The following is a 47,714-nucleotide window of genomic DNA, read 5'->3' on the forward strand; positions in this document are numbered from 1 at the left end:
GTCCGGCAATACTTCCCCGACCAGAACCGCCACCTTGGTTGTGCCGATATCCAGTCCGACAATCAAATTCCTATCTGCGGTGTTGGTCATGCACTTTCTCTTCGCTCTTCTTCCAGCCAACTGCCATTCCGGTGTCGTATCGAAGATCCACGTAGGCGACTTGCGCACGGGGTTCGATAACCGGGAAGGCATCGATAAACCGCTGCAACCGGAGCGCAATGTCATTGCGTCCCAGGAACAGCTTGATATTGCCATCCAGGGTCAGTTCCCAGGCATGGCGGGGGGTCAGATTCACCCCCAGCAACTTGTATCCCTTGGCAGCCAGTTGCGACTCGTACTGCCGACTCTCTTTCAACACCCGGGCGGCCTGATCATCCGGCCCTGACAGCTGCAACAGCGGCGTCTTGACCCGATCCGGGGCACTGAATACCTTGCCCTTGGTGTTGACGAAGCGGTTGCCATTCCAGCGCGCCGCCACATCTTGTTCCGTGAGGTAGATCTTGATCTTGTTCGGCCACTTCTTTCGTACCGAGACCGAGGCCACCCATGGCAAGGCATTGAGCCGTGCCTGCAATTCGTTGACGTCCAATTCGAAGAAGTTGCGCAGCTCGGCGCCATCCAGCACGGCCATCCGCAGCTCTTCGGTTTGCAAATACTGGTGTTGCCCCTGCAGCAACAGCTCGCTCATGGGCAACCGGTTGGCATCTGTCAGCCAACCTTTAACATCCAGCGCCGTCCGGTAGCAGCCCCATATCACCAGCAGGAAAAATGCTACCCCTGCGATGAAGCCACCCTTGGTGCGCCCCTGTGCCCTTGCCTCCACCCGATCGATCCCCGTGTAACGCGCTAAACCGGCCTTTGACAGACCGGTTCGCCATTATATAGGCCCCGGCTTGGCGGTCAAAATACTCATTGGGCCCTCAGGCGCCAGATTTCATGCTATCTATGCTCAATTTCATCTCTCCGAGACGACGGGCCAGTGCCCCGACGTTCCCGGCGCCTTGAGTCAGCACCAAATCCCCCTCGCCGATCAGGTCGGCCAGCACGGCTGGCACGTCATCTGGCGTGGCGACGAAGATGGGTTCCAGGTTGCCACGCGAGCGAATGGAGCGGCACAGTGCCCGTCCATCAGCGCCCGGGATCGGCTCCTCACCGGCAGCATAAACCTCCAGCATCACCAGCACGTCTACCTTGGAGAGCACATCGGCGAAGTCCTCGTAGAGGTCGCGGGTGCGGGTATAACGGTGCGGCTGGAACACCATCACCAGACGCTTCTCGGGCCAACCGGCACGGGCGGCGTTGATGGTGACCTTCACTTCGCTCGGGTGGTGACCGTAATCGTCCACCAGCATCGCCTTGCCGCGACCGGTTTCAAACTCGCCATACTGCTGGAAGCGACGACCGACCCCTTCAAATTTGGCCAGAGCAGAGATGATGGCCTCGTCGCTAACACCGTCCTCTGTCGCGACAGCTATCGCCGCTGCGGCGTTCAATGCGTTGTGAATACCCGGCAAATTGAGGGTCACCAGCAGCTCACCCGCCTCTTTGCGGCGAACACGGAAGCAGCTGTGGTTGGTGGTCTGGACAAAATCCAGCACCTGCACATCTGCATCGTCAGAGAGACCGTAGGTCAAGGTCGGACGGGCAATCTCGGGCAACATGCCACGGATCACCGGATCATCGATGCAGACCACCGCCAGTCCGTAGAAGGGCAGATTGTGCAGAAACTCGATGAAGGTGGCCTTCAGCTTGGAGAAATCACCGCCGTAGGTGTCCATGTGATCCGCTTCGATGTTGGTCACGATAGAGACCATCGGCTGCAGATGCAGGAAAGAGGCGTCGCTCTCGTCCGCCTCGGCAATCAGGTAGCGGCTGCTGCCCAGGCGGGCATTGGTGCCGGCACTGTTGAGCAGGCCACCGATGACGAAGGTCGGATCGCGGTCGGCTTCGGCATAGATGCTCGCCACCAGACTGGTGGTGGTGGTCTTGCCGTGGGTACCGGCGATGGCGATACCGTGACGGAAACGCATCAGCTCGGCCAGCATCTCGGCGCGGCGCACCACCGGGATCCGCAGTTCACGGGCAGCCAGCAGCTCCGGGTTGTCCTGCTTGATGGCGGTAGAGACCACCACCACGCTGGCACCCTCAACGTGTTCGGCACTGTGCCCGACGAAGATGTGCGCGCCCAGTCCGGCCAACCGCTCGGTCACGGCGTTGCGAGCCAGATCAGAACCCGTTACCTGATACCCTTCGTTGGCAAGCACTTCGGCGATCCCGCCCATACCGGCACCACCGATGCCGATAAAGTGGATGCGACGCACGCGGCGCATTTCGGGGATCACAGTGCGCAGTTTTGCCAGTTCAACCTTGGTCATAATCGTCTCTTTAGTCTGCCGCAGGCCATGTGCCGTCAAAGCGCGGCTGCACGGCGGCATCAATACATACAGGTACAAGGCTGCCCGGTGTCACCGCTGCAACCTTGCTCATCAATCTTTACCACACTGCCCGGTTGCGAGCTGTTTGCACTCATCTGCAACCCGCTCGGCCGCATCTGTGATGGCAACGCGACGAGCCGCTTTCGCCATGTTAAACAGGGTCTCCCGGCGACCAGCCAGCCAGGTCAGGCGCGCCGCCAGCGATGCGGTATTCAGCTCGGACTGGGGCAGAAACTCGGCCGCACCGCCGTCGACCAGGGTCAGGGCGTTACGAGTCTGGTGATCATCCACCGCATGGGGCAGCGGCACGAAAATGGCAGCCACACCGGCGGCAGCCACTTCGGAAACAGTCAGTGCACCGGCACGGCAGACCACCAGGTCAGCCCAGGCGTAGGCGCTGGCCATATCCTTGATAAATTCGCTCACCTCGGCATTGATGCCGTGCTGGGCATAGGCAGCAGAGACGGCCTCAGCATTGCCCTTGCCACACTGGTGACGCACTTCAATAGGCACGCCGGATGCTGCCACCGCAGCAGGTACCTGCTCGTTGAGCACCCGCGCTCCCAGACTGCCGCCCACGATCAGCAGATGCAGTGGCTCATCCCCGCTGCGCAGTTGTGGATCCGGCAGAGCGACCACTTCGGGACGCACCGGATTACCGACCACGGCGGTGCGACGGCTCGGCACGAAGGCGCCCGGAAATGCCATCAGCACCCGCCTGGCGATACGAGCCAGCAACTTGTTGGTCATGCCGGCAGCAGCATTCTGCTCATGGAGCAGCAGCGGGATGCCGGAGAACCAGGCCGCCACGCCACCCGGGCCGGAAGCAAAACCGCCCATGCCGAGCACCACATCAGGACGAACGGTCTTGAGCACCTGACGCGCCTGCAGGATCGACTTGACGATGCGATAGGGCGCCACCAGCAGTCGCTTGATGCCGTTGCCACGTACTCCCTGAATATCGATGAAGGAGATGGGATAACCGTGGGCGGGCACCAGCTCCGCCTCCATCCGGTCGGCAGTGCCGAGCCAGTGGACAGTCCAGCCCTGGGCCTTCAGGCGATCGGCCACGGCCAGACCGGGGAACACATGCCCACCGGTACCACCTGCCATCACCAACAGAGTCTTGCTCACTAAACCTCCCGCACGCGCGCCTGGGCTGTCGCCTGACGCAACTCAAAATCGATTCGAATCAACATGCTCACCGCCACCGACATGATGATGAGACTGGAACCACCGTAACTCACCAGCGGCAGGGTCAAGCCCTTGGTCGGCATCATGCCGCTAGCCGCGCCGACGTTAACGAAGGTCTGGAAGCTGAACCAGATGCCGATGCCGATGGCCAGATAACCGTCATAGAGCCGCTCAGCCACCAGCGCGCGATGCCCCAGCTTGAGCGCCTTGACCGCCAGCGCAAAAATCAGGAACAGGGCGCCCAGCACCCCGACGTAACCCAACTCTTCACCGAGGATCGCAAACACGAAGTCAGTGTGCGCTTCCGGCAGGTACTCCATCTTCTGGATAGAGTTGCCAAGCCCTTCGCCAAACCAGCTGCCACGACCAAACGCCATCAGCGACTGGGTCAACTGGTAGCCGCTGCCGAACGGGTCGGCCCAGGGATCCATAAAGGAGGTCACCCGCCGCATCCGGTAGGGCTCGACGATGATCAGCATCACCACCGAGCCGAGACCCGCGCCGATCAGGGTCAAAAACTGTCCCAGTCGGGCTCCGGCCAGAAACAGCATGCCGAACGAGGTAACGAACATCACCACGGTGGAACCCAGGTCAGGCTGCAACAGCAGCAAGACCGCCAGCACCCCGAACACTGCCAGCGGTTTCAGGAAGCCGATCCAGGCTTCGCGCACTTCGCTCTGGCGCCGCACCAGATAACCGGCCAGATAGACAAACAGCGCCAGCTTGCCAAACTCGGCAGGCTGCAGGTTGAAGGGGCCAAGCGGCAACCAGCGCACCGCACCGTTAACGTTGCGGCCCACCAGCAGCACCAGCACCAGCATCAAGATCGCCAGCAGCAGCATGGGGCCGTTGTGCTGTTGCCAGCGCGCCATCGGCACCTGCAACACAAACCAGGAGATACCGAGCGCCATCACCAGAAACAGGGCGTGACGCTTCACAAACATGAAGGGGTCATCTCCCAGCGCAATCCCTTCGGGGATCGACGCCGAGGCCACGATGACCACCCCGACCGCCATCAGGGAGAGCGCCAGCAGTACCAGCTGCCGATCGTAAAGACCGGCAGGACGCGCCGGTAACAACCAGCGCTGGAACAAACCTGCTGCTGCGCGAAGGGCGTTCATAGTGCCAGCACCATTTCGGTGAAGCGATCGCCACGCACCTCGAACGACTTGAACTGATCGAGGCTGGCACAGGCTGGCGCCAGCAGCACCCAGTCACCGGGCTTGGCATCGGAAGCCGCTTTGGCAACTGCAGCGGCCAGGTCGGCCACCCGTTCGGTCTGCTCGCCCAGTGCCAGCAGCACCTCGGCATCCTGACCGAAGCAGTACATGTGATCGATCTGGTTGCCCAACAGCGCCTGGATCGGGCCAAAATCCTGCCCCTTGCCCTGACCACCGGCCAGCAGCAGCAGGCGCCCCTTGACCGACTCGCGCACACCGGCAACGGCAGCCAGCGTGGCACCCACGTTGGTGGCCTTGGAGTCGTTGATCCAGCGCACCCCGTTCACCTCGCGCACGAAGCGGGCGCGATGGGGCAAGCCCTCGAAACGACGCAGCACGGTAAGCTGAGCCGCACGGGGAATACCGACCGCATCGCACAGCGCCATGGCGGCCAGCGCGTTGGCCTGATTGTGGGCACCGACGATCTTCATCTCGTCCACCGCCAGCAGTGGTTCACCGTGCAGGGTCAACCAGTAGCGGCCATCCAGCAGGCAGCGGCCATAGCCATTGCAGTCGAGACCAAAGCTCTGCCACACCTGACCCACATCAGGCAGGGTCTGGGCATCATCACGATTGACCAGAATGTGTTTGGAGTGCTGATGGATCTCCATCTTGGCGGCGCGATAGTCGGCCATGCCCTGATAACGATCCATGTGATCTTCTGAGAGATTCAGCACCACGGAGGCGGCAGCACGCAAACTGTGAGTAGTTTCCAACTGGAAGCTGGAGAGCTCCAGCACGCAGAGATCCATCGGCTGCTTGAGCAGCTCCAGTGCAGGCGTGCCGATATTGCCACCCACGCCGACATTGAGGCCGGCTTCGGCAATCATCTCGCCCACCAGGGTAGTGACGGTGCTCTTGCCGTTCGAGCCGGTGATGGCGATGACCGGGGTCTGGGTCTCGCGCACAAACAGCTCGATGTCACCGACGATCTGCACGCCACACTCGGCAGCCGCTTTCAGTTCGGGGGTCGCCAGCGCGATACCCGGGCTCGCGACGATCATGTGCGCCTGCTTGAGCAGCCCCTCGTCGAGCCCGTGGATCAGCTCCACCTCCGGCGGCAGTTGATCCTTGCCGGGCGGGTTGGCGCGGGTATCCATCACCAGTGGCGTCACGCCACGGCCGAGGAAGTAATCGACACAGGAGAGTCCGGTTTTGCCCAATCCGATGATGATGACCATGGCCTTACCTCACCTTCAGGGTGGCAAGACCCAGCAGCACCAGCACGAGGGTGATAATCCAGAAGCGCACGATGACGCGCGGCTCCGGCCAGCCCTTCTTCTCGTAGTGGTGATGGATCGGCGCCATGCGGAAAATCCGGACGCCGCGCAGCTTGTATGAACCCACCTGCAGGATCACCGAGACAGTCTCCATCACGAAGACGCCGCCCATGATCACCAGCAGGAACTCCTGACGGACCAACACGGCGATGGTACCGAGCGCGCCGCCCAGTGCCAGGGAACCAACGTCCCCCATGAAGACCTGCGCCGGATAGGTGTTGAACCAGAGGAAACCCAGACCCGCCCCGACGATGGCGGTACAGACGATCACCAGCTCGGAGGTATAGGGCACGTAGGGAATGTGCAGGTAGTTGGCAAAGTTGACGTTACCGGTAGCCCAGGCGATCAGGGCAAAGCCCCCCGCCACCATCACGGTCGGCATGATGGCCAGGCCATCGAGACCGTCGGTCAGGTTGACCGCATTGGAGGTACCGACGATGACAAAGTAGGTCAGCACGATAAACATCAGGCCAAGCTGCGGCATCACATCCTTGAGGAAAGGCACCACCAGCTGGGTCTGCCCCTCATGGGTTGCAGTCGCATAGAGGAACACCGCCACCGCCAGCGCTACCGCGGATTGCCAGAAATACTTCCAGCGAGCGATCAGGCCGTCGGTATTCTTGCGCACCACCTTGAGGTAGTCGTCGGCAAAGCCGATGGCGCCATAGGCTCCCAGCACAAACAGCACCAGCCAGACATAGGGGTTGTCGAGGCGGCACCAGAGCAGCACAGACGTGAAAATCGCAGCAATGATCATCAGGCCACCCATGGTCGGGGTGCCCCGCTTGCTGAGGTGGGACTCGGGACCGTCATTGCGGATCACCTGACCAAACTTCAGGATCTGCAGACGGCGGATCAGCCGCGGCCCCATCCAGAGGGCAACCCCCAGTCCGGTGATGATCGACAGGATGGCGCGAAACGTCAGGTAGGAGAAGACGTTGAAGAAGGTGAAGTGCGGGGTGAGCAGTTCGGCCAGCCAGACTAGCATGTGGCTGACTCCTGATGGCCTTTGACCATCTCTACGATATCTTCCATGCGGGAGCCACGGGCCCCCTTGACCAGAATCGAAATTTCCTGATGTGTATTTATCATTTGCGCAAGCACTTCAAACAACGACGCCTTGTTATCGAAATGTCGGCCCGCCGCGGCATCTGCGGTGTGGCGACTATCTTCCCCCACTGTCAGCACGGCATCCAGACCGCACTCGCGGGCATGACGGCCAACCCGGGCGTGTTGCTCGGCAGACTCCTCACCCAGTTCCCGCATATCACCGAACACCAGCACCTTGAAGCCGCCCATGGCGGTCAGGGCATCGATGCCCGCCAGCACGGACTCCACGCTGGCATTGTAGGTATCATCCACCAGAGTCAGACCGCCCCAGCGCTGCACGCAGAAGCGCCCCTTGACCGGCGCCATCTGTTCCAGCCCCGCCTTGACGGAGCCGAGGGATGCGCCGAGGGCCAGACAGCCCGCGGCGGCAGCCAACGCATTGGCCACGTTGTGGCGACCCGGGATCGCCAGAGTCAGGCTCAGCTCACCCTGCGGGGTCACCATCACGAACTCGGCGCAGCCTTGTTCGTTGAGCACAAGGTTGCGCGCGTGGAACAGTTGGCTCTGATCTTCGATGGAGAAGGCGCACTGAATGCCGCGTTCCCGCCACTTCGGCCAGAATTCGTTGTCGGCGTTGACGATGGCCGTGCCGCCCTCGCTCAGCCCCTCAAAAATTTCGCTCTTGGCGTGGAACACACCTTCCAGCGAGCCGAAGCCCTCCAGATGGGCCGCCGCCACGTTGTTGATGATGGCGGCATCGGGTTTGGCCAGCGAGGTAGTCCAGGCGATCTCGCCCGGATGGTTGGCCCCCAGCTCCATCACTGCAAACCGGTGTTGCGGCTCGAGGCGCAGCAGGGTGAGCGGCACGCCCACCTCGTTGTTGAAGTTGCCAGCGGTGGCCAGCACTTCCCCTTCGTTGCGCAGGATGGCGGTTGCCATCTCCTTCACCGTGGTCTTGCCGCAGCTGCCGGTAATGGCCAGCACTTTCGGGTTGATGCGCTCGCGTACCAGCTTGCCGAGTCGGCCCAGTCCTTTCAGACTGTCGGTCACCACCAGCTGGGGGATGGCCAGCGGCAGCTCACGCTCGACCAGCAGGGCAGAGGCCCCTGCCTGAACGGCCTGCTCGCAAAAATCGTGGGCATCGAAGCGCTCGCCGCGCAGGGCAACGAACAGGGCACCCGCGCCCAGAGTACGGGTGTCGGTACTGACGACGCTGATCTCGCCATCGTTACCAATCAGACGGGCATCGAGTACCTGAGCCAGCTCGGCAAGCCTGAGGGTCATCATTTGAATGACTCCAATAATGTGTGCAAGGCGGCCGCAACGGTTTCCCGGTCGCTGTAGTGCCGCTTGTCGGTTCCAATGATCTGATAATCCTCGTGACCCTTACCGGCCACCAGGATGATGTCCTGTTTGCTCGCCTGACCGATGGCCAGCGCAATCGCCTTGACCCGGTCGTGCTCCACCTGCACCGCAGCAGGATCGCGAAGACCCGCCACCATGTCGGCCATGATCCGGGCCGGCTCCTCGGTACGGGGATTGTCGTCGGTCAGGATCACGCGATCCGCATACTGCTCGGCCATGGCGGCCATCATGGGGCGCTTGCCGCGATCGCGGTCGCCACCACAACCAACCAGACACCAGAGCTGCCCTGTGCAGTGCACCCGCAGGGCCTGCAATGCCTTCTCCAGAGCGTCCGGGGTGTGGGCGTAATCGACCACCGCCAGCGGCGTATCACCACCGCCAAAGCACTCCATGCGACCGGTTACCGGCTGCAACTGAGGCGCTGTTGCCAGGAGCTCGTGGAAGTCGTAACCGAGCACCAGCATCACGCCCATCGCGGCCAGCACATTGCTGACGTTGAAGCGCCCGAGCAAGGGGGCGGATAATACACCATTCCCCCAGCTGGAGTTAATCTGCGCGCGAAAACCTTGCTGGTGAAAATCGAGCTGCTGCGCCGTTAATTGACGGCCAGAATGGTGTTCAATCGGGCCATTAACGCTGAACGCCACCGCTGCCGGGTATTTTCCGAGCCACTTGGCACCCAACTCGTCATCGCGGTTGATCACCGCATTCGACTCATCGACCAGCTGCAGCAACTGCTCTTTGGCCGCACCATAGGCTTCCATGGTGCCGTGATAATCGAGGTGATCCCGGCTCAGGTTGGTGAAAACGGCAGCGGCAAAAGGCAGTGCGGCAACACGATGCTGCACCAGACCATGGCTGGAGACCTCCATCGCCACCAGATCCGCCTCCTGCGCTTGCAGCGCAGCCAGATTGGCTTGCACCTGCACGGCGCTGCCGGTGGTATTTTCCGCTTCGATCAAATTGCCAAACAGGCCGTTGCCGATGGTCCCCATCACACCCGCCTTGCCACCCAGCAGGGTGCGCCAGTTGGCGACCAGCAGTGCCGTAGTGCTCTTGCCGTTGGTGCCGGTGACCCCGACCAGATCCAATTTTTGGGCTGGCTGATCGTAGAAATAACCCGCAAGAGCAGAGAGGTGAGCGGGCAGATCACGCATCCCGATACAGGGAACCGGAGTCGATGGTGGGATAAATTCACCATCCTCCTCAAACACAACAGCGGTCGCTCCCTGAGCCACCGCCTGCTCGATAAACCGTCTGCCATCCACCTGATGACCGCGAATGGCCACGAAGAGCGAGCCGGAGCCAACCCGCCGACTATCCAGCTGGATATCGGTCAGGGTGAGCGCCGGCGCCTGGATACCGAAGGGGCGCAGTAATGCATCAAGTGCGCGGGACAAGAGAAGCCTCCGTACGGGCAAGTTTGGTGGGCACCGCTGGCGGCACCGCATCGGGACGAATATTGAAGAGCTGCAGCACCCCGCCCATGGCCTCTGCAAACGGTGGGGTCGCCACGGCGCCGCCATAATAGGCGCTGCCTTTTGGCTCGTTGATCACCACCACCATGACGAAACGGGGATCACTGGCGGGTGCGAAACCGGCAAACCAGGCCATGTAATCCTTGCCATAGCCACCGGCGACGGCGACCTTGGCGGTACCACTCTTGCCACCGACCCGATAGCCCGGGATCTTGGCTTTTGGAATGGCGTTGTCGACCACATACTCCAGCGCCTGCAACATGGCTGCGGCGTTGTTGTGATCGATAACCTGCTCACCCTTGGGCGGCGTAGTCACCTTGACGATGGAGAGCGGCACCCGTTTGCCCTTGTTGGCCAGGGTGGCGTAGGCGGAAGCCAGCTGCAGCGGGGTGACTCGCAGACCATAACCGAACGAGAGGGTTGCCCGCTCGATATCGGACCAGCGACGACGCTGGGGCAACATGCCGCTGCTCTCGCCCATCAGCCCGCTGCCGGTGTCCATACCGAAACCGAACATGCTGAGGGTATTGATCATCTCCTGCGCCGGCATCCGCAGCGCGATGCGCGACATACCGATGTTGGAGGAGTAACGCAGGATATCGTAGAGGTTGGTCGCCTTGTGGATACTGACGTCCTTGATCTGCTTGGCACCGATAAAGAGCGGCCCACCGGGAATGAAATCTTTCCAGCTGGTGACCCCTGCCTGCAAGGCACTGAGCAAAATCAATGGCTTGACGGTCGAACCCGGCTCGTAGGTATCGGTCACCACCCGGTTACGTACCCGGAAGCTTTGATACTGGCCGCGGTTGTTCGGGTTATAGGAGGGGGTGTTGACCATGGCGAGCACTTCACCGGTCTTGATATCCAGCATCACCATGGAGCCGGAGGTCGCCTTGTTCTCGTCGGTTGCCCGCTTGAGGGCACGGTAGGCCAGAGCCTGCACTCGCTGATCGATACTGAGCTGCAGATCGTTGGCGTTCTTGCCCTCTTTAACGATGCCAAGCCGTTCGATGACGCGGCCCTGACGATCCTTGCGCACCCGCATTTCGCCGGGTGTCGCCGTCAGCCACTCGTTGTAGCTGCGCTCGATCCCTTCAATACCGCTGCCATCGATGTTGGTCACCCCCACCAGATGGGCGCTGATCTCGCCGGTCGGATAGAAGCGGCGTGCTTCTGGGCGCAGGTAGACGCCACCCAGCTTGAGCCCCTTGATATATTCTGCTACCGCAGGAGTAACCTGACGCTGCAGATAGACGAAGCGCTTGCTGGGGTTGGCGATGCGGTGTTTGAGGGTATTGATGTCGAGCTTGAGCACGGCGGAGAGCGCCAGCCAGGCGCGCTCATTATTGATGGCCCCGGATTCATGCACCGTCTTAGGATCGGCCCAGACCGCCTCGACCGGCACAGAAACCGCCAGCTGCTCGCCGTTACGATCGGTGATCATACCGCGCACCGCCTGGGTAGAGGTGGTACGCAGGGAGCGCATGTCACCCTCCTGACGCAGACGATCCGGATTGATCACCTGGATCCAGGCCAGACGCAGGATCAGACCCACAAACGCGATGCCGATAAACACCGCAAGCGTGCGAAAGCGCCACGGATAGATCGATGGCGCTTTGACATTCGCTTTGGCAGCTTTGGCTGTAGCCTTGCGTTTCATGGTTGGGTAATTACCTTCTCGGTGGTCACCAGCGGACGACCCATCTGCAACTTGTCCATCGCCAGACTCGCCACCCGGGAGTGTTCAGCCAAGGTGCCCTGTTCCAGCAACAGGTGGCGCCATTCGATATTGAGGCGATCCTCTTCCGCCATCAGATCGTTCTGCTTGGCCGTCAGACCACGAGTCATGTTGGTCACCAGGATCACGGCAAACGCGGTCACCAGCACGGCGACCGACAGAAAAATCTGCAGCTTGTGCCGCCAGAGATCGGCAACGATCTCCTTGGCCAGATGAACACGCACTTCGCTCATCGCTTACTCCGCCAGCCGTTCGGCAACCCGCAGCACCGAGCTGCGTGACCGGCTGTTTTCAGATACTTCATGATCAGAAGGCTTGAGTGCCTTGCCGACCGACTTCAATTTGCGACCGCCTGCCAGCTGGGCCTCGGTCAACGGAATGCCGTAAGGCACTTGCGGCCCCTTCTCGTGCTTGCGGATGAAATGCTTTACCAATCGGTCTTCCAGCGAATGGAAACTGATCACTGACAGGCGGCCGTGTGGTGCCAGTACCTCCAGCGCACCGTTGAGCGCAGTTTCGATCTCGTCCAGCTCGCTGTTGATATAGATGCGAATGGCCTGGAAACTGCGGGTTGCCGCATGCTTGCCCTTCTCCTTGCTCGGATTGACCCGGGCAATCATCTCCGCCAGTTGGCGGGTACGCACATAAGGCTCGGTCACTCGGTCGTGCACGATGGCACGGGCGATCTTCTTGGCAAAACGCTCCTCACCGAAGGTCTTCAGCACCCAGGCGATGTCATCCACATCGGCCTTGGCCAGCCACTCGGCTGCGCTCTGGCCGGAGGTGGGGTCCATCCGCATATCGAGCGGACCATCTTTCATAAAGCTGAAGCCGCGCTCGGCATCATCCAGCTGGGGTGAAGAGACCCCCAGATCCAGCAGGAAGCCATCCACCTTGCCCAGCAAACCGCGCTCATCCAGATAGGAGGCGATGCCGGAGAAGGGGCCGTGCACGATTTCGAAACGGGGATCCTGGATCTTGGCCGCTTCGGCGATCGCCTGGGGATCGCGGTCGATGGCGATCAGGCGGCCATTGGGGCCAAGGTGCTGCAGGATCAGACGAGAATGACCACCACGGCCAAAAGTACCGTCGACGTAGACACCGTCCGGCTTGATGGCCAGACCTTCAACGGCTTCGTGCAGCAGCACTGTGATGTGTTCAGCGGCTTGGGTCATTTATAAAGAGAAATCCTGTAGTCGTGGTGAGCTTGCCCAATCGTCCCCGGGCAGACCCAAGATGTCGTCATTGACCTGTTGTTGCCAGCGGGCTTCATCCCACAGCTCAAACTTGTTGAGCTGGCCCACCAGCATGATTTTCTTGTCCAGCCCCGCATGGTTGCGCAGTGGCTGACTGAGCAGCAGACGGCCATTGCCATCCAGCTCGCATTCAGTTGCATGTCCCAGCAGCAGGCGCTGCAAACGGCGCTCTTGCGGATTCATGCTGGAGAGAGTCTTGAGCTTGCGCTCGACCTCTTCCCATTCATTCAGGGGATAAAGCAGCAGACAGGGATGGGCAATATCGATGGTGCAGACCAGCTGGCCGTCGCTTTCATCGCGCAGCCAATCACGGAATTTGGTCGGAATTGCCAGCCGCCCTTTACTGTCCAGGCTGATGGCATGAGCGCCACGCAACAAATTGCAGTCCCTGAAGGTGAGTGAGCAGGCAGATTGCCCCTCTAAAAACCACTTTGATCCACTTTTCCCCACCTTGAAGTTTAAGGACGTGCAGGGGGCTTTTCAAGCAAGGAGATGGGACAGAGGGAACATATTGACGCAGCAATTGCATACCGCGGATTGAGTGGGTTGATTTTCCACAAGTTATTTGGCGTTAAACTCTGGTGATTAATTGAAATAAGTGAATGAACTGAGAACATACACAATATGTGGGTGCGAACAACCATCCTCGGTTCTATCACCATCTATCGCTGCCATCGTGCCAAATACAAAACTATTCGATTGATTTAAAACATATAATTTCATTCAAAATGACAAGGTCGAAAATATCCTGCCAACGAAGCCATATTTTCTCATGCATAAAAAAAGAGCCCCGCGATAAATCGCGGGGCTCTTCGGAATGAGGTCGGAGTCGGCCTGTAAGCCGGGTTCTGTACCGGGTTGCCCCGGGTAGCAATCATTCCTCTAGGCCAGCAATCGCTCGCTGGCTCAAGCAACCTACCCGCCCCCAACGCGGGCCGCGCCAATAGGGGCCTATTTGGTCTTGCTTCGGGTGGAGTTTACCGTGCCACGAACTGTTGCCAGTCGCGCGGTGCGCTCTTACCGCACCCTTTCACCCTTACCTGATCCCTTGCGGGCCATCGGCGGTCTGCTCTCTGTTGCACTGGTCGTAGGCTCACGCCCCCCAGGCGTTACCTGGCACCCTGCCCTGTGAAGCCCGGACTTTCCTCCCCTCCGCCCGTCTGTCCCGAGGGACACAACGACGAAGCAGCGATTGCCCAGCCAACTCCGAGGCGCGGATTATAGCCTTGCGATACGCACGGGGTAAACCGGCAATTCCCGTTTACAGCCATTTATCGCGCTTTGGTCCCCGTTTACAGGCTGACTGATTGTCGATACAAGGGATTACTCAGGTCAAAAAATAGTCTGACGACCTATTAACCGACTCAATAGTGCTCGAGACCGTATTTATAGAGGGCATTCTTCTTCACGCCATGGATCTCGGCGGTCAGGGCAGCCGCTTTTTTCAGTGGCAGTTCGGTAACCAGCAGACCCAGAGTACGGATCGCCTCGGCTGGCAGATCCTCTTCATCTTTGGAGGCGCCAGCCACGACCAGCACGATCTCGCCGCGGCAGCGGTTGTCATCTTCACCAAGCCAGGCCAGCATCTCGGAGGCTGGCAGACCATGGATCGACTCGAAGGTCTTGGTCAGCTCGCGGCACACCACCACCTGACGCTCGCCGAGAATGCGAGCAATCGCTTCCACTGTATCCTGCACACGGCGTGGGGATTCGTAGAACACCAGCGAGCGGGTGTCTTCAATAACGGCTTGCAGGCGATCGTCACGTCCCTTGCTCTTGGCGGGCAGGAAGCCCTCAAAGGCAAATCGATCGGTGGGCAGACCGGCCGCGCTTAACGCCGTGATGGCGGCACAGGGGCCAGGCAGCGGCACCACCTTGACCCCGGCTTCACGACAGCGGGTGACCAAGTGATAACCGGGGTCGCTGATGAGCGGGGTGCCGGCATCGGAGACCAGCGCGACACTCTTGCCCTCTTTGATCCGGCCGATCAGTACATCGGCTTTCTGCTGCTCGTTGTGATCGTGCAGGGCGAAGGTCGGCACCGAGATTTGGTAGTGGCTGAGCAGGATACCGGTATGACGGGTATCTTCGGCGGCCACCAGATCGACACTGCGTAAAATGTCCAATGCACGCTGGGTGATGTCCGCCAGATTGCCGATCGGAGTGGGGACTATATACAGGGTTGGGATGTCACTCATGGGATCTCCGAGTGCCCCGACAATTGTGTCGCCATATTGGCCCGTTTACACTATGGGGAACTTCAACACTGGTCGGGGAATGAACTTGAACCGGGTTACAAAGCAGCTAAGTGTATCACGACTCTTCGGCATCATACTCGCGGCAGTACTGCTCGCCGCCTGTGCGTCGGAGCCCAATCAACCGTCAGGGCAGTCAGGCATGCCCTCTGCGTTCTCCAATCTGACCAAGAATGCCCAGTGGTATCTTGAGCAGGTGGACCCCGCCAAGCCGGCCGAGGCCTTTACCTGGCAGATGCTGGCGGCACGCAGCTATCTGGCGCTGGGCCAGGCCAAACCGGCCTCGGCACTGTTCCAGCAATTGCAGAAGCAGGCCAAGGACCCCGCCCAGAAGGCACAGTTGCAACTGTTGCAAGCCCATCTGTTGCTGGCGCAAGGCCACGCCAATCAGGCGCTGATCCTGCTGGAAGGCAAACCCGAGGTGGTGCTGGATGCCGATACCCAAAAGGATTGGTATCGCCAGCGCGTCGTACTACAGCTCGACATCAACAACAAGTTTGGCGCAGCCAAGTCGTTGATTGCACTGGAGCCCTACCTCAATCAGAGCGAGCAGGCCACCAACCATCAGCAAATCTGGTCGTTGCTCAAAAGCATGACCCCCTCCACCCTGCAGGCACTGGAAGAAGCACCAGCCCCTGATGTGACCACCGGCTGGTTGCGACTGGCGGCACTGGTCAACGAGTTTGGCGCCCAGCCAAACCTGCTGGCCCGTCAGCTGGCAGGCTGGAAGCGCGACTTCCCCAACCATCCGGCTCAGAAGGATATGCCGGCAGGATTGGGCGATCTCGCCGCAACTGCCAGCACCTCGGTGCAACAGATCGCTGTGCTGCTGCCCCTCTCCGGCAATCTGGAGCCGCAGGGCGCCGCCATCCGTAATGGTATGCTGATGTCTTATAAGGAAAATCAGGGGCAATTCACCCTGAACTTCTACGACACCCAGAGCAAGTCAACCGGCGACCTTTATAAGCAGGCGATTCAGGAAGGGGCTGACATGATCATCGGCCCGCTGCTGAAAGACCGGGTCGAGGAGCTGCTCAAGGCCAATCCGACCGTGCCGGTACTGGCGCTCAACGAGCTGGACAAGCCGGTCGTCAACGACACCACCTACTACTTCTCCCTCTCTGCCGCCGCAGATGCCGCGCAGGCAGCCCAGTACCTCTACACCCAGGGCTACCGCAAACCGCTGCTGATCGCCGCTCAGGGGCGGATCGGTTACAGCAGTATCAAGGCGTTCGAGCAGAGCTGGGCCACCCTGAGCCAGGATAAGCCGGTCGTTGCCACCTTCGGTGCCCGCAACGAAGTGCAGGGGATGGTCAAGAATGCCCTGAGCGGCCGCTCTACCGCCCGTGCTGGCGAGGTAGTGCAACTCTCTGATGCCGCACCGCGCAGCATCGATGCCGTTTATGTAGTGGCCAACAGCCTGGAAACCCGGATGATCAAGCCCTACGTGGATGTCTCGGTCAATCCGATGGGAAGCCTGCCCATCTACACCAGCTCCCGCGGCTACGACAGCGCAGCCACCGAGGTCGCCTCCGAGCTCAATGGCATGCACATCGCCGATATGCCGCTGCTGCTGGGCGGCTACGAGAAACAGCGCGAGCAGATCGCCCTGCTCTGGCCGCAGACCCAGGGTGACCTGTTGCGCCTGTTTGCCATGGGCTACGATGCCGTCAGTCTGGCAGAGAACCTGCAGCAGATGCGCAAGGTGGGTGGCATGCAGCAGGCTGGCATGAGCGGTCAGCTGAGCGTGGATGCCCAGGGTAATATCGTGCGGATGCTGAGCTGGGGTACTTACCAGAACGGCAAACTGGTCGACGAGAACGCCGTTCAGCAACTGGAGGAGCCCTCCAATGAAGGAACTATGGAAACGGATGCGCCAGCAGTTGCCGAGCCTGTTCCCCTCACCAACGAGCAAGGGACAGCACTTTGAACAAGTCGCTGAACGCTGGTTGCAGGCTAGGGGCCTGCAACCGGTAGCTCGCAACTACCGCTGTCGTGGCGGTGAAATAGATCTCATCATGCACCAGGGCCAGACCCTGGTGTTTGTTGAGGTGCGCTACCGGGCCACCGGCAGCCATGGCGGGGCCGCCAGCTCGGTCACCCGCAGCAAACAGCACAAGATCATGCTGGCAGCGCGCCACTATTTGAAGCAACATGCCATCAACGAGGCCAATCAGGCCTGCCGATTCGATGTGATTGCGTTCGAGGGCGACCAGCCAGCCTGGATCCAGAACGCATTTTAAGAGGACCCTATGACTGACCGCATCAAAGAGAACTACACCGAAAGCATCCAGACCAAGATAGCCGCCGCCGAGGCGCTGCCGGATGCCATCCATACTGCAGCCCAGATGATCACCATCTGCCTGCTCAATGGCCACAAGGTGCTGGCATGCGGTAACGGTCCTTCTGCCGCACTGGCGCAGCTGTTTATCTCCGAGCTGGTCAACTGCTACGAGACCCAGCGCCCCTCCCTGCCCGGCATGGCCCTGACCCCGGACATGGCAACCATCAGCGCCATCGCCACCGACCACGGTTTTGAAGAGGTCTACGCCAAGCAGATCCGCGCGCTGGGCCAGCCTGGCGACATTCTGGTGGTCATCACCACCTCCGGCCACAGCCGCAGCCTGATCAAGGCCGCCGAGGCTGCCCTCTCCCGCGACATGACCATAGTGGTGCTGAGCGGGGGTGACGGTGGCGAAATGGCAGGTCTGCTCGGCCCGAACGATGTGGAGATCCGTGTTCCCTCCGCCCGTCGCCCTCGCATTCTGGAAGTGAACCTGTTGACCCTGCACTGCCTGTGTGATCTCATCGACCAGACTCTTTTCCCGCAACAGGAAGATTGAAACCATGAAAAAGCACACTATCCTGCTCGGTCTGCTGGTTAGCACCCTGCTGCTGCAAGGCTGCGCAGCCCTGGTTGTTGGCGGCGCCGCAGGGACTGCCAAGGCCTCTGGCGATCGCCGAACCCTAGGCGCACAATGGGATGACCAGACCATCGAGTTGAAAGCGGCCAATCTGCTGGCCGACAACAAGCCGCTCAGCGCAGCCAGCAAGATCAGCGTCTACAGCAACAATGGCCGCGTCCTGCTGGTCGGCCAGACACCTTCTGACGTTTACAAGATTGAGGCGGGCAAAATTGTCAGTCGCATCGAAGGGGTTCGCCACGTCTACAACGAATTGCGCATCGGCCAACCAGCCAGTTTCACCACTCGCAGCAATGACTCCTGGATCACCTCCAAGGTGAAAGCCGACATGTTCGGCACCAAGAACTTCGACAGCACCAAGGTCAAGGTGGTCACCGAAAACAGCGAGGTGTTCCTGATTGGTCTGGTGACTCGCCAGGAGGGAGAGCAGGCAGTCAACATCGCCCGCCATGTCACCGGCGTGAAGCGCGTGATCAAGGCCTTCGAGTTCGCCCAGAACTAAGCCCGACCGCACATAAAAAAACGCAGCCAATCGGCTGCGTTTTTTATTTGATCACCTTCAGGGTCGGACGACCGCTTGGACGCGGCGGTTCCGGCTCAGGCTCCACCGGCGCTTCAGCCTGCTCAAGCCAGATATCGTAACCCGGCTCAGGCGGGAACATGGTGCCCACGCCGTTCTCCCGGGCATGAATAGCCAGTACGGCTGCCATCGGGATGTAAACCTGCTGGGAGACCCCGCCAAAGCGAGCACTGAAGCTGATAGCCTCGTTATCCATGTGAAATTGCATCACGGCTCGGGGCGCGATATTCAGCACAATTTGCCCGTCCTGAGCAAACTGCATCGGCACCATCACATGGGGAATGTTGACGTTGACCACCAGATGAGGGGTCAGATCGTTGTCCAGCAACCAGTCAAAGAACGCCCGTAACAAGTACGGGCGGCTCGGTGTCATTGTCGGTTCCATGCTCATACGCCAGCACGGATCTCGCGTTCGGCTTCGGTCAGGGAAGCCTGGAAGGACTCACGCTCGAACAGACGAACCATGTAGGCCTTCAGCTCTTTGGCGCCACGACCGGTCAGGTCGATGCCAAGGCTCGGCAGACGCCACAGCAGCGGTGCCATGTAGCAATCCACCAGACCGAACTCTTCGCTCATGAAATAGGGCATTTCACCGAAGATCGGCGCGATGGCCAGCAGGTTGTCACGCAGTTCGTTGCGTGCCGCTTCAGCATCGGTACCGGCCATGATCTTGTCGGCCAGTGAGTACCAGTCCAGCTCGATGCGGTGCATCATCAGACGGCTGTTACCACGGGCAACCGGGTAAACAGGCATCAGGGGCGGATGCGGGAAGCGCTCGTCCAGATACTCCATGATGATGCGCGAGGTGTAGAGTGCCAGCTCACGATCAACCAGGGTCGGTACAGAGTTGTACGGGTTCAGCTCGGCCAGCTCATCCGGCAGATTGGCTGGATCAACCTGGCAGATATCCACGCTAACACCCTTCTCCGCCAGGACAATACGCACCTGATGGCTGAACATATCGTTGGCACCGGAAAACAGCGTCATTACCGAACGCTTATTGGCAGCTACAGCCATTGAACCCTCCCGTCATTAAAAAGCAGAAACGGCAATGAAGCATCTTGGTCTTCATTGCCGTGCATTATATTACCCGTATCTGGTCGCTTAGTGAACGTCGCGCCAGAATTCCTTCTTCAACAGCACAGTGAAGATGAAGAAGATCACGATGAAACCAAGCACCCAGAAGCCCATACGTTCACGCTCCTGTTGTACCGGTTCAGCCGAGTAGACCAAGAAGTTTACCAGATCCAGTACCGTCTGATCATACTCTTCGTCATCCATTTCACCATTACCGTCAGATTTGATGCTGACAACATGCTGGGTTTCCACTCCGTCGACCGTGTGAGTAGCGAACTCGGCACGGGGGGTTCCCTGCAACGGTTCCAGCACATGGGGCATGCCCACGGACGGGAACACGGCGTTGTTCACCCCAAACGGACGGGTCTCATCCACGTAGAAGGAACGCAGATAGGTGTAGATCCAGTCTGCACCGCGCACCCGGGCAACCAGCGTCAGATCGGGGGGCGGCGCACCAAACCATTTGGCGGCATCCTTCTCTGACATGGCGCTCTTCATCAGATCACCGACCTTTGCACCGGTGAAAATCAGGTTCTCTTTCATCAAATCTTCGGGGATCCCGAGATCTTCTGCGACCCGGTTATAGCGCTGATACTGGGTGGAGTGGCATCCGGCGCAATAGTTCATGAAGGTGGTCGCGCCGCGTTGCAGCGATGCCTTGTCACTCAGATCGTAATTGGCTTTGTCCAGATGAACAGCTCCGCCACTTGCAAATACCAGAGATGGCAGCAGGGTCAGCACTGCAAATATTATTCTTTTCATTTAAATGTCACCCTCTCCGGCAGCGGCTTGGTGCTTTCATTCTTGCTATAGAAGAACAGCAGGACGAAGAACCCGAAATATCCCAGTGAACAGATCTGGGCAACCAGCGTCAACGTCGGCGTCGATGGCAGCACCCCCAACACCCCCAGGATGATGAAGCAGACCACAAACTGGGCAATGTTCAGCTTGTGCAGCATGCTGCGATAACGCACCGAGCGCACCTTGCAGCGATCCAGCCACGGCAGCAGGAACAGCACCACGATGGAGAGCCCCATCATGATGACGCCAAGCAGCTTGTCCGGCACCGCCCGCAAAATGGCGTAAAACGGCGTGAAGTACCACACAGGCGCAATGTGCTCCGGAGTTTTCAGACCGTTAGCCACTTCAAAGTTCGGTTTCTCGAGGAAGTAACCCCACATATCCGGCTTGAAGAAGATGATGGCGCAGAAGAAGAACAGGAAGCCTGCCACACCGATCATATCCTTGACGGTGAAGTAAGGGTGGAACGCCACCGCATCCAGCGGCCAGCCGTTTTCGTCCTTGTGCTTCTTGATGTCGATACCGTCCGGGTTGTTGGAGCCAACTTCGTGCAGCGCCAGAATGTGCATGGCAACCAGCATCACCAGCACCAGCGGCAACGCGATGACGTGCAGCGCAAAGAAGCGGTTAAGGGTCGCACCGGAGATCACGTAGTCACCGCGGATCCACAGGGTCAGGTCGTCACCGATGACCGGAATGGCGCCAAACAGCGAGATGATGACCTGGGCACCCCAGAATGACATCTGGCCCCAGGGCAACAAGTAGCCCATAAAGGCTTCCGCCATCAGCACCAGGAAGATCAGCATGCCGAAGATCCACAGCAGTTCACGAGGCTTCTGATAAGAGCCATAGATCATGCCGCGGAACATGTGCATGTAGACCACGATGAAGAATGCAGACGCACCGGTTGAGTGCATGTAACGCAGCAGCCAGCCATACTCCACATCGCGCATGATGTACTCCACGGAGGCAAACGCACCTTCCGCGGAGGGGTTGTAGTTCATGGTCAGCCAGATACCGGTGATGATCTGGTTAACCAACACCAGCATGGCCAGCGAGCCGAAGAAGTACCAGAAGTTCAGGTTCTTCGGTGCCGGATACTTGGCCATGTGGTCGTTGTACATGGCCGTGAGCGGGAATCGATAATCGATCCAGCCCATCAGTTTACTCAACATGGTCAGGCCTCCTTGCCATCGGCACCGACCTGGATGGTGGTGTCATTAATGAATTGATAGGGCGGAATGACCAGGTTCAGCGGTGCAGGCACCCCCTGGAACACACGGCCGGCCATGTCGAACTTGGAGCCATGGCACGGGCAGAAGAAGCCGGACGTGACGCCCTGCACCTGCTCGCCAAAGCTGTCAGGCAGATAGGAAGGTGAGCACCCCAAGTGGGTGCAAATACCGACAGCGACAAAAATTTCGGGCTTGATCGATCTGTACCCGTTATGGGCATAGTCAGGCTGCTGCGGCTCTTCAGATGAGGGATCCCGCAGCTTGTCATCATGTGCGGCCAAGGCATCCAGCGTCTGTTTGGTGCGTTTCACCACCCAGACAGGCTTGCCTCGCCACTCGACACGGATGAGCTGACCCGGTTCCAACTTGCTGATATCGACTTCAACCGGCGCACCGGCTGCTTTGGCCTTGGCGCTCGGATTCCATGACTTTATAAACGGCACTGCGGTAAACGCAGCTCCTACCCCACCAACGGCAACCGTTGACCAGGTAAGAAATCTGCGGCGACCGGTATCAACTGGCGCATTGCTCATCCAAAAACTCTCCCATGTGGACTCCGCACATTCTTATAGTGTCCCTGTTCCCCATTTTTCCCGTGACAACAGCGGCGGAAGCTGGATTTACAATTGCCACAGAAAACAGGGGAAATTTTAAAGAAAAGATAACAACTTGACAAGAAAGAGCGGTGAGCAATGAAAACAATAAAGAAACAATTTTTTGTCTTTTGTGACGCGTGGTTAGCATTGATGTCGGTAATATTACCAATAAAAAAAGCCTGGCGGTTGCCAGGCTTTTTTGACACTCGAAAGAGTGAGTACCAAAAGCGAATTAACGCTTGGAGTACTGCGGACGCTTACGAGCTTTGTGCAGACCAACTTTCTTACGCTCAACCTTACGGGCATCACGAGTAACAAAGCCAGCTTTACGCAGTTCGGAACGCAGGGTTTCGTCGTACTGCATCAGAGCACGAGTGATACCGTGGCGGATCGCACCAGCTTGACCGGAGATGCCACCACCGTTAACGGTGATGTACAGGTCCAGTTTCTCGGTCATCTCAACCAGTTCCAGCGGCTGACGAACTACCATGCGGGCAGTCGGACGGCCGAAGTACTGCTCCAGGGAGCGCTGGTTGATTACGATCTTGCCGCTACCCGCTTTGATAAATACGCGAGCAGTGGAGCTTTTGCGACGGCCGGTACCGTAGTATTGATTTTCTGCCATGTTGCCAGTTCCCGATTAGATATCCAGTACTTGAGGTTGCTGAGCAGCATGAGCATGCTCGGCGCCTGCGTAAACTTTCAGTTTACGGAACATGGCACGGCCCAGAGGACCTTTCGGCAGCATGCCTTTGACGGCTGCTTCGATTACCATTTCCGGTTTACGCTGAATCAGCTTGTCGAAGCTGATTGACTTGATACCACCCGGGAAACCGGAGTGAGCGTGGTACATTTTGTCGGTAAATTTCTTACCGGTTACGTGTACCTTCTCAGCGTTTACAACGATGATGTAATCACCGGTGTCAACGTGCGGAGTGTACTCAGCTTTGTGCTTACCACGCAGACGAGCAGCGATCTCGGTTGCGATACGACCCAGAGTTTTACCTTCTGCGTCCACAATGTACCAGTCACGTTTTACGGTTTCTGGCTTGGCAACGAAAGTTTTCATTAAGTTAAACCCAATTACCTGTTACAGACCCAATTGCTTATGGGGGCTCTCCCACAAACAACAAACGATGGCCTACCTGTACCCCTTCGAATACAAGTAAAGCTTAAAGTGTTGCTGTCTTATCGACAGCTGTAACGTGGGCCGGGCGATTATAAGTGAAGTTGCCTTAAATATCACCTGCTAATTTCACTGCCATGAAACCAGCAAATGTCGCCCGACCCTACCTGCCGCAGATGCCCATCCGACTGGCAGGCGCGGTATTGTGACTAAGGAAGGTGCACTCTGGCAAGGTATTCGTGCGATTGCATTTCCTGAAGCCGTGAAAGACAGCGTTGGAATTCGAAATTCAGCAGCCCTTCGCCGTAGAGTTCTGCCATGGGAACAGCCGCAGACATGATGAGTTTGACGTGCCGTTCGTAGAACTCATCGACCATGGCAATGAAGCGGCGAGCCGCGTCATCCGTGCCTGTGCCCATTGGCTGCACATTGGCCAGCAGAACGGTATGGAACAGTCTGGCCAGCTCGATATAGTCGTTCTGGGAGCGGGGAGTACAGCAAAGTTGCTCAAACTCCATATAGAGCACCCCTTCACCCATCCCGAGCGACATCAGCTGACGATGATTGACCTCGAACGTCCCCTCGCAAGCCGTGTGTCCGCCGGTTAATTGCTGAAAATAGTGGTCAAGATTGGCTTTTGCCTGCAAGTCCAGCGGGCAGTGATAAATCTCCGCTTGTTCCAGCGTACGCAGGCGATAGTCGATACCGCCATCTACGTTAAGTACCTCGCAATGACGCTCGATAAGCTCAATAGCTGGCAGAAAACGGGCTCGCTGCAGCCCGTTGCGATAAAGATCCTGCGGCGGAATATTTGAAGTGGCGACCAGCACAACACCGTGACCAAACAGCTCCTGGAACAGCGTGCCCAGCAGCATGGCGTCGGTGATGTCGGAGACGAAAAATTCATCGAAACAGATGATGTCTGTCTCGCTGGCAAGCTTGCTGGCCACCAGCTTGAGGGGATCGGACTGCCCGCTCAGCCCCTGCAGTTCATCGTGAATGCGGTGCATGAAGCGGTGGAAATGGCTGCGCATCTTGCGCGTCCCAGGCAGGCTGTCGAAAAAAGTATCCATCAGCCAGGTCTTGCCTCGGCCCACTCCGCCCCACATATAGATACCGAGGACGGGCTCCGGCGGCTTGGGCTTTTGCAGCCAACCCAGCAGCCCTCGAGATCTGGTCGGAGTCGGGCGCCGTAGCAAATCCTGATACAGTCGCTCCAGCCTGCGAATGGCCATCCCCTGCGCGGGGTCGGCCACAAAGCCGGGGCGCAGCAGATCCTGCTGGTATTTTTGCTGCGGTGTCATCCTTGAGCGCCTCTCCAAGTCCCTGAATCGAGGACAAAATGGTATCACGGCCTCAGGACGCACGGTATAGTGCCATCAATGCATAGCGGTTATGACGACCGCATAAACCCACTCTGTTTTAGCTGTAACAAGGAGCATCTATGAGTCTGTTAACTGGGATCCTGCTGGCTGTCGCGGCCTTGATTATCGGTGTCGTTCTCGGCCGTTTTTCGGTACGTAGCCGCGATGCTGGCCGTCTGGAACAGGAACTGAAGAAGGCCCACAAGGAGCTCGAGAGTTATCAGGGCCAGATCAACACCCACTTCGCCGACAGCGCCGCCCTGATGGAGCAACTGGCCGAGCAGTATCAGACCCTCTATCGCCACATGGCCGAGCAGAGCAAATTCCTGGCCAAGGCGCAGGAACCGCTGTTCCGCGAGTCATTGGTAGAAGAAGCCCCTGCCAATGTGGCAGAAGAGCCGGGCGTTCCGCCTCGCGACTATGCTGGCGCCTCTTCCGGACTGCTCAAGCAACCAAACTAGTTCCTCGCGGAACTAATTGGCCAGTCCCGTGGTCTGACCTTGACGATTGCAATGCAACTTTTTCTGGGAGCTGTTTTTCATATGCGTAAACCTCTTTCCATGCTCAGTGTGCTAGCCCTCAGTGTCGGTATCGCCATGTCTGCGGCCCCTGCTCAGGCTGCACTGCCTTCCCTGTTAGGTTCAAATCAGGAGATGCCAAGCCTGGCGCCTGTTCTCGAACAGGTCACCCCGGCGGTGGTCAATATCTCGGTTTCTGGCAAAAAAATTACCCGTCAGCGTCTGCCGGAACAGTTCAAGTTCTTCTTCGGCCCCAACATGCCCGATGAACAGGTGAGCGAGCAGCCGTTCCAGGCGCTCGGCTCCGGTGTCATCGTCGATGCCAAGAAGGGTTACGTGATCACCAACGCCCACGTGGTGCACGAGGCGGACGAGATCAAGGTCAACCTGAAGGATGGTCGTGAGTACGCAGCCAAGAAGATCGGTGAAGACAAGCAGTCCGACATCGCCCTGCTGCAAATCAAGGCCGAGGACCTGGTGCAGATCAAGTTCGCCGACTCTGACGAGCTGCGGGTGGGTGACTATGCGCTGGCCATCGGCAACCCGTTTGGTCTGGGTCAGACCGTCACCTCCGGTATTGTCAGTGCGCTGGGTCGCAGCGGCCTCAACATCGAGAATCTGGAGAACTTCATCCAGACCGATGCGGCCATCAACTCCGGTAACTCCGGCGGCGCCCTGCTCAACCTGCGTGGCGAGCTGATCGGTATCAACACCGCGATTCTGGGCCCGAACGGCGGCAACATTGGCATCGGCTTTGCCATCCCTTCCAACATGGTGCGGGATCTGACCGAGCAGATCGTCAAGTACGGTGAAGTGCGTCGCGGCCAGCTGGGTATTACCGGCACCGAGCTCACCTCCGACATCGCCAAAACCTTCGGTTACAACAAGAAGGATGGTGCCTTCGTCAATCAGGTCATGCCTGATTCGGCGGCCGACAAGGCGGGCATCAAGGCCGGCGATATCATCGTCAGCATCGATGGCAAACCGGTTCGCTCCTTCGGCGAGCTGCGCGCCAAGATTGCCACCATGGGCGCTGGCAAGCAGGTCGAACTGGGGCTGATCCGCGATGGCAAGTCACAAACTGCCAAAGTGACCCTGAAGCAGGCCGATGACAGCGAAGTACGCGCCAGCGCGCTGCATCCGGCACTGGAAGGGGCCAAGCTGAGCACCACTACCGACCCGGTCTCCGGTGTTGCGGTGGCCGACATTGATCCTCGCTCTCCGGCTGCCGCTTCCGGCCTGCAGAAGGGTGACATCATCATCGGGGTCAACCGCCTGCGCATCAACACCCTGGGCGAGCTGACCAAGGCGCTCAAGAACAAGCCTGACGTGCTGGCACTCAACATCCAGCGCGGCGACTCCTCGCTCTATCTGGTGATCCGCTAACGCTCAAGTTGTTCGCCAACCCCTCTATCACCCGCGGCCTTCACCGCGGGTGATTTTTATCCATCGATAGTGTTATTCTCTGCGCGCAGCCTGTACGGATGAGAATGACATGAAAATCCCCCCTTTAGTCAGTTACTTGGGCAAGTCTGTCGGTTTTGGATTGACCGTCGCGGCGCTGCTGTTGCTGCTGTTTCCCCATTTTCGCGGTGGTGCCCAACTGCCCGGCATCATCACCAATGCCCGTGAACTGAGTTTCTCCTATGCCGCCCATCGGGCAGGCCCTGCCGTCGTCAACATCTACACCCGCAGCTTTGCCCCCAATCAGGGCAATCAGGGGGAACTGCGCCCACAAGGGCTGGGTTCTGGCGTCATCATGAATCAGCGCGGCTATGTACTGACCAACTACCACGTCATCGCCGATGCCGACCAGATCATCGTCGCGTTGCAGGATGGTCGGGTCTTCAGTGCCGAGCTGGTCGGAACCGATCAGCTCACCGACCTCGCCGTGCTCTATATCGAGTCAGACAACCTGCCGGTGATCCCGCAGGATCCGGAGCGGCTACCAGAAGTGGGGGATGTGGTGCTCGCTATCGGCAACCCCTACAACGTCGGCCAGACCATCACCCAGGGCATCATCAGTGCGACCGGCCGTACCGGCCTCTCCAGCATGGGGCCCGACAGCAATGGCCGTCAGGATCTGCTGCAGACCGATGCCGCCATCAACGAGGGCAACTCGGGTGGCGCGCTGGTCAACGGCCGTGGCGATCTGGTGGGTATCAACACCGCCACCTATCACCTCAACGGCAATCAGGAGAGCTACGGCATCAGCTTCGCCATCCCCTACCGGCTGGCCAAACGGATCATGGATGAGCTGATCGCCAACGGCCGGGTGATCCGCGGCTACCTCGGGATCTCCAGCGTCGAGATCAACCCCATAGTCGCACGGATGATGAACCTCGGCGACCTGCGTGGTCTGGTGGTGGAGAGCCTGGACCCCAACGGCCCGGCGGCCAAAGGCGGCCTGCAGCGAGGGGATGTGCTGCTCAAGATCAACGGAGAGGCCATCAGTGGCGTACGCAGCGCCATGGACAAGATTGTCGAGAGCCGCCCCGGCACCAAGCTGACCATCTCGGTATTCCGCTCCGGCAAGCCACTGGAAGTGGTTGTCACCATAGAGGAAGACCTGCGCTATCAGCAGAGAACGGCCAGCTCTAGCGCCGCATCGGCCAGCTAGCGTCACTCCTTTTTATGAGAAGGGCGGGAAACCGCCCTTTTCCATATCTGCCCCCTCGACAACGTCGCTTACCGTGAGATGACTCACAGTTTCCCACAACGCTTGCCCTCTCCCCGCCCCCCGATTAGTGCGCTACCGATCACACAAAACCAGCTTCAATAAGCACTCTTTTTGTCTTTTCAGTATCCAAACGATCACTTCGGGGCCATTTCCTCAGGAATTTCCGCTTCGAATCGGAAAAACACTGCCTCCTCCACATCGACGCGCAGGCTTAGGGTAACGCCATACCTTCTGCCAGCCTTGGAGAGCAGACATTGCAAACAGAGACTCACGACCAGACCCTGACCCCGAACAGCCCGGAGTTGCTGCGCCAGACCGATCATATCCTCGCGCGCATTTATCCCCTGCTGGCCGAACAGGGCATCATCCCCAACGAGGTGCAACGGCAGATGCTGGCCTCCCATGTCAAAGCCATGGTGTGGCGCTCCCACAGCGGCGAGCCCCTGCCAGAAGTTGACCTCAGCCTGTTTGAAGAGATCTCCCCCCTCTCACTGCGTCTCGCCGAACAGGTCGTCAGCTGGCTGGATCAGCTTGCTTATGAGGAGGCACACCTCTTGTCCGTCCATTTTGAAGTCGCCAAAGAAAACGAACTCAGCTCGGTGCAGAACAACTAACTCAAGGAGAAATCGATATGACAGCCATCAAACTCGTGATTGGAGACCGTCTCGGCAAGGGTCAGAAAGTGGGCGCAGGCGCGGAAGCTGCCGGGGCCAACGTGACCATCATCCCAGGCATGGCCGCTGACATGAAGCTCGGCGACGTGATGAACAAGGAGCAGGCGGATCTCGGCATCTCCTTCTGCGGCAGCGGCGGCGCCGGGGCGATCACCGCCCAGACCAAATACGGCTACAAGTGCCGCTACGGCATGCGCTCTGTTGAAGAGGGCGTCACCGCCATCAACGAAGGGTGCGTGGTGCTGGGCTTCGGTTTCATGGACAAGGAAGAGCTGGGTCAGAAGCTGGTCGAAGCCTTCGCCAAGAAGCACGGACGCGCCTGATGAAAGAGAACTTCACCACCCAGGTCATCGTCAACGGCAAGGGGACGACACGCCAGCAGGCGTTTGCCTCCGCCCTCAGCCAGGTGCAACCCACACTGCTCAAGGACAACCAGCAGGTACTGCTGCGTATTGAGCCGGTCGATGTACAGGTGCTCAAAGCCGAGGAGTCGGTCCGGGTGGAGAAGTTCCTGTTCTTCTTCCTGCCGCGCCAGCGCCGCGAATACCGCGTCCAGCTGGAGATCAAGGTTCAGGTCACCAGTCTGGATGTCGCCAAGGTGACATTCACCCAGGTGTGATGCCTGCGCAGGCACAACCCCACAAGAAGGATACGTTGGATGTTTCTAATCATTTTTATCAAGTCACTCATCATTGGCGGCCTGGTTGGCGTCGGGGTGGGGGCCGGCGCGGCGCGGATGTTCCACGCCCCGACCGTACAGGGCATGGGTGCCTTCCGCACCCTGGGCGAACTTAACTCCTGCGAAGGGGATCCCACTTCCCACTTCTCGTTTGGTCTGGGCTTCTTCTTCAACGCCTGGGCCTCGACCGTGGCGGCAGGCGCCTTCACCCAGGATGTGGATCACCGCATCATTCCGCACTGGGCCACGGCGGCACTGCTGTTCAAAAATCGGGATCTCGCCACCACTCTGCACGACCCGAAAAAGATGGCCATCGCCGGCGGCATCATAGGTGCCATCGTGGTTGCCTTCCTCAACAGCACGGCCGCAGCCGTCCCTGCTGCATTGCAGGTCACTGCGGTCAAAGTGTTGGTACCGGCCGCCAACCTGCTGGTCAACACCGTTATGCCGGTGATCTTCTGGCTGGCCGCCATCGAGGCGGGCAAGAAATCCGGTTTCTGGGCCACCATCTTCGGCGGTCTGGCCCAGCTCATCATGGGCAACGCGGTACCGGGTCTGGTGCTCGGCATCCTGATCGGCAAGGGTGTGGAAGAGAGCGGTTGGAACCATGTCACCAAGGTGATGATGGCTGCCATCGTCCTGCTGTTCGTGCTGAGCGGCTTCTTCCGCGGCTTCGACATGAAACTGATTGAATCCTTCCATATGGGCGTCCCCCTGTGGCTGGAAAGTGTCCATAACCTGCTGAGCGGCAAATAAGGGGTCACACCATGGATGAGAAATTGAAAAACAACTTCTGGTATGCCGACTGGTCCTTCCCCATCTTCGTCGGCCTGCTCTCGGCCGGGGTCTTTGCCGGTACCCACATGTTCTATCTGTACGGGGTTGGTGCCTTCAACGAGGTAGCCTTCGTCGCCATGCTGAAAGCCGGAATGGACACGGGTGCCTACGGCGCGGTGGCCGCGTTCGGTGCCAGCTTCCTGTTCGCCCGCATCATCGAGGGATCCCTGGTGGGGATCCTGGATATCGGCGGTGCCATCCAGACCGGGGTTGGCCTCGGAGTGCCAGCCCTGCTGCTGGGGGCCGGCATCGTCTATCCGGTGGAGAACTTCGGCGCCTCGCTGGCAACCGGTATGGGGATTGGTCTGGCCATCGGCTACATCATCATTCTGGCGCGCAAGTTCACCATCAACCAGAGCAACTCCACTTACGGTGCTGACGTGATGATGGGTGCAGGCAACAGCTCTGGCCGCTTCCTCGGCCCCCTCATCATCCTCTCCGCCATGGGCGCTTCCATCCCAATCGGTATCGGTTCCCTGCTGGGTGCCCTGCTGTTCTACGTGTGGGGCAAACCCATCACCGGTGGCGCCATTCTGGGAGCCATGCTGCTGGGCACCTTCTTCCCGGTCGCCCTTGTGTAAGTACCAGCCGCCCTGCAGGGCGGCTCGCCAGAGGTTATCAGCATGTACGACATCATCATCAGAGCGGGGAGGCTGGGAGATGGCCAGCTCGTCGATATCGCCATCAGGGAGGGCAAAATCGCCGCCATCGGCTCCCTGCCGAAGATGGCAACGGCGCGGCAGATCCTGGATCTCGGCGGCAGGGTGCATGTGAGCGCTGGCTGGATCGACGGCCACACCCACTGCTACCCCGCCTCCCCCATCTATCACGATGAGCCGGACAAGGTGGGCGTAGAGTCCGGCGTCACCACCGTCATCGACGCCGGCAGCACCGGAGCCGACGATGTGGATGACTTCCAGCAGATCGCTGCGGGCTGCAAGACCCGGGTGCATGCCCTGCTCAACATCTCCCGCATCGGTCTGCTGCGCCAGAACGAGCTGGCGGATAGCCGGGACCTCGATATGGATCTCGCCTCGGCAGCCATTCGTCGCCACCCCGACTTTATCGTCGGCATCAAGGCGCGGATGAGCGGTAGCGTGGTAGGTGAGAACGGCCTGCAACCGCTGCGCATGGCCAAGGCCCTGCAACAGGCTCACGGCCAGCTGCCGCTGATGGTGCACGTGGGCAACACACCGCCGGATCTGGACGAGATCGTCGCCCTGCTGGGAGATGGCGATCTGCTGACCCACTGCTTCAACGGCAAGCCCAACCGCATCCTGACTCAGGCTGGCGAGCTGCGGGTCGCGGTGCGCGAGGCGATGAAACGGGGCCTGTTGCTCGACATCGGCCACGGCGGCGCCAGCTTCAGCTTCGAGGTGGCGGAACTGGCTATCCGACAGGGGATCCTGCCCCGCACCATCAGCTCCGACATCTACTGCAAGAACCGCATCAAGGGGCCGGTCTACAGTCTGGCTCACGTGATGTCGAAGTTTCTCGCCATCGGCATGACGCTGGAGCAGGTGATCGCCTGCGTCACCCATCAGGCCGCCGATGCCCTGCGCCTTTCCGGCAAGGGGCGGCTCGAGGTGGGCGCCGATGCCGATCTGACCCTGTTCGAGGTCACCAGCGGCCCGACCCTGTTTATGGATACCGAAGCCCAGTCCCGCTGCGGTGACCAACAACTGCAGCCTCTCGCCGCCCTGGTCGGTGGCGAACTGGTTCTGACTCACTATGGGAAATCACACCATGCCTTCTGTTTATGAGAAATATCAGCTCAAACCTGTGATCAACGCCTCCGGGCGCATGACCATTCTCGGCGTCTCCACCCCCGAGCAGGAGGTGGTCGATGCGGTCAATTTTGGCCTGGGCCACTACTTCGAGGTCAAGGATCTGGTCAACAAGACCGGCGCCTATCTGGCTGGTTTACTGGATGTGGAAGATGCGGTGGTGGTCTCCTGTGCCAGCGCCGGCATCGCCCAGTCAGTCGCCGCCATGATAGTGCGCGGCGATCCCTACCGCCTCGAGCAACTGCATGCCCACCCTCATGACGTGCCGAGCGAAATCGTGCTGCCCAAGGGGCACAACGTCAACTTTGGCGCCCCCGTCGGTACCATGGTCAATCTGGGTGGCGGCAAGGTAGTGGAAGCCGGTTACGCCAACGAGTGCTCCCCCGCCCAACTGGCCGCTGCCATCAATGCCAACACAGCAGCCATCCTCTATATCAAGTCCCACCACTGCGTGCAGAAGAGCATTCTGTCGGTGGCCGAGGCCGCCGAGGTCGCCAAGGCCCACGGGCTCCCGCTCATTGTCGATGCGGCTGCCGAAGAGGATCTGCGCCTCTACTACAACCAGGGTGCTGACCTGGTCATCTACAGCGGCGCCAAGGCCATTGAAGGGCCCACCAGCGGGCTGGTGCTCGGCAAGCGCCAGTATGTGGAGTGGGTCAAACAGCAGGCCAACGGTATCGGCCGCGCCATGAAGGTGGGCAAGGAGGGGATCCTCGGCCTGACCCATGCCATCGAGCGCTATCTGGCCAAAGAGAAGGAGAGCGGTGCTGCCATGGTTGCCAAGATGAGCCCCTTTATCGAGCGCCTCAACCTGCTGCCCGGCGTCACCGCCAAGGTGGTATGGGACAGCGCAGGACGTGACATCGCCCGCACCGATATCGCCTTTGACCACCAACAGATCGGCATGACCACAGTGCAGGTCGTCACCCGTCTGCAACAGGGCACGCCTGCCATCTACTGCCGCGGCTACAAGGCCAACGAGGGGCACATCGAGATCGATGTGCGCAGCGTCTCCGTGCCCCAGCTCGACCAAATCCACTCTGCCATTGCCAACCTCGTTCAGGAGAATCGCTGATGTCCCTTACCCCCAACTACTACCGTGATCGGGTCTGTCTCAACGTATTGGCTGGATCCAAGGAGAATGCCGTCGAGGTGTACGACGCAGCCGAAGGCCACGTGCTGGTCGGTGTGCTCTCCAAAAACTACCCGGATATTCCCTCCGCAGTTGCCGATATGAAGGAGTACGCCAAGCTTATCGACAACGCCCTCTCCATCGGACTGGGCGCCGGCGATCCACGCCAGTCCGCCATGGTGGCCGAGCTGGCCTGCCAACTGCAGCCCCAGCACGTCAACCAGGTGTTCACCGGTGTCGGCGCCAGCAGGGCGCTGCTCGGTCAGTCACAAACGCTGGTCAACGGCCTGATCTCCCCCACCGGCATGCCGGGCATGGTGAAGATCTCCACCGGTCCACTCAGCGCCGGGCAGCCGGATGGCATCGTGCCCATCGATACCGCCATTGCCCTGCTCAAGGACATGGGCGGCAGCTCGGTCAAGTTCTTCCCCATGGGTGGGCTGGCCTGCCGCGACGAGTATCAGGCTGTGGCCGAGGCTTGTGCCCGCAACAACTTCTGGCTGGAGCCCACCGGCGGCATCGATCTGGAGAACTTCGAGGAGATAGTGCGGATTGCGCTGGACGCCGGAGTCGAGAAGGTGATCCCTCACGTCTACAGTTCCATCATAGATAACACGAACGGGCACACTCGCCCCGAGGATGTTCGCACTCTGCTGGCCATAGTGAAACGACTGTTGGCCTGATGGCAGTCACGGCACCGGTTCAATCACTGACCGGTGCCTGGCTTGTTGATGACCCACTTGTTAACATCGACCCTTTATCTCGCAACAGGAGTCTTGCATACCCCCTATGATCAAGCTGCCACACCCCAGGCTCCATCAACTGCTGATCCAGCTCCATGCCGAACCACTGCCACAGGAGGAGCTGGCTCGCCGCCTCAATGTCTCCACTCGCACGGTACGCACCGATGTGGCGACCCTCAACGAACTGATTGCCACGCACGGCGCTCACCTGATCCACCAACGTGGCAGCGGCTACCAGCTCAAGATCTACAATCAGGGACTGTTCGACGCCCTGCTGGCTGCCCAGGGTCAGGATAGCGGCCTGCCACGCACCAGCCGAGAGCGGGTGCTGCACCTGCAGATCCTGCTATTGACGGCAGAGCAGGGGATCAAGCTCGATGAGCTGGCTGATACCTGGTATCTGAGCCGGGCGGCACTGCAGGGGGATATGGCGGAAGTCCGTGAGCAACTCAGCCACTTCAGGCTCAGCGTCGAGAGCAAACCCCGCCTGGGGATGCGCATTCAGGGGGAGGAGACGGCGATCCGTGCCTGTTTGACCCAACTGCTCTATCAGGAGTTGCTGCACAACAACCAGTTGCAAACCCTGTTGCCCAACCTTTGCCCCAGCAAGACGATGGAGGTAGTGGGCAATCACATCCATGCCCAGCTTGCCCGACATCAGCTGCGTCTCGCTGACGAGAGCTTGCAGCAGCTCGCCATCTACTGCGCCGTTGCCCTGCTGCGTCAGGCATCCGGTCACGAGTTGCGCCACTTCGCCAGCGAGGATCTGACTCTGCCGCTGCTGGCAGTATCTCGCGATATATATGCGGTATTGCCAACCTTGACGCCCCCCGTAGAGGACGAGATCGCCGGTCTCGCCATCCAGATCCAGGCGCGCCTGATTGCCGATACTCCCCAGCTCAGCCCGGCAATGGCCGCCGAGAGCGAACAGCTGGTGGAACATCTGCTGACCTACATTCATCAACATTACCCTTACGACCTGCGAGGCGACCAACAGCTGCGGGCCGACCTGCAAACCCATATCAGCGCCATGCTGCTACGGGTCAAATACCAGATAGGCAACCACAACCCGCTGGCCGATCACATCAAGCAGTACTACCCCCTCGCCTACGACATCACGCTGGCGGCCATTTCGGAGTGGATCAAGCAGACCCCCTACCGACTGACCCATCACGAGATCGGCTATCTGGTGATCCATATCGGGGTCGGGCTGGAGCGCCATTACGACATCGGCTATACCCGCCGCCCGCAGGCGCTATTGCTTTGCGATGCGGGCAACGCCACCTTCCGGGTGCTGGAAGCACGCATCAAGCGGGAGTATCCCCAGTTGCAGCTGACCACGCTTGAGTCGGTGCGGGATTACGAAGGTCTGGCGCAGATCGCGCAGGACTTTGTCATCAGTACCGTCAAGGTGAACGAAAAAAACGCCCCCGTGGTACTCGTTGCCCCCTTCCCGACCCAATACCAGCTGGAGCAGCTTGGCAAGCTGGTGCTGATCGACCGCACCCGCCCCTACATGCTCGACAAATATTTCGATGCCGACCACTTCATGGTGGTCAAAGAGCCCCTAACCCAGGCCGAACTGTTTGCCCGCATCTGTGATCAGCTGGAAGCGGAAGATCTGGTGGAGAGTGGCTTCAGAGCCTCACTGCAGGAGCGGGAGCGGATCGTCTCCACCATGCTGGGAGAAGGGATCGCCCTGCCCCACTCTCTCGGTCTGCTGGCGCGCCGCACTCTGGTGTACACCGTACTGGCACCGCAGGGGATCGACTGGGGCAACGGGGAAATAGCGACGCTCATCTTCGTGCTGGCCATCAGCAAGGCCGACTACGAGGAGGCGATGGGTCTCTACGACCTGTTTCTGGCACTGATGAACGAAAAAGCCAGCAGGAATCTGCTGGCTTGTCGGGATTTTGCCAGCTTCAAAGCGCTGGCGCGTACCGGTTCATAACATATAACGAGGAGTGACTACTCCTCATTGAAGCCGGAGGTGAACAGCTCCACCACGGCGGCCAGGGCCTCGACCTCTTCGGGGCCCTCAACCTGTACTTCCACCTGCCGCCCTTGCGCGGAATCCAGCATCAGCAGGCCGATGATGCTGTCAGCATCGGCCTCCACACCATCTTCATTGCGCAGCAGCACGTGGGCATCGAAACCCTGCACCAGCTCGAACAGCATCATGGCTGGTCTGGCATGAATACCCAGCTTGTTTTTCACTTCAACCGAGGCGGAAACAGTCATCGGGTCGTCCTATTGGTCCGTCAGGATTGGGGGGCACTCTTGTCGAGAGTGCGGTGGCGGATCTGCACGTTCTTGCCAAGCAAACGGAATGCACTGGCCAGCCGTTCTGCAATAAAGACCGAGCGGTGCTGACCGCCGGTGCAACCGATGCCGACCGTGAGGTAGCTGCGATTGTTGCGCTCCAGATGGGGCAACCAGGTCACCAGCATGTTCTCGATCTGCTGGGTAAACAGCATCACGTCAGCCTGCGCCGAGAGGTAGTTGGCGACCAGCTCATCCTTGCCGGTAAACGGTTTGAGCTCGGGGATCCAGTGCGGATTGGGCAGGAAGCGGGCATCGAACACGAAGTCGGCATCCTTGGGAATGCCGTACTTGAAGCCGAACGACTCGAACACCAGCACCAGCTCGTTCTCTTTCTTGCCGAGTACCCGGGTTTTGATGAGCTCGCTCAGGTCGTGAATGCTGAGGGTGGTGGTGTCGATGCGCAGGTCAGCGGTCGAGGAGAGTGGCGCCAGCAGGTGGGTCTCCTCCCGAATCGCCTCATCCAGCGACAGCTTGTTGCGTGAGAGGGGGTGCAGGCGGCGGCTCTCGCCATAGCGCTTGAGCAGGGTGCCGTTGTCGGCATCGAAGAAAAAGCTGGAGAACTCTACCCGCCCCTCATTGCGCACCTGAGCCAGCAGATTTTCCAGTTTCTCCGGATCGTTCGGCAGGTTGCGCACATCGATACTGACCGCCAATTTGTCGTACTGGCTCTCCACCGAGACAATCAGCTGGGGCAGCAGATTGACCGGCAGGTTGTCCACACAGTAGTAACCCAGATCTTCCAGCACTCGCAGGGCTACCGTTTTACCGGAGCCCGAGCGTCCACTTACCACGATTAACTGCATCTTGTTCCCTCACGCCAAAACGGGTGTCTCATCCTTGGCCTGCTGTCAGGCCGAGGTCATGATCTGATAGAGCTCTTCGTCGCTGGTTGCCTGACGCAACTGGCGGCAAACCGCCTTGTCACCCAGCTTGGAAGCCATCAGAGAAAGGGTCTTGAGATGCTGCTTGCACTCGCTTTCCGGCACCAGCAAGGCAAACAGCAGGTCAACCGGTTGATTGTCGATGGAGTCGAAAGGAATAGGGTCGGCAAAGGTCATCAGGATCGCGGTTGGCGGGAACTCATCGTCAATGCGACCGTGGGGGATCGCAATACCGGCACCGATCCCGGTACTACCCATTTTTTCGCGGGCCAGCAAGCATTCAAACAGCGCCTGACGGGAGGTGCCAAGGCGTTCGGCGGCCAGCTCGCTGATGATTTCGAGGGCGCGTTTCTTGCTGGTACAAGGGACTGCACTCTTGGTGCAGTCCCGACTCAGTATGTGTTCAAGTTGCATGGTTATTTTTTATTTAACTTATCTTTGTGCTTGATGATCTGCCTGTCCAGCTTGTCGAGCAAGGTGTCTATCGCAGCATACATATCGGCATGTTCAGAGTTGGCAAACACTTCGCCACCGCTGACGTGCAATTTGGCTTCCGCTATCTGGTTCAGTTTTTCCACGCTAAGCACCACATGAACATTGTTGATGTGGTCGAAGTGACGCTCGAGTTTGGCAAATTTGTTGTTCACATAATCACGCAGAGCTTCGGTGATCTCGACATGGTGTCCGGTCAGGTTAATTTGCATAACATCATCCTTTTGTTTGCCTAAACCAGGCGTTTGCGCTGATTGGAAGGTGGGATAAACAAGGATTCGCGATACTTAGCGATCGTGCGTCTCGCCACCATAATACCCTGTTCGGCCAGCAAATCCGCGATCTTGCTATCACTTAACGGCTTGGCAGGATTCTCTGCCGTGACCAGCTTCTTGATGAGCGCGCGAATTGCGGTCGATGAGCACTCTCCTCCTCCTTCGGTGTTCACATGGCTGGAGAAAAAAAACTTCAATTCGAAGATACCACGGGGGGTATGCATGTACTTCTGGGTCGTCACCCGGGAGATGGTCGACTCATGCATCTCTACCGCTTCGGCGATGTCATTGAGCACCATCGGCTTCATCGCCTCTTCACCATACTCGAAAAAGCCCTGTTGCTGCTCGACAATGCAACTGGCCACTTTCAGCAGGGTGTCATTGCGACTTTCCAGGCTCTTGATGAACCACTTGGCTTCCTGCAAATGGGAGCGGATAAACTGGGTGTCGGTGCTGCTGCGGGCGTTGCGGGCCATGGCGGCATAGGTCTCGTTGACCCGGATGCGGGGGGCAGAGTCGGGATTGAGCTCGACCACCCACTTGCTGCCCTTCTTGACCACGGAGACGTCGGGGATCACGTACTGGGAGTCGCTCTGGATGATGCCATTGCCGGGGCGCGGCTCCAGCAGCTGGATCAGATCCAGCACCTCCTTGAGGTCGCTCTCTTTGAGTTTTGTCTTGCGGGCGAGGGTGCGGTAATCCCGGTTGCCGAGCAGCTCCATGTGCTCGAGGATCACCTCCTTGGCCTCGTTGAGCCAGGGGGTCTGCGGGTCATACTGATCCAGCTGGATCAGCAAACACTCCTGCACAGAACGGGCAGCAATACCGACCGGATCGAAGTGCTGCACCCGCTTGAGTACCGCCTCGACCTCATCGAGCTCCACCTCTACGTCATCGCTGGTGACGGCTGCCTGGATATCCTCCAGCGCAACGGTCAGATAACCGGATTCGTCGATGGCATCGATAATGGCGAGCGCGATGGCAGCATCCACATCGCTGAACGGTGTGAGCCGCATCTGCCACAGCAGATAATCCTGCAGGTTTTCGGTGGTTTCACCCTGATAGACGCTATCTTCCCCATCGTGGATGGGGCCCGCGCTCTGGGCGGTGCCGGCAGAGTAAACCTCGTCCCAGGTGGTATCCACCGGCAACTCATCCGGCATCTGCTCCTGAGCCATGGCATCGCTGGAATCCAGCTGGCTGGCATCGACCGGCGCTTCCGGACTGGTCTCTTGCGCCTCGCTCTCTTCCTGCTCCAGCAGAGGGTTGTTTTCGAGCGCTTGCTGAATTTCCTGCTGAAGTTCCAGAGTGGAGAGCTGGAGCAGACGAATCGCTTGTTGTAATTGCGGCGTCATGGTCAGGGACTGACCGAGACGCAACTGTAATGTCGGCTTCATCTACGTCGGGATATCCTTATGTTCAGCGAGGCACTCGTCAAAGGAAATGAAGGCATGCCCCCTTACTATAGACTGAATTGATCGCCCAAATAGACGCGCTTGACCTGCTCATCGGCAAGGATGTCAGCCGGTGCACCTTCGGCAATCATCTTGCCGTGGCTGACGATATAGGCCTTCTCACATACGTCCAGAGTCTCTCTGACGTTGTGGTCGGTAATCAAGACGCCAAGGCCTCTATCTTTCAGATGCTGAATGATCTTCTTGATGTCTATCACAGAAATCGGGTCAACCCCTGCAAAGGGTTCATCCAGCAGAATAAAACGCGGCTCAGCCGCCAGCGCACGGGCGATCTCGACCCGACGGCGCTCACCGCCGGAGAGGCTCTGACCCAGGTTGTCGCGAATGTGGGTGATGTTGAACTCTTCCAGCAGTTGCTGAACCTTGTCCTCACGCTCCTCGCGACTCAACCCCTTGCGGGTCTGCATCACGCCCATCAGGTTGTCGAACACCGACAGGCGACGGAAGATGGAGGCCTCCTGCGGCAGGTAACCGATGCCATTGCGCGCCCGCACATGCATGGGCTGCAGGCTGATGTCCTGATCGTCGATGGTGATGAGACCGGCATCGCGCTGCACCAGCCCCACGATCATGTAGAAGGAGGTGGTCTTGCCCGCCCCGTTGGGGCCGAGCAGGCCGACAATCTGGCCGGTGCCCACTTCAAGGCTGACGTCACTCACCACCATGCGGCGCTTGTAGCTCTTCTGCAGGCCCACTGCTTTCAACACTGCCATGGCTTATTTTCCCTGCTTCTTCTGGTCGGCGGGCTTATCGAAATTCTCTACCTGATCCGGCAGGAACACGGTTTTGACCCGCTGGCTCGGGCTCTTGCTCTCGGCAATCATCTTCTGTTTGACGATGTCGTAGCGGATCAGATCGCCATTGACCTGGCTATCTTCCTGCTTGAGCTGACCGTTGCCGGTGATGGTCACCAGCCGGTTCTTCAGCTCGTAGCGGATGGTATTGCCGTGGGCATTGACCGGCTTGCCGTTATCCAGGATCTGGAAGAAGGTGGCGGGCTTACCGTAGGCAGTCATCACCTCGGCTCCTTTCTCGCCGGAACGGGTCACTACCACCTTGTCAGCTTTGATCCGGATGGTGCCCTGATTGATGGTCACATCCTCTTCGAAAGTGATGCGGTTGTCCTGCATCTCGGCCACCTGTTTGACGGCATCGACGTAGACCTTCTCGGCAAAGTCGGACTCTTTGGCGGTCACCGCACCACACAACAACAGGGCTGCGAGGGCCAGATTAGCGTTTTTCATTGAAATAGATGGCATGGCCTTGATCCAGTAACTCAAAATATTTGCGGTCCAGATGGCCCTTGAGGCCAACCCCTTGGGTCTGGAAATCCCGACCCAGAATGTTCACTTCCCGGTTGCTGCGCACATCCTGTGTCACCAGATCCAGCTCCAGATAAGGGGTATCCAGTGTGGAGATAAAGGAGGTGGGCAGCAGACCATCCAGATGCACCTTGTCCCGCAGGATGACGTTGTCGCCGGTGTTGAGCACGCCGGTTTCGGCGGTCACCTTCCACTCGGCAGCACCCTGATCGTCATACATGTAGACCACCGGCTTGTCGAAGGTGGCCTGCTCGAGGATTTGATAATACTCGGCGTAGGTCGACTCCAGCCGCTCGGTGCGCTTGCCGTTGATATCAAAACGGGTGGTCACCAGATCTTTGGCGACAAAATCCGGCTGATAGTTTTCGATTTTGACGGCGCTCTCCGGCACCAGCTCAACCTTGCCCAACTGCCAGGCAACCAGCGCGACCAGAAACAACAGGGCAAACAACAGGGTCTGTCTGCTCATACAGAGGCCTCGGGCTGATAATCGTCATGGCCCTGCGCCTGCAAAATGAGGTCACACACCTCGCGCACCGCGCCCATGCCACCGCCAAGCCGGGTCACCATATCGGCACGACTCAGCACCAGCGGATGGGCATCGGCCACGGCAATGCCGAGCCCACAGACCTGCATCACCGGCAGATCGATGGTGTCATCGCCCATATAGGCGGCCTGTTCCGGGCTCAGCCCCAGCTTGGCCAGCAGCGCTTCGAAGTGAGGCAGCTTTTTATCAGCCCCCTGCACCACATGAGCCACACCCAGGCTTTTCATCCGATCGCTCACGATACGGGAGTTGCGCCCGGTGATGATGGCGATCTCGATCCCGGCATTGAGCAGCGCTCGCATGCCCGCACCATCGCGGGTGCAGAAGGTTTTCAGCTCTTCGCCGTTGTTTCCCATGTAGATGAGGCCGTTGGAGAGCACCCCGTCCACATCGCACACCAGCAGGCGGATTTGCGCCGCCTTCTCAAACTGGCTGCGCGTCACCGGACCATAGAGGGTCGGTACGTTTTGCATCAAATTACTCCGGCTTTCAGCAGGTCGTGCATGTTGAAGGCGCCGAGCGGGCGTTTCTCTTCATCCACGACCAGTAATCCGTTGATTTTTCTCGTTTCCATCAGCTTGACGGCTTCTGCAGCCATCATCTCTGGACCTACGGTAACACAGTTGGCCGTCATCACACGGCTGATGGGGGTGTGATGGATATCGATCTGCTGGTCGAGAATGCGGCGCAGGTCGCCATCGGTAAATAGCCCGGCCAGCAGGCCATCGCCATCGACCACCGCCGTCATACCGAGCCCCTTGCGGCTCACTTCCAGCAGCGCCTGGCTGATGGTGGCATCTATCCCCACCCGGGGCAACAGTTCGCCGCTGTGCATCAGGTCGCCGACCCGCAGCAACAGACGCTTGCCAAGGGAACCGCCCGGGTGAGAGAGGGCGAAGTCATCGGCGGTAAAACCGCGCGCTTCCAGCAGAGCGACCGCCAGGGCATCGCCCATCACCAGGGTTGCCGTAGTACTGGAAGTGGGTGCCAGACCCAGCGGGCAGGCCTCTTTCTCCACCTTGATGCACAGGTGCACGTTGGCCTCTTTGGCCATGGTGGAGGCGGGATTGCCGGTCATGCAGATGAGCGGAATGCCGCGGCGCTTGAGTACCGGCAGCAGAGCCAGGATTTCGTCGCTCTCGCCGGAGTTGGAGATGGCGATGATAAGGTCGCCGCTGGAGATCATCCCCAGATCGCCATGACTCGCTTCCCCCGGATGGAGGAAGAAGGCCGGGGTGCCGGTGCTGGCGAGGGTGGCGGCAATCTTGCTGCCGATATGGCCCGACTTGCCCATGCCGGTGACCACTATCTTGCCACCGCAGCGCAGCACCATTTCGCACGCCTTGTCGAAGGCGTCGTTCAGATACTGATAGAGTCCATCAATGGCTTGCTTTTCTGTGTCCAGCACCGCGCGGGCACTGCGACGAAAATCGAACAGTTCAGACACTTTCTCAGGCTTTACAGACATAAAGACACAGCTCCGGGCCGAAATTAGCTGCGGGATTATAAAAAAGTCTGCCCGGATAAGCGAATCGGATGGCAAGTCCCGCTCTCAATGACGCACTTTGTTACAGAAAACTGTCGTGCAAATGGGCTTGCAGCCTGTTCAATAGTTGTTCCTTGCTGTTGCTTAGACCTAGACTACCCCATAAAATTCGCACCTCATTTACACCGGATGGACAATTGTTTGAACAATGACCTGATCACCATCTCCGATCTGACCTTCAGTCACGGAGATCGGCTGTTGTATGACGGGATCAACCTGACCATTCCTCGTGGCAAGGTCACCGCCGTCATGGGCCCGAGCGGCATCGGTAAAACCACCCTGCTGCGGCTGATCGGTGGCCAGCTCAAGCCGGAGTCCGGTCACATTCTGTTTGACGGGGAAGATATCCCCACCCTCTCCCGTTCGCGCCTCTATGAAGTGCGCAAGCGGATGAGCATGCTGTTCCAGAGCGGCGCCCTGTTTACCGGCATGACAGTCTACGACAACGTGGCCTTCCCGCTGCGGGAGCACTCCGGCCTGCCGGAGGAGCTGATCCACACCATCGTCATGATGAAGTTGCAGGCGGTGGGCTTGCGCGGCGCGGCGAAACTGATGCCCTCCGAGCTCTCCGGCGGCATGGCGCGCCGGGCGGCGCTGGCTCGGGCCATCGCCCTTGACCCCGACCTCATCATGTATGACGAGCCGTTTGTCGGGCAGGACCCCATCACCATGGCGGTGCTGGTCAAGCTTATCAAGGAGCTGAACGATGCCCTCGGCATCACCTCCGTCATCGTCACCCACGATGTGAAAGAGGTGCTGAGCATCGCCGATTACGCCTACATCATTGCCAATCGCAAGGTGGTGGCGCACGGTACGCCGGATCAGCTGCGCGAGGAGCACAATCCCGAAGTCGAGCAGTTCCTCAAAGGATTGCCCGATGGTCCTGTTCCGTTTCATTTTCCGGCAGGCGATCTGCTACAGGATCTCTGATGTTGATAAGTCAAATAAGCAAGCTGGGGCGGGTCGGAGTGCGGTTTATCAGCTCCGTCGGTCGCGCCACCATCATGTTGTTCCATGCGCTGGCGGGCAAACCCGAACCGCGAAAGCACTTCCCGCTGCTTGTCCAGCAGTTGTATGTGGTGGGCGTACAGTCGGTAGCCATCATTCTGGTCTCCGGCCTGTTCATCGGCATGGTGCTCTCGCTGCAGGGTTACAACGTATTGAAGGATTTCGGCGCCGAGCAGAGCCTGGGACCGCTGGTCTCCCTCTCCCTGCTGCGGGAGCTGGGGCCTGTGGTCACGGCGCTGCTGTTTGCCGGCCGTGCCGGTTCGGCCCTGACCGCTGAAATCGGCCTGATGAAGGCCACCGAGCAACTTTCAAGCCTAGAGATGATGGCGGTCGACCCACTGCGCCGGGTGGTTGCCCCCCGCTTCTGGGCTGGCGTCATCAGCATGCCTCTGCTGGCCTTTATGTTCAGCCTGATCGGCATCTTCGGCGGCAAGCTGGTCGGCGTGGACTGGCTCGGCGTGGACGAAGGGGGCTTCTGGTCTGCCATGCAGGCCTCCGTCGACTGGCATGAAGACATCATGCAGGGCGCCATCAAGAGCCTGATTTTCGCCCTGGTGGTCACCTGGATTGCGCTCTTTAACGGCTATGATGCCAAGCCGACCTCGGCCGGGATCAGTCAGGCCACGACCCGTACCGTGGTCCACTCATCCCTCGCCGTGCTCGGCCTGGATTTTATACTCACTGCAGTCATGTTTGGATAAGGTAAAGATGAAGTTCAGCAAAGTAGAATTCCTGGTCGGCACCTTCATGCTGGCTGGCATCGGTGCCATTCTGGCACTGGCCCTGCAAGTGGCCGGTTTGAGCTTCAAACCGGAAGGAGAAACCTATACCCTGCGCGCGCATTTCGATAATATCGGCGGCCTGAAAGTCCGTTCGCCGGTCAAGGTCGGCGGCGTGGTGGTAGGCCGGGTCAGCGACATCGTGCTGGACCCGAAAACCCAGGTGCCTGAAGTGACCCTGATGATGCAAAAGAGCGCTGGCGAGTTCGCCGATACCAGCTCCCTCTCCATCCTCACCTCCGGTCTGCTCGGCGAGCAGTACATCGGTCTGGCCCCCGGCTTCAGCGATGAGGAGATGGGCACCGAGATGCTCAAGGATGGCGACCTGATTGAAGACACCAAATCCGCCATCGTGCTGGAAGATCTGATTGGCAAGTTCCTCTACAGCCAATCCTCCGACAGCAAATCAGACAGCAAGAAGGAGTAACCATGTTCAAGAAAATCGCCCTGCTGCTGGGTCTGATGACCAGCATGCTCTTTTCCCTGTCTGCCCAGGCCGCAGTCGATGCCACCGACCCCAACGCGCTGGTGGATCAGGCTGCCAAGCAGACCTTTGCCCGCCTGAAGGCCGATCAGGCCCAGGTGAAAAGCAATCCGGATCACCTGCGGGTGATCATCCGCGAAGAGCTGCTGCCCTATGTGGACAACCGCTTCGCCGCCTACAAGGTGCTTGGCAACCAGATTAAAGAGACTACCGAAGCGCAGCGCAATGCCTTCGTCGAGGTGTTCACCGAGTACATGGTGAGCTCCTACGCCGATGCGCTGGCCCATTTTGACAAGCAGACCGTCAAGGTCGAGCCGGGCAAAGCCCCCAGCGGCAATATCACCGCCGTCAACGTCAGCGTGAAAGAGGCCGGCAAGCCGGACATCTTCCTCGAGTTCAAGCTGCGCAAGAACAACAAGACCGGCGAGTGGAAAGCCTTCGACATGGTGGCAGAGGGGATCAGCCTGCTCTCCGCCAAACAGAGCGAGCTGGGCGGCCTCATTCGCCAGAACGGCATTGATGCGGTGATCGCCCAGTTGCGCGAACACAACGCCAAGCCGCTGGTACTCAAACCATGACTCTCAGCGGTGAGCTGCAGGCGCCACAGGTCAATGACCTGTGGCAACGCCGCGCCGAATGGTGGCAGGACGACCAGCTCGAGCTCGGCGGCGTCACCACCCTCGACTCCGCCGGGCTGGCCCTGCTGGTCAAATGGGCCAAAGCCGTATTAGCGCGAGGCGCCACACCGCAACTGGTGGGCGCCTCCAGTGATTTCTATACCCTGGCCAACCTCTACGGGGTGGCCGGGCTGTTTCAGTCAACCCCGCTCACAACTGAGGACGCATAATGCAAGTCTCTGAAATTGAAGCGATACTCCTTGAGGCTCTGCCATTGTCCGAAGTCCATGTCAAAGGGGACGGTAGTCACTACCAAGTGATCGCCGTCGGTGACATGTTTGACGGCATGAGCCGGGTCAAGAAGCAGCAGGCCATCTATGCCCCGCTGATGGACAAGATCGCCAGCAACGCCATTCACGCCCTCTCCATCAAAGCGTTCACCGACGCCGAGTGGAAACGCGAACGTAAATTCCTATTGCCCTCCTGATTTGGTAACGAAGTAAAAATGGACAAATTCAAAATCGATGGTCGTTGTACTCTCAACGGCGAAGTGACCATCTCCGGCGCCAAAAACGCCGCGCTGCCGATCCTGTTCGCGACCCTGCTCTGTGATGAAGAGGTACACCTCTCCAACGTGCCGCGCCTGAAAGATGTAGGCACCACCATCAAGCTGCTGGAGATGCTGGGCGCGACCACCAAGGTCAACGGCAACGTCACCGTGCTGACCGGTGCGGTGAACAACCATGTCGCTCCCTACGAGCTGGTGAAGACCATGCGCGCCTCCATTCTGGCGCTGGGCCCGCTGGCTGCCCGTTTCGGTGCTGCCGACGTCTCCCTGCCCGGCGGCTGCGCCATCGGTGCCCGTCCGGTCAACCTGCACGTCCACGGCCTGGAGCTGATGGGTGCCAAGATCACCATCGAAGATGGTTACATCAAGGCCCGTGTCGATGGCCGCCTGAAAGGCGCCCACATCTTGATGGATATGGTCTCCGTGACCGGCACCGAAAACCTGATGATGGCCGCCACCCTGGCTGATGGCCGCACTGTGATCGAAAACGCCGCGCGCGAGCCGGAAGTGGTCGATCTGGCCAACTTCCTCAATACCCTGGGTGCCAAGATCCAGGGCGCGGGCACCGACACCCTGACCATCGACGGTGTCGAGCGTCTGCACGGCGGCAACTACAGCGTGCAGCCTGACCGCATCGAAACCGGAACCTTCTTGGTTGGCGCAGCGGTCACCGGCGGCAAGATCACCTGCCGCAAGACCGACCCGACCCTGCTGGAAGCGGTACTGGTCAAGCTGGAAGAGGCTGGCGCCCTGATTGAGAAGGGTGAAGACTGGATCACCCTCGACATGACTGGCCGCACGCTCAAACCGGTCACCATCAAGACTGCCCCCTACCCGGCCTTCCCGACCGACATGCAGGCACAGTTCACTGTGCTGAACGCCGTCGCCAAAGGCACCGGCATGGTCACCGAGACCATCTTCGAGAACCGCTTCATGCACGTTCCCGAACTGGTACGGATGGGCGCAGACATCGAACTGCAGGGCAATGTGGCCATCTGCCGTGACACCGAGCAACTCAAGGGTGCCCAGGTGATGGCGACCGATCTGCGCGCCTCCGCCAGTCTGGTGCTGGCCGGCTTCGTGGCCGAAGGCTCCACTATCGTCGACCGTATCTATCACATCGACCGTGGCTACGAAGACATCGAGCAGAAGCTGCAGGGTCTGGGTGGCCGCATCGAACGCATCAAGGGCTGATAGCCCCCTGATCGCTGGCCGATAAAAAGGCCCCCTCGCGTTGGCGAGGGGGCCTTTTTCATGGCTTTGTCCCGTCCTGAATATGGTTTACACCTTTCCCCCCAATAAATGGAGAACCCGATGGGACAAGGTGTGAAACGGACACAGCGCGATTACTCGCTGACTTTTAAACTGGCG

Annotated in this window: 55 protein-coding genes and 1 other RNA gene (1 of these 56 only partly in view); 23 read left to right on the forward strand and 33 right to left on the reverse strand. The window is 59.2% G+C overall.

All coding sequences use genetic code 11. From position 1 onward, the window contains the following. From ftsA to rsmI, 15 genes are all read right to left on the reverse strand, one after another. A protein-coding gene (gene ftsA, locus ACB042_RS14185; RefSeq protein ID WP_005336148.1) for a cell division protein FtsA crosses the window boundary here: on the reverse strand, positions 1 to 90 show its 5' portion. Its footprint begins 1,170 nt before the window's first position; only the first 90 of its 1,260 coding nucleotides appear in the window; the start codon lies at positions 88 to 90; its stop codon lies beyond the left edge, outside the window. Further along, positions 71 to 823 (reverse strand): cell division protein FtsQ/DivIB, encoded by a 753-nt coding sequence (locus tag ACB042_RS14190; protein WP_005336149.1) that lies wholly within the window; start codon positions 821 to 823, stop codon positions 71 to 73. Before ACB042_RS14190 ends, ftsA begins: the two co-directional genes overlap by 20 nt. 97 nt (positions 824 to 920) lie before the next feature. Further along, complete coding sequence (gene murC, locus ACB042_RS14195; protein WP_279490121.1) at positions 921 to 2,375, reverse strand: UDP-N-acetylmuramate--L-alanine ligase; 1,455 nt, start codon at positions 2,373 to 2,375, stop codon at positions 921 to 923. A 111-nt stretch (positions 2,376 to 2,486) separates the two neighbouring features. After that, positions 2,487 to 3,569, reverse strand: a complete 1,083-nt coding sequence (murG, locus tag ACB042_RS14200) for an undecaprenyldiphospho-muramoylpentapeptide beta-N-acetylglucosaminyltransferase (protein ID WP_371178606.1) — start codon at positions 3,567 to 3,569, stop codon at positions 2,487 to 2,489. Continuing rightward, the gene (gene ftsW / locus ACB042_RS14205) at positions 3,569 to 4,750 is read right to left on the reverse strand and encodes a cell division protein FtsW (protein ID WP_005336154.1); all 1,182 of its coding nucleotides are present in this window, start codon (positions 4,748 to 4,750) and stop codon (positions 3,569 to 3,571) included. Before ftsW ends, murG begins: the two co-directional genes overlap by 1 nt. Next, positions 4,747 to 6,030 (reverse strand): UDP-N-acetylmuramoyl-L-alanine--D-glutamate ligase, encoded by a 1,284-nt coding sequence (gene murD / locus ACB042_RS14210; protein ID WP_371178607.1) that lies wholly within the window; start codon positions 6,028 to 6,030, stop codon positions 4,747 to 4,749. Before murD ends, ftsW begins: the two co-directional genes overlap by 4 nt. A gap of 4 nt (positions 6,031 to 6,034) precedes the next feature. Next, positions 6,035 to 7,117: a phospho-N-acetylmuramoyl-pentapeptide-transferase gene (mraY, locus tag ACB042_RS14215; RefSeq protein WP_005355120.1), complete on the reverse strand. Its 1,083-nt coding sequence runs from the start codon at positions 7,115 to 7,117 to the stop codon at positions 6,035 to 6,037. Further along, positions 7,111 to 8,466: a UDP-N-acetylmuramoyl-tripeptide--D-alanyl-D-alanine ligase gene (gene murF, locus ACB042_RS14220; RefSeq protein WP_371178608.1), complete on the reverse strand. Its 1,356-nt coding sequence runs from the start codon at positions 8,464 to 8,466 to the stop codon at positions 7,111 to 7,113. The genes mraY and murF overlap by 7 nt, the downstream gene beginning before the upstream one ends. Then, positions 8,463 to 9,995, reverse strand: coding sequence for a UDP-N-acetylmuramoyl-L-alanyl-D-glutamate--2,6-diaminopimelate ligase (gene murE / locus ACB042_RS14225; protein ID WP_371178609.1), 1,533 nt, complete (start codon positions 9,993 to 9,995; stop codon positions 8,463 to 8,465). Before murE ends, murF begins: the two co-directional genes overlap by 4 nt. After that, the gene (locus ACB042_RS14230) at positions 9,928 to 11,682 is read right to left on the reverse strand and encodes a peptidoglycan glycosyltransferase FtsI (RefSeq protein ID WP_005336163.1); all 1,755 of its coding nucleotides are present in this window, start codon (positions 11,680 to 11,682) and stop codon (positions 9,928 to 9,930) included. The genes murE and ACB042_RS14230 overlap by 68 nt, the downstream gene beginning before the upstream one ends. Next, positions 11,679 to 11,993: a cell division protein FtsL gene (ftsL, locus tag ACB042_RS14235; protein WP_005336166.1), complete on the reverse strand. Its 315-nt coding sequence runs from the start codon at positions 11,991 to 11,993 to the stop codon at positions 11,679 to 11,681. Before ftsL ends, ACB042_RS14230 begins: the two co-directional genes overlap by 4 nt. A gap of 3 nt (positions 11,994 to 11,996) precedes the next feature. Further along, a complete protein-coding gene (gene rsmH, locus ACB042_RS14240) occupies positions 11,997 to 12,935 on the reverse strand; it encodes a 16S rRNA (cytosine(1402)-N(4))-methyltransferase RsmH (protein WP_346196741.1) in 939 nt (312 codons plus the stop codon). Continuing rightward, positions 12,936 to 13,394, reverse strand: a complete 459-nt coding sequence (gene mraZ / locus ACB042_RS14245) for a division/cell wall cluster transcriptional repressor MraZ (protein WP_013723406.1) — start codon at positions 13,392 to 13,394, stop codon at positions 12,936 to 12,938. A gap of 443 nt (positions 13,395 to 13,837) precedes the next feature. Beyond that, positions 13,838 to 14,224, reverse strand: an RNA gene (gene rnpB, locus ACB042_RS14250) — RNase P RNA component class A. 156 nt (positions 14,225 to 14,380) lie between these two features. Then, complete coding sequence (gene rsmI, locus ACB042_RS14255) at positions 14,381 to 15,214, reverse strand: 16S rRNA (cytidine(1402)-2'-O)-methyltransferase (RefSeq protein WP_005356638.1); 834 nt, start codon at positions 15,212 to 15,214, stop codon at positions 14,381 to 14,383. 199 nt (positions 15,215 to 15,413) lie between these two features. Here rsmI and ACB042_RS14260 point away from each other — a divergent pair, with 199 nt between their 5' ends. Genes ACB042_RS14260 through dolP form a run of 4 tightly spaced genes read left to right on the forward strand, consistent with a single transcriptional unit; the run spans position 15,414 to position 18,697 of the window. After that, complete coding sequence (locus tag ACB042_RS14260; protein WP_019444831.1) at positions 15,414 to 17,201, forward strand: penicillin-binding protein activator; 1,788 nt, start codon at positions 15,414 to 15,416, stop codon at positions 17,199 to 17,201. After that, on the forward strand, positions 17,143 to 17,514 hold the full coding sequence (locus tag ACB042_RS14265) for a YraN family protein (RefSeq protein ID WP_005355127.1): 372 nt from the start codon (positions 17,143 to 17,145) through the stop codon (positions 17,512 to 17,514). The genes ACB042_RS14260 and ACB042_RS14265 overlap by 59 nt, the downstream gene beginning before the upstream one ends. Positions 17,515 to 17,523: 9 nt before the next feature. Continuing rightward, positions 17,524 to 18,114, forward strand: coding sequence for an SIS domain-containing protein (locus ACB042_RS14270; protein WP_005336275.1), 591 nt, complete (start codon positions 17,524 to 17,526; stop codon positions 18,112 to 18,114). Positions 18,115 to 18,118: 4 nt separating this feature from the next. Beyond that, positions 18,119 to 18,697, forward strand: a complete 579-nt coding sequence (gene dolP / locus ACB042_RS14275) for a division/outer membrane stress-associated lipid-binding lipoprotein (RefSeq protein ID WP_043821894.1) — start codon at positions 18,119 to 18,121, stop codon at positions 18,695 to 18,697. A 43-nt stretch (positions 18,698 to 18,740) separates the two neighbouring features. On the opposite strand, the gene ACB042_RS14280 is transcribed toward dolP, so the two are convergent. The 8 genes from ACB042_RS14280 to zapE form a co-directional block, all read right to left on the reverse strand. Beyond that, positions 18,741 to 19,166, reverse strand: coding sequence for a ClpXP protease specificity-enhancing factor (locus ACB042_RS14280; RefSeq protein WP_005336278.1), 426 nt, complete (start codon positions 19,164 to 19,166; stop codon positions 18,741 to 18,743). After that, positions 19,163 to 19,792 (reverse strand): stringent starvation protein SspA, encoded by a 630-nt coding sequence (sspA, locus tag ACB042_RS14285; protein WP_005336279.1) that lies wholly within the window; start codon positions 19,790 to 19,792, stop codon positions 19,163 to 19,165. Before sspA ends, ACB042_RS14280 begins: the two co-directional genes overlap by 4 nt. An 87-nt stretch (positions 19,793 to 19,879) precedes the next feature. Further along, positions 19,880 to 20,614, reverse strand: coding sequence for a cytochrome c1 (locus ACB042_RS14290; protein WP_371178610.1), 735 nt, complete (start codon positions 20,612 to 20,614; stop codon positions 19,880 to 19,882). Next, on the reverse strand, positions 20,611 to 21,828 hold the full coding sequence (locus tag ACB042_RS14295; RefSeq protein WP_005336282.1) for a cytochrome bc complex cytochrome b subunit: 1,218 nt from the start codon (positions 21,826 to 21,828) through the stop codon (positions 20,611 to 20,613). The genes ACB042_RS14290 and ACB042_RS14295 overlap by 4 nt, the downstream gene beginning before the upstream one ends. A gap of 2 nt (positions 21,829 to 21,830) precedes the next feature. Further along, positions 21,831 to 22,421 carry a ubiquinol-cytochrome c reductase iron-sulfur subunit gene (gene petA, locus ACB042_RS14300; RefSeq protein ID WP_005336284.1) on the reverse strand — a complete coding sequence of 197 codons (591 nt, stop codon included), beginning with the start codon at positions 22,419 to 22,421 and terminating at the stop codon, positions 21,831 to 21,833. Positions 22,422 to 22,716: 295 nt separating this feature from the next. Continuing rightward, positions 22,717 to 23,109 carry a 30S ribosomal protein S9 gene (gene rpsI, locus ACB042_RS14305; protein WP_005336286.1) on the reverse strand — a complete coding sequence of 131 codons (393 nt, stop codon included), beginning with the start codon at positions 23,107 to 23,109 and terminating at the stop codon, positions 22,717 to 22,719. Positions 23,110 to 23,124: 15 nt separating this feature from the next. Further along, entirely contained in the window at positions 23,125 to 23,553 is a 429-nt protein-coding gene (rplM, locus tag ACB042_RS14310; protein WP_005336289.1) for a 50S ribosomal protein L13, read from the reverse strand. Between the two features lie 266 nt (positions 23,554 to 23,819). Then, the gene (zapE, locus tag ACB042_RS14315; RefSeq protein WP_371178611.1) at positions 23,820 to 24,914 is read right to left on the reverse strand and encodes a cell division protein ZapE; all 1,095 of its coding nucleotides are present in this window, start codon (positions 24,912 to 24,914) and stop codon (positions 23,820 to 23,822) included. 140 nt (positions 24,915 to 25,054) lie between these two features. Here zapE and ACB042_RS14320 point away from each other — a divergent pair, with 140 nt between their 5' ends. From ACB042_RS14320 to ACB042_RS14375, 12 genes are all read left to right on the forward strand, one after another. After that, positions 25,055 to 25,435, forward strand: coding sequence for a YhcB family protein (locus ACB042_RS14320; RefSeq protein ID WP_005355138.1), 381 nt, complete (start codon positions 25,055 to 25,057; stop codon positions 25,433 to 25,435). 81 nt (positions 25,436 to 25,516) lie between these two features. Continuing rightward, a complete protein-coding gene (locus ACB042_RS14325; protein ID WP_005336295.1) occupies positions 25,517 to 26,878 on the forward strand; it encodes a Do family serine endopeptidase in 1,362 nt (453 codons plus the stop codon). Between the two features lie 109 nt (positions 26,879 to 26,987). Further along, positions 26,988 to 28,112 carry an outer membrane-stress sensor serine endopeptidase DegS gene (gene degS / locus ACB042_RS14330; RefSeq protein WP_005336297.1) on the forward strand — a complete coding sequence of 375 codons (1,125 nt, stop codon included), beginning with the start codon at positions 26,988 to 26,990 and terminating at the stop codon, positions 28,110 to 28,112. Between the two features lie 314 nt (positions 28,113 to 28,426). Then, entirely contained in the window at positions 28,427 to 28,786 is a 360-nt protein-coding gene (locus ACB042_RS14335) for a transcriptional regulator (protein WP_371178612.1), read from the forward strand. A 17-nt stretch (positions 28,787 to 28,803) separates the two neighbouring features. Further along, complete coding sequence (locus tag ACB042_RS14340; RefSeq protein WP_005355141.1) at positions 28,804 to 29,169, forward strand: SFCGS family glycine-rich protein; 366 nt, start codon at positions 28,804 to 28,806, stop codon at positions 29,167 to 29,169. Then, on the forward strand, positions 29,169 to 29,465 hold the full coding sequence (locus tag ACB042_RS14345; protein ID WP_019444839.1) for a DUF4312 family protein: 297 nt from the start codon (positions 29,169 to 29,171) through the stop codon (positions 29,463 to 29,465). Before ACB042_RS14340 ends, ACB042_RS14345 begins: the two co-directional genes overlap by 1 nt. A gap of 39 nt (positions 29,466 to 29,504) precedes the next feature. After that, positions 29,505 to 30,281, forward strand: a complete 777-nt coding sequence (locus tag ACB042_RS14350) for a DUF4311 domain-containing protein (RefSeq protein WP_371178613.1) — start codon at positions 29,505 to 29,507, stop codon at positions 30,279 to 30,281. An 11-nt stretch (positions 30,282 to 30,292) separates the two neighbouring features. Continuing rightward, positions 30,293 to 30,943 carry a DUF4310 family protein gene (locus ACB042_RS14355; protein WP_005341755.1) on the forward strand — a complete coding sequence of 217 codons (651 nt, stop codon included), beginning with the start codon at positions 30,293 to 30,295 and terminating at the stop codon, positions 30,941 to 30,943. Between the two features lie 42 nt (positions 30,944 to 30,985). Then, positions 30,986 to 32,125, forward strand: coding sequence for an amidohydrolase/deacetylase family metallohydrolase (locus ACB042_RS14360; RefSeq protein WP_371178614.1), 1,140 nt, complete (start codon positions 30,986 to 30,988; stop codon positions 32,123 to 32,125). Beyond that, positions 32,109 to 33,224, forward strand: coding sequence for a DgaE family pyridoxal phosphate-dependent ammonia lyase (locus ACB042_RS14365; protein ID WP_371178615.1), 1,116 nt, complete (start codon positions 32,109 to 32,111; stop codon positions 33,222 to 33,224). The genes ACB042_RS14360 and ACB042_RS14365 overlap by 17 nt, the downstream gene beginning before the upstream one ends. After that, positions 33,224 to 33,964: a KDGP aldolase family protein gene (locus ACB042_RS14370; protein ID WP_201952933.1), complete on the forward strand. Its 741-nt coding sequence runs from the start codon at positions 33,224 to 33,226 to the stop codon at positions 33,962 to 33,964. Before ACB042_RS14365 ends, ACB042_RS14370 begins: the two co-directional genes overlap by 1 nt. A gap of 106 nt (positions 33,965 to 34,070) precedes the next feature. Continuing rightward, positions 34,071 to 35,975 carry a transcription antiterminator gene (locus tag ACB042_RS14375; RefSeq protein WP_139732709.1) on the forward strand — a complete coding sequence of 635 codons (1,905 nt, stop codon included), beginning with the start codon at positions 34,071 to 34,073 and terminating at the stop codon, positions 35,973 to 35,975. A gap of 17 nt (positions 35,976 to 35,992) precedes the next feature. Here ACB042_RS14375 and npr read toward each other — a convergent pair whose 3' ends face one another. The 10 genes from npr to ACB042_RS14425 form a co-directional block, all read right to left on the reverse strand. Next, on the reverse strand, positions 35,993 to 36,265 hold the full coding sequence (gene npr / locus ACB042_RS14380; RefSeq protein WP_005336318.1) for a PTS phosphocarrier protein NPr: 273 nt from the start codon (positions 36,263 to 36,265) through the stop codon (positions 35,993 to 35,995). 20 nt (positions 36,266 to 36,285) lie between these two features. Then, positions 36,286 to 37,152: an RNase adapter RapZ gene (gene rapZ, locus ACB042_RS14385; protein ID WP_371178616.1), complete on the reverse strand. Its 867-nt coding sequence runs from the start codon at positions 37,150 to 37,152 to the stop codon at positions 36,286 to 36,288. A gap of 45 nt (positions 37,153 to 37,197) precedes the next feature. After that, a complete protein-coding gene (gene ptsN, locus ACB042_RS14390; RefSeq protein WP_005336322.1) occupies positions 37,198 to 37,644 on the reverse strand; it encodes a PTS IIA-like nitrogen regulatory protein PtsN in 447 nt (148 codons plus the stop codon). 2 nt (positions 37,645 to 37,646) lie between these two features. Next, complete coding sequence (gene hpf / locus ACB042_RS14395) at positions 37,647 to 37,934, reverse strand: ribosome hibernation promoting factor (protein ID WP_005336323.1); 288 nt, start codon at positions 37,932 to 37,934, stop codon at positions 37,647 to 37,649. A 20-nt stretch (positions 37,935 to 37,954) separates the two neighbouring features. Continuing rightward, complete coding sequence (locus ACB042_RS14400; protein ID WP_005336331.1) at positions 37,955 to 39,394, reverse strand: RNA polymerase factor sigma-54; 1,440 nt, start codon at positions 39,392 to 39,394, stop codon at positions 37,955 to 37,957. Positions 39,395 to 39,459: 65 nt separating this feature from the next. Then, positions 39,460 to 40,185, reverse strand: coding sequence for an LPS export ABC transporter ATP-binding protein (gene lptB, locus ACB042_RS14405; RefSeq protein ID WP_005336333.1), 726 nt, complete (start codon positions 40,183 to 40,185; stop codon positions 39,460 to 39,462). A 3-nt stretch (positions 40,186 to 40,188) separates the two neighbouring features. Beyond that, a complete protein-coding gene (gene lptA, locus ACB042_RS14410; protein WP_040068817.1) occupies positions 40,189 to 40,716 on the reverse strand; it encodes a lipopolysaccharide transport periplasmic protein LptA in 528 nt (175 codons plus the stop codon). Further along, positions 40,703 to 41,263 (reverse strand): LPS export ABC transporter periplasmic protein LptC, encoded by a 561-nt coding sequence (lptC, locus tag ACB042_RS14415; RefSeq protein WP_005336338.1) that lies wholly within the window; start codon positions 41,261 to 41,263, stop codon positions 40,703 to 40,705. The genes lptA and lptC overlap by 14 nt, the downstream gene beginning before the upstream one ends. After that, positions 41,260 to 41,814 (reverse strand): 3-deoxy-manno-octulosonate-8-phosphatase KdsC, encoded by a 555-nt coding sequence (gene kdsC, locus ACB042_RS14420; protein WP_144715392.1) that lies wholly within the window; start codon positions 41,812 to 41,814, stop codon positions 41,260 to 41,262. Before kdsC ends, lptC begins: the two co-directional genes overlap by 4 nt. Beyond that, positions 41,814 to 42,809, reverse strand: a complete 996-nt coding sequence (locus ACB042_RS14425; RefSeq protein WP_123172219.1) for a KpsF/GutQ family sugar-phosphate isomerase — start codon at positions 42,807 to 42,809, stop codon at positions 41,814 to 41,816. Before ACB042_RS14425 ends, kdsC begins: the two co-directional genes overlap by 1 nt. A 207-nt stretch (positions 42,810 to 43,016) precedes the next feature. Between ACB042_RS14425 and mlaF the strand changes: the two genes are divergently transcribed. The 7 genes from mlaF to murA are packed head-to-tail and all read left to right on the forward strand — an operon-like array spanning position 43,017 to position 47,537. Then, positions 43,017 to 43,817, forward strand: a complete 801-nt coding sequence (mlaF, locus tag ACB042_RS14430; protein ID WP_005336343.1) for a phospholipid ABC transporter ATP-binding protein MlaF — start codon at positions 43,017 to 43,019, stop codon at positions 43,815 to 43,817. Further along, positions 43,817 to 44,596 carry a lipid asymmetry maintenance ABC transporter permease subunit MlaE gene (gene mlaE, locus ACB042_RS14435; protein ID WP_005336345.1) on the forward strand — a complete coding sequence of 260 codons (780 nt, stop codon included), beginning with the start codon at positions 43,817 to 43,819 and terminating at the stop codon, positions 44,594 to 44,596. The genes mlaF and mlaE overlap by 1 nt, the downstream gene beginning before the upstream one ends. 7 nt (positions 44,597 to 44,603) lie before the next feature. Beyond that, the gene (gene mlaD, locus ACB042_RS14440) at positions 44,604 to 45,101 is read left to right on the forward strand and encodes an outer membrane lipid asymmetry maintenance protein MlaD (RefSeq protein ID WP_005336348.1); all 498 of its coding nucleotides are present in this window, start codon (positions 44,604 to 44,606) and stop codon (positions 45,099 to 45,101) included. 2 nt (positions 45,102 to 45,103) lie between these two features. Beyond that, positions 45,104 to 45,736, forward strand: a complete 633-nt coding sequence (locus ACB042_RS14445; protein WP_005336350.1) for a phospholipid-binding protein MlaC — start codon at positions 45,104 to 45,106, stop codon at positions 45,734 to 45,736. After that, positions 45,733 to 46,005 carry a lipid asymmetry maintenance protein MlaB gene (locus ACB042_RS14450; RefSeq protein WP_005336352.1) on the forward strand — a complete coding sequence of 91 codons (273 nt, stop codon included), beginning with the start codon at positions 45,733 to 45,735 and terminating at the stop codon, positions 46,003 to 46,005. Before ACB042_RS14445 ends, ACB042_RS14450 begins: the two co-directional genes overlap by 4 nt. Then, a complete protein-coding gene (gene ibaG / locus ACB042_RS14455) occupies positions 46,005 to 46,262 on the forward strand; it encodes a BolA family iron metabolism protein IbaG (RefSeq protein WP_005306001.1) in 258 nt (85 codons plus the stop codon). The genes ACB042_RS14450 and ibaG overlap by 1 nt, the downstream gene beginning before the upstream one ends. A gap of 18 nt (positions 46,263 to 46,280) precedes the next feature. Continuing rightward, positions 46,281 to 47,537: a UDP-N-acetylglucosamine 1-carboxyvinyltransferase gene (murA, locus tag ACB042_RS14460; RefSeq protein ID WP_005336355.1), complete on the forward strand. Its 1,257-nt coding sequence runs from the start codon at positions 46,281 to 46,283 to the stop codon at positions 47,535 to 47,537. The last annotated feature ends 177 nt before the right edge of the window (positions 47,538 to 47,714 follow it).

This window comes from Aeromonas sp. S13(2024) (genome assembly GCF_041402405.1).
Lineage (GTDB): Bacteria > Pseudomonadota > Gammaproteobacteria > Enterobacterales > Aeromonadaceae > Aeromonas > Aeromonas veronii.

Excerpts from the sequence above, each read along its gene's own strand:
- ACB042_RS14375 (WP_139732709.1), top strand. The coding sequence starts at position 34,071 with ATGATCAAGCTGCCACACCCCAGGCTCCATCAACTGCTGATCCAGCTC.
- hpf (WP_005336323.1), bottom strand. The coding sequence starts at position 37,934 with ATGCAAATTAACCTGACCGGACACCATGTCGAGATCACCGAAGCTCTG.
- mlaE (WP_005336345.1), top strand. The coding sequence starts at position 43,817 with ATGTTGATAAGTCAAATAAGCAAGCTGGGGCGGGTCGGAGTGCGGTTT.
- lptC (WP_005336338.1), bottom strand. The coding sequence starts at position 41,263 with ATGAGCAGACAGACCCTGTTGTTTGCCCTGTTGTTTCTGGTCGCGCTG.
- ACB042_RS14265 (WP_005355127.1), top strand. The coding sequence starts at position 17,143 with ATGCGCCAGCAGTTGCCGAGCCTGTTCCCCTCACCAACGAGCAAGGGA.
- ACB042_RS14425 (WP_123172219.1), bottom strand. The coding sequence starts at position 42,809 with ATGTCTGTAAAGCCTGAGAAAGTGTCTGAACTGTTCGATTTTCGTCGC.
- ACB042_RS14360 (WP_371178614.1), top strand. The coding sequence starts at position 30,986 with ATGTACGACATCATCATCAGAGCGGGGAGGCTGGGAGATGGCCAGCTC.
- npr (WP_005336318.1), bottom strand. The coding sequence starts at position 36,265 with ATGACTGTTTCCGCCTCGGTTGAAGTGAAAAACAAGCTGGGTATTCAT.
- petA (WP_005336284.1), bottom strand. The coding sequence starts at position 22,421 with ATGAGCAATGCGCCAGTTGATACCGGTCGCCGCAGATTTCTTACCTGG.
- ACB042_RS14290 (WP_371178610.1), bottom strand. The coding sequence starts at position 20,614 with ATGAAAAGAATAATATTTGCAGTGCTGACCCTGCTGCCATCTCTGGTA.
- murE (WP_371178609.1), bottom strand. The coding sequence starts at position 9,995 with ATGCGGTGCCGCCAGCGGTGCCCACCAAACTTGCCCGTACGGAGGCTT.
- murC (WP_279490121.1), bottom strand. The coding sequence starts at position 2,375 with ATGACCAAGGTTGAACTGGCAAAACTGCGCACTGTGATCCCCGAAATG.
- ibaG (WP_005306001.1), top strand. The coding sequence starts at position 46,005 with ATGCAAGTCTCTGAAATTGAAGCGATACTCCTTGAGGCTCTGCCATTG.
- ACB042_RS14340 (WP_005355141.1), top strand. The coding sequence starts at position 28,804 with ATGACAGCCATCAAACTCGTGATTGGAGACCGTCTCGGCAAGGGTCAG.
- ftsL (WP_005336166.1), bottom strand. The coding sequence starts at position 11,993 with ATGAGCGAAGTGCGTGTTCATCTGGCCAAGGAGATCGTTGCCGATCTC.
- ACB042_RS14365 (WP_371178615.1), top strand. The coding sequence starts at position 32,109 with ATGCCTTCTGTTTATGAGAAATATCAGCTCAAACCTGTGATCAACGCC.
- kdsC (WP_144715392.1), bottom strand. The coding sequence starts at position 41,814 with ATGCAAAACGTACCGACCCTCTATGGTCCGGTGACGCGCAGCCAGTTT.
- degS (WP_005336297.1), top strand. The coding sequence starts at position 26,988 with ATGAAAATCCCCCCTTTAGTCAGTTACTTGGGCAAGTCTGTCGGTTTT.
- rsmH (WP_346196741.1), bottom strand. The coding sequence starts at position 12,935 with ATGACCCAAGCCGCTGAACACATCACAGTGCTGCTGCACGAAGCCGTT.
- zapE (WP_371178611.1), bottom strand. The coding sequence starts at position 24,914 with ATGACACCGCAGCAAAAATACCAGCAGGATCTGCTGCGCCCCGGCTTT.
- lptB (WP_005336333.1), bottom strand. The coding sequence starts at position 40,185 with ATGGCAGTGTTGAAAGCAGTGGGCCTGCAGAAGAGCTACAAGCGCCGC.
- ACB042_RS14260 (WP_019444831.1), top strand. The coding sequence starts at position 15,414 with ATGCCCTCTGCGTTCTCCAATCTGACCAAGAATGCCCAGTGGTATCTT.
- ACB042_RS14450 (WP_005336352.1), top strand. The coding sequence starts at position 45,733 with ATGACTCTCAGCGGTGAGCTGCAGGCGCCACAGGTCAATGACCTGTGG.
- rpsI (WP_005336286.1), bottom strand. The coding sequence starts at position 23,109 with ATGGCAGAAAATCAATACTACGGTACCGGCCGTCGCAAAAGCTCCACT.
- rsmI (WP_005356638.1), bottom strand. The coding sequence starts at position 15,214 with ATGAGTGACATCCCAACCCTGTATATAGTCCCCACTCCGATCGGCAAT.
- ACB042_RS14355 (WP_005341755.1), top strand. The coding sequence starts at position 30,293 with ATGGATGAGAAATTGAAAAACAACTTCTGGTATGCCGACTGGTCCTTC.
- ACB042_RS14350 (WP_371178613.1), top strand. The coding sequence starts at position 29,505 with ATGTTTCTAATCATTTTTATCAAGTCACTCATCATTGGCGGCCTGGTT.
- dolP (WP_043821894.1), top strand. The coding sequence starts at position 18,119 with ATGAAAAAGCACACTATCCTGCTCGGTCTGCTGGTTAGCACCCTGCTG.
- ACB042_RS14345 (WP_019444839.1), top strand. The coding sequence starts at position 29,169 with ATGAAAGAGAACTTCACCACCCAGGTCATCGTCAACGGCAAGGGGACG.
- ACB042_RS14370 (WP_201952933.1), top strand. The coding sequence starts at position 33,224 with ATGTCCCTTACCCCCAACTACTACCGTGATCGGGTCTGTCTCAACGTA.
- sspA (WP_005336279.1), bottom strand. The coding sequence starts at position 19,792 with ATGGCTGTAGCTGCCAATAAGCGTTCGGTAATGACGCTGTTTTCCGGT.
- rapZ (WP_371178616.1), bottom strand. The coding sequence starts at position 37,152 with ATGCAGTTAATCGTGGTAAGTGGACGCTCGGGCTCCGGTAAAACGGTA.
- ACB042_RS14280 (WP_005336278.1), bottom strand. The coding sequence starts at position 19,166 with ATGAGCATGGAACCGACAATGACACCGAGCCGCCCGTACTTGTTACGG.
- ptsN (WP_005336322.1), bottom strand. The coding sequence starts at position 37,644 with ATGCAACTTGAACACATACTGAGTCGGGACTGCACCAAGAGTGCAGTC.
- ACB042_RS14400 (WP_005336331.1), bottom strand. The coding sequence starts at position 39,394 with ATGAAGCCGACATTACAGTTGCGTCTCGGTCAGTCCCTGACCATGACG.
- ACB042_RS14295 (WP_005336282.1), bottom strand. The coding sequence starts at position 21,828 with ATGTTGAGTAAACTGATGGGCTGGATCGATTATCGATTCCCGCTCACG.
- murF (WP_371178608.1), bottom strand. The coding sequence starts at position 8,466 with ATGATGACCCTCAGGCTTGCCGAGCTGGCTCAGGTACTCGATGCCCGT.
- ACB042_RS14320 (WP_005355138.1), top strand. The coding sequence starts at position 25,055 with ATGAGTCTGTTAACTGGGATCCTGCTGGCTGTCGCGGCCTTGATTATC.
- lptA (WP_040068817.1), bottom strand. The coding sequence starts at position 40,716 with ATGAAAAACGCTAATCTGGCCCTCGCAGCCCTGTTGTTGTGTGGTGCG.
- ACB042_RS14230 (WP_005336163.1), bottom strand. The coding sequence starts at position 11,682 with ATGAAACGCAAGGCTACAGCCAAAGCTGCCAAAGCGAATGTCAAAGCG.
- rplM (WP_005336289.1), bottom strand. The coding sequence starts at position 23,553 with ATGAAAACTTTCGTTGCCAAGCCAGAAACCGTAAAACGTGACTGGTAC.
- ACB042_RS14325 (WP_005336295.1), top strand. The coding sequence starts at position 25,517 with ATGCGTAAACCTCTTTCCATGCTCAGTGTGCTAGCCCTCAGTGTCGGT.
- murD (WP_371178607.1), bottom strand. The coding sequence starts at position 6,030 with ATGGTCATCATCATCGGATTGGGCAAAACCGGACTCTCCTGTGTCGAT.
- mlaF (WP_005336343.1), top strand. The coding sequence starts at position 43,017 with ATGGACAATTGTTTGAACAATGACCTGATCACCATCTCCGATCTGACC.
- ftsW (WP_005336154.1), bottom strand. The coding sequence starts at position 4,750 with ATGAACGCCCTTCGCGCAGCAGCAGGTTTGTTCCAGCGCTGGTTGTTA.
- ACB042_RS14445 (WP_005336350.1), top strand. The coding sequence starts at position 45,104 with ATGTTCAAGAAAATCGCCCTGCTGCTGGGTCTGATGACCAGCATGCTC.
- mlaD (WP_005336348.1), top strand. The coding sequence starts at position 44,604 with ATGAAGTTCAGCAAAGTAGAATTCCTGGTCGGCACCTTCATGCTGGCT.
- mraY (WP_005355120.1), bottom strand. The coding sequence starts at position 7,117 with ATGCTAGTCTGGCTGGCCGAACTGCTCACCCCGCACTTCACCTTCTTC.
- ACB042_RS14270 (WP_005336275.1), top strand. The coding sequence starts at position 17,524 with ATGACTGACCGCATCAAAGAGAACTACACCGAAAGCATCCAGACCAAG.
- murA (WP_005336355.1), top strand. The coding sequence starts at position 46,281 with ATGGACAAATTCAAAATCGATGGTCGTTGTACTCTCAACGGCGAAGTG.